Origin of the sequence: Aliiruegeria lutimaris, assembly GCF_900099935.1 — a bacterium.
In the GTDB taxonomy this organism is placed as follows: Bacteria; Pseudomonadota; Alphaproteobacteria; order Rhodobacterales; family Rhodobacteraceae; genus Tropicimonas; species Tropicimonas lutimaris.
This window is the reverse complement of the sequence record NZ_FNEK01000004.1, coordinates 54708-112378: the sequence shown is the minus strand read 5'-3', so window position 1 is coordinate 112378 and position 57671 is coordinate 54708. Positions and strand designations below refer to the sequence as shown.

The following is a 57671-nucleotide window of genomic DNA, read 5'->3' as shown; positions in this document are numbered from 1 at the left end:
AGCGCGCCGGATCGTCTCTCCCCCGAGCTGACCTTTCACCTCGAAGGGCTGGGCGGGCTGGTGCGGAAACTGCGCCGTAAGGGCGTGACGGAAATCTGCATGGCCGGCGGCATCACGCGGCCGAAGCTGCGCCTCAGCCGGCTGGACTTCGCAACGCTGCTGCTGGTGCCGCGCCTTATGCGTGCGCTCGGCAAGGGCGACGATGGGGCCCTGCGCGAGCTGATCGCGCTTTTCGAGGAGAATGGCATGGCTGTCCGAGGCGCGCATGAGATCCTGCCCGAATTACTGCCCGATCCGGGCGTTCTGACCCGCGTCAAGCCGGACAAGGACGATGTGAAGGACGCCGCCCGCGGCGAGGAGATCGTCGCGGCGATGGGCGTGGCCGATGTTGGCCAGGCCTGTGTCGTGGCCCGCCGGCAGGCGCTGGCCATCGAAGCCATGCCGGGCACGGACTGGATGCTTGCCTCGCTCAAGGGCACCCGCGTTGGGTTGCCGGAGGGCGGGCTGCTCTTCAAGGCGCCGAAGCCCGGTCAGGACCGGCGCGTGGACCTTCCCACGATCGGGCCGGACACGATTCGCGCGGCGACCGAGGCCGGCTTGCGCGGCGTCGTGATCGAGGCGGGTGGCGTGATGCTGCTAGACCGCGCCGAGGCGATTGCTGCGGCCGATGCGGCCGGGCTCTTCCTCTGGGTGCGGCCGAAGGGAGGCTGAGCGATGCGGGTATTCGTGGTGGCCGGAGAGGCCTCGGGCGACAAGCTTGGGGCGGCGCTGATGGCGGGGTTGAAGGAGCTGGTGCCGGAGGTGGAATTCCACGGCATTGGCGGGCCACAGATGGAAGCCGAGGGCCTGCAGAGCCTGTTTCTGATGTCCGAGCTGTCGCTGATGGGGATCGTGGAGATCCTGCCGAAATACATGCACCTGCGCCGACGCCTGTTCGAGGCGGTGGACCGCGCGGAAGAACTGGCGCCCGATATCCTGCTGACCATCGACTTGCCGGCCTTCTGCGTGCCACTGGCGCGGGAGGTACGCAAGCGGCGGCCGGATCAACGTACGGTGCATTACGTCGCCCCGACCGTCTGGGCCTGGCGCCCGGGGCGAGCGGCGAAGATGGCGCCGATCATCGACCAGGTGCTGGCGCTGCTGCCTTTCGAACCGCCTTTTATGGAAGCGGCGGGCATGCGCTGCGACTTCGTCGGGCACCCGGTTGTGGCCGAGCCACAGCCATCGGAGCAGGATGTTGCCGCGTTCCGGGCGGACCACGGCATCGTGCCGGATGCGCCACTCATTCTCGCGCTTCCCGGCTCGCGTGGCGGCGAGATCAAGCGACTTGCACCGGTCTTTGGCGAAACGTTGAAGCGGCTGCTGGCCGAACATCCATCCGCGCGCATCGTGGTGCCCACGATCGAGGCCAAGGCGGAGATCATGCAGGAGGCTCTGCAGAGCTGGCCCGGTTCGCCGATCCTGCTGGACCCGCGGGGCAAGACGGCGCAGGCCTTCCAGGCCGAGAAACGCGCGGCCTTTGCCGCCGCCGATGTGGCGCTTGCGGCCTCGGGCACGGTCTCGCTCGAACTGGCTGCCGCCGACACGCCGATGGTGATCGGTTATGACGCGAACTGGCTGACCCGGATGATCGTCCAGCGACTTTTGCTGGTGGATACGGTGACGCTGGTCAACCTCGTTTCCGAAACTCGCGTCGTGCCCGAATTCACCGGCGAAGCCTGCCGCCCCGACGCGCTTGCCGACGCGGTTCTGGAAGTCTTGCGCAATCCTTTTGCGCAGCGCGATGCCATGCGCATCACCATGGAGCGGCTTGGGCGCGGGCAGGAAGCGCCCGGCCTGCGCGCGGCGCGCGCGGTACTGGAAGGGCTGGAAGAGGGGCGCTGAGGCGCCCTCAGCCGGTCCGGAAGAGCTTGCGATATTTCGGCAGGAACAGGTACCGCCCCTTGACCAGCCGCGTCGTGCGCGAGCCGACAAGCCCCACCACCGGCAGGATCGACTGCCCGACATGCTCGCCCAGCGGCACAAGCAGCGGCGCATTGCGCCACGGCCCGTAGGCCGCGGTCCGGTCTGTCCGTTTGCCGGCGAGGAAATTGCGCAGGCTGCGCGCGAGCCAGGGCGTCTGGCGCGATGCGCCGACGATGGTCATATGGTCGCCGCTATCGACCGCGTCGCCCGCGGCAAAGACATTGGGCAGCGCCGAGGGCCTTAGCCAGCGGTCATTGCGAACGCGGCCATCGGCGGTTTTCTCGACCCCCGGAAGCGGGTCCAGCAGCGCCGTGTTCGGTGTTGAGCCGAGCGCGGGAATGACAAGGTCGGCCGCGATCTCGCGCCCGTCGTCGAGGCGGATCGGGCCGGGGAAGGCGCCGCGCGTCTGCGGCAGGTCCACGGCTGTCCGGCCGGTGATGACTTCCACGCCGAGCAGGCCGAGCTTGGCTTCGAGCCCTTGCCCAAGGCGCGGGTCATAGCCGTCGATCAAGGGAGTGTCGGAGACGAGCGTGACCTGTTTGTGTGTTCGGAGCGCCTTGATCTCGCCGGCCAGTTCCACGCCGAGCGCGCCTCCACCGATTATCGCGATGGAGGACGCGCCTTCGATCTGTTGCGCCAGCGCGCGGTTGGCCTCGCGCAGTTCCTCCACCGAAGCCCCCGGCGCCTTGAAGGCGGTGTCGTGCGAAGAGCCGGTCGCCACAACGATAGCATCGGCGCCAAGTGTCTTGCCGTCTTCCAGCGTGACGCCGCTTTCGTTCACCTCCGCCGCGCTGGCCTGCACGACGCGTCCGGTCTGCAGCAACTTGTCATAGGGAAAGAGCGCCTGCTCGAACAGTTCCGGCTGCACCAGGGAGCGGATCATCACCGGGACGTGGCAAAAGAATTGCTTCCGCTCGACAAGCGTCACGTCGCAATAGCGCTCGAGCGATTGGGCCAGTTCCGTGCCGACATAGCCGCCGCCGACGATCACGACTTTCTTGCTCATGGTGTTGCTCCCGCGCCCTGTGTCCCGCCGAGCTTTGTGCCCGGACTGGCGGGGCGTGTCGAGGGGGTCAGCCGCGCCAGATCCAGCCGCCGCCAAAGATGCGGCTGCCTTCGGTTTCGTAGAAAACGCAGGCTTGTCCGGGCGAGACGCCTTCCTCGGGGGTGAACAGCTCGATCTCCGCCGTGTCCGGGCCAGTGGGCCGAAGGATTGCCTCGCGCGGCGGGCGGGTGGAGCGGACCTTGACGGACAGGTTCCATTCGGGTCGCGATTGCATCGGCGCATCACCCAGCCAGTTGATCTCGCGCACAGGCACGATCCGGGTCGAGAGCGCTTCCTTCGGGCCGACGATGACCTGCCGGGCGTCAGGGTCGAGCTTGACCACGTAGAGCGGCTCCGACAGCCCGCCGATCCCCAGCCCGCGTCGCTGGCCGATCGTGTAATGGATTACGCCTTCGTGGCTCGCCAGGACGTTGCCTTCCATGTCGACGATCTCGCCGGGCTCTCCCGCACCGGGGCGCAGCTTTTCGATGACCGAGGCATAGTTCCCGTCCGGGACGAAGCAGATGTCCTGGCTGTCGGGCTTGTCGGCGACCATCAGCCCGTGCCGCGCGGCGAGCGCCCGCGTTTCGTCCTTACTGGCCAGGTGGCCGAGCGGGAAGCGCAGGAAGTGGAGCTGTTCCGGCGTGGTCGAGAACAGGAAATAGGACTGGTCGCGACGTGGATCGGCCCCGGCATGCAGTTCCGGCCCGTTCGGACCCATCTTGCGCTGGATGTAATGGCCGGTGGCCATGCAATCGGCATCGAGGTCGCGCGCGGTCTGCAACAGGTCCTTGAACTTGACCCGCTCGTTGCAGCGTATGCAGGGAACCGGCGTGGCGCCGGCGAGGTAGCTGTCGGCGAACTCGTCGATCACCGTTTCGCGGAAGATGTTCTCGTAATCGAGCACGTAATGGGGAAATCCCATGTCCTCGGCCACCCGGCGAGCATCGTGGATGTCGATCCCGGCACAGCACGCGCCCTTCTTGGCCAACGCCGCACCATGATCGTAAAGCTGCAACGTCACGCCGACCACATCATACCCCTGGCTGGCGAGTTCGGCGGCCACGACGGACGAATCAACCCCGCCCGACATGGCAACAACCACGCGGGTTTCACTCGGTGGCTTCGGAAAACCGAGAGAATTCAGCGGGATATTTGCATCGAGCGCCATCTGGTGGAGCCTTTCGCTTGTTGCCGGGATTGGGAGCCGAAGTGGAGCAGATGGCAATGCCGGCCCCGAGTGTCAAGGTAACCTTACCGGCGCGGGGAGCGAGTTCCTAAAAAATGTCGCGCATTGAAGATACTTAGCCGGTGCGTTGGCGGGAGCGCTTAACCTATTTTGCACCGCTTCCCGGCCAGCATCCCCCCATGACGGCGGCAAGGAGCATGAAGCTCCGGAGACTGCAGAATTGGTCTCCGTCGAGCTTCCGGAAAACAAAATCTTCAACCGCATCCCGTGGGTACAAGACATGTTCATAAAGAAAATCGACGGGCCGCGTGCCGTGACGCTGCCGGATGGAACTATCATGACTCGGGCGGATCTGCCGCCAAAAGACACGCGCAGATGGGTCGCCAGCCGCAAGGCAGCGGTGGTTCGCGCCGTGCGCGGCGGCTTGATCACCATGGAAGAAGCGCGCAAATGGTACTCGGTCTCGGAGGAAGAATTCGAGAGTTGGATGACGGCAGTCTCGACACATGGCGAAGTCGCGCTGAAGACAACGCGACTTCAGCACTACCGTACTCCCCCAAAATAGCGAGGTTAACCATTTAACGTTTTGTGCAACTTTTGATTGAAACGACGGCACCTGTTTTCCGGTAATCGCGGGTTAACCAATTCCGGTCATGGTGTCTGCAATAAGGGATTGAAGCGGAGTAAGAAAATGCGTGTCCTGCTCGTCGAAGACGACCCGGCTACGGCCAAGAGTATCGAGATGATGCTTATCCACGCCAACCTCAACGTCTACTCGACGGATCTTGGCGAGGAAGCTATCGACCTGGCCAAGCTCTATGATTACGACCTGATCCTTCTGGATCTCGGCCTTCCGGACATGACAGGGCATGAGGTGCTGCGCCAATTGCGGCTGGCACGGATCGAGACTCCGACGCTGATCCTTTCCGGGGCGGACGATACGGACAGCAAAATCAAGGGCTTCGGCTTCGGTGCCGATGATTACCTGACCAAGCCGTTCCACCGCGAGGAACTGGTCGCGCGCATTCACGCCATCATTCGTCGCTCCAAGGGCCACGCGCAATCCGTGATCCGAACCGGCAAGGTGACGGTCAATCTCGACGCCAAGACAGTGGATGTTGAAGGCAAGGGTGTGCATCTGACCGGCAAGGAATACCAGATGTTGGAGCTGTTGAGCCTGCGCAAGGGAACGACGCTGACCAAGGAGATGTTCCTCAACCATCTCTACGGCGGCATGGATGAACCCGAGCTGAAGATCATCGACGTCTTCATCTGCAAGTTGCGCAAAAAGCTCAGCAACGCCACAGGCGGCGACAATTACATCGAGACGGTTTGGGGCCGCGGTTACGTTCTGCGTGACCCCGACGTCGACGGAATGAGCCGGCGCGTCGCAGTCGGCGCCTGAGCCGCCGGAAGCACGTACGGTTGCGCCCGCTCGCCATTCAGCGACCGGGCGAGCCACAAGATCCCTTCAGGCAGTGTATCTCGGGGCGGTGCATGGTGACATGGCCGCCCGTTTTTTTTGCCTTAGGCGTCATTAGAAAAGAAAATCGGCTTTTCGGACCCGTACTCTCGACCGGCGGGATCTGGACCAGACGTCGTACAGCCCCTATCAATCGAGAACCCTGGCGGCGGAGCGAGACATGGCAAGATCGAAAGCGGTGCAATCCCTGACTGCCGAAGAGGCCGCCAGCGAACTTGCGCGCTTGGCGCAGGTCCTGACTGAAGCCAACCGCGCCTATCATGCGGATGATGCGCCGGTGATGAGCGACGCCGAATATGACGTGCTCAAACGGCGGAATTCCGAAATCGAGGCGTCTTTCCCGAATCTGGTGCGCCCGGACACGCCCTCGGAGCAGGTCGGCACCACGCCCTCGGAGGGATTTTCCAAGGTCAGGCACGCCGTGCGGATGCTCTCGCTTGGCAATGCATTCGAGGACGAAGACGTCGCAGAGTTCGACCGTTCGATTCGCAGCTATCTGGGGTTGCCGTCGGAGGCTCCGCTTGCCTACACGGCCGAACCGAAGATCGACGGGTTGTCCCTGTCGCTGCGCTACGAGAAGGGTCGGCTGGTCCAGGCCGCAACGCGCGGCGACGGCAGCGTGGGCGAGAACGTGACCGCCAATGCCCGTACCATCGGAGATGTACCTCAAACTATTGAAAATGCACCTGAAATACTTGAGGTGCGCGGCGAAGTCTATATGAGTCACGCCGATTTCGAAGCCCTCAATGACCGGATTCTGGCCGAACATGCGTCGATCCCGAACCCCGGAAAACGTGTTGCAAAGACCTTTGCCAACCCGCGCAACGCGGCGGCCGGCTCTCTCCGCCAACTCGATTCTGCGATCACCCGCGAACGCCCGCTGCGTTTCTTTGCCTATGCCTGGGGAGAACTGTCCGAACCGCTGGCCGAGACGCAATTGGCGGCCATTGAGCGACTGGCCGCCTTGGGGTTCCCGACGAACCCGCTCACTATCCTCTGCCCCGACCCTGAGGCGATGCTACACCATTATCGGGACATCGAGGTGCAGCGTGCGAGCCTCGGCTACGATATCGACGGCGTGGTCTACAAGGTGGACGACCTTGCCTACCAGGCGCGGCTTGGTTTTCGCTCCACCACGCCTCGCTGGGCGATCGCCCATAAATTCCCCGCGGAACTCGCCTGGACACGGCTTGAGGAGATCGACATCCAGGTCGGCCGCACCGGCGCGCTCAGCCCGGTCGCGCGCCTATCGCCGGTAACAGTGGGTGGGGTCGTGGTGTCGAACGCGACGCTGCATAACGAGGATTACATCGCCGGGCGCGACAATTCGGGCGCGGCGATCCGGGACGGCCGCGATATTCGCGTCGGCGACTGGGTGCAGGTTTATCGCGCCGGCGACGTTATTCCCAAGATCGCCGATGTCGATATTTCGAAGCGACCCTCCGATGCTGAACCCTTTGCCTTTCCCCATCAATGCCCGGTCTGCGGGTCGGATGCGATCCGTGAGGAAGGCGATTCCGTCCGTCGCTGTTCCGGCGGCATGATCTGTGCCGCGCAGGCTGTTGAAAAGCTGAAACATTTCGTGTCTCGTGCGGCGTTCGATATCGAGGGGCTGGGCGCGAAACAGGTCGAACAATTCTACCGAGATGGCTGGGTGAAGACGCCAGCGGACATTTTCGATCTGGAAGAAAACTACGGCTCCGGGCTGCAGCAATTGCAAAACCGGGATGGGTGGGGCGAGAAATCGGCCACCAATCTCTTCCGCGCCATCGAGGAGAAGCGGCGCATTCCGCTGAACCGGTTCCTTTTCGCGCTCGGGCTGCGACATCTGGGCGAGGTCGCGAGCGCGACGCTCGCGCGGCATTTCGGCAGTTGGGATGTCTTGAAAGCGGTGATTGACGGCGCGATTTCCGAACCCGCCACGCAGGCAGAGGATGCCAAGGCGCGCAAGGCCGTTTTGGAGCAAAGCCCGAACTGGGCCGAGTTGCTGTCGGTCGACGGGATCGGCGAGACACTGGTGCAATCGCTGGTGACCGCAATGGCGCAGCCGGCCGAGCGGGAGATGATCGACGCGCTTGTCGCCCGGTTGCAGATCGAGGATGTTTCCGCGCCACAAGCAAGCGACAGTCCCGTAGCGGGCAAGACCGTGGTCTTTACCGGAACGCTGGAAAAGATGACCCGGGCCGAGGCCAAGGCGCGGGCCGAGGCGCTCGGCGCCAAGGTGTCCGGATCGGTGTCGAAGAAAACGGATCTTCTGGTGGCTGGCCCCGGTGCCGGCTCCAAGGCCAAGAAAGCGGCCGAGCTTGGCATCGAGACGCTGGATGAAGATGGCTGGCTGGTACTGATCGGGCAGGCATGAGCGGGCGGCCGGCGATCCTCTTTCCGCTCTTTGCCGAGTTGGAGACGCTGGAAGGCATCGGGCCGAAAACGGCCCGCAACCTCGCGCATATCGACATCGAGCGCCCGCGCGATCTGCTCTTCACGCTACCGCATTCCGGAATCGACCGCCGGCGCGTGCCAACGGTGCAAGGGCTGGAATTGCCGTGCACGGCAAGTGTAGAGGTCACGGTCGGCCAGCATCGCGGCGCGGCGCGGCGCAACGGGCCCTATCGGATCGAGGTCGAAGATGCGCAGACGCGTTTCCAGCTCGTCTTTTTCCACGCCAATGCCGAGTATCTTCAGCGGCAATTGCCCACCGGGCAACGCCGCCTGGTGTCGGGCAAGATCGAGTTCTTCGACGGTGTGGCGCAGATGGTCCATCCGGACCACATCTTGCGCCCGGAGGAGGCAGGCGAGATCCCGGAATTCGAGCCGGTCTATCCGCTGACCTCGGGCGTGACGCAGAAGGTAATGCTGAAGGCGAGCCGGGGAGCGTTGAAGCGGGCGCCGGACCTGCCGGAATGGTCCGATCCCGGTCTGGTGGAACGAGAGGGATGGACCGACTGGAAGAGCGCGCTCGAGGCCGCGCATAGCCCCGAGAGCCTGCGCGATGTCTCCGCTGACAGCGCCGCGCGACGGCGGCTGGCCTATGACGAGCTTTTCGCGCATCAGGTGACGCTGGCGCTGGCCCGGCAGGTCGAGCGGCGCGGCAAGGGGCGCGAGTCCGTTGCAACGGGCCGTTTGCAGTCGCGCGTTCTGGATGCCTTGCCCTACGTTCCGACCGGCGCGCAGGAGCGCGCGATCGCTGAAATCTCCGCCGACATGGCCGGTCCCAAGCGCATGTCGCGGCTACTCCAGGGCGATGTCGGCGCGGGAAAAACGCTGGTCGCGGTGATGGCGCTTCTGGTGGCGGTGGAGGCCGGGGGGCAGGGCGTGATGATGGCGCCGACTGAAATTCTGGCCCGTCAGCACCTGGAATCGCTCCGTCCCCTGGCCGAGAGCGCGGGCGTGGTTCTTGAACTCCTGACCGGTCGCGACAAAGGGGCAGAGCGGCGGGCCAAGCTTGAGGCGCTGGCACGTGGCGATATCCATATTCTTGTTGGCACGCATGCAGTGTTCCAGAAAGATGTGGAATTCCGGGATCTTCGACTGGCCGTGGTCGACGAGCAGCATCGCTTTGGCGTTGCGCAACGAATGGAACTCGGCGCCAAGGGGCACGCGGTGGACGTGCTGGTTATGACGGCCACGCCGATCCCGCGCAGCCTGTCGCTCGCGCAATATGGCGATATGGATCTTTCGGTGCTGGACGAGAAACCACCCGGGCGCCAACCGGTGCAGACGGCGCTGGTCTCTGCCCAACGTATCGACGAGGTGGTCGAGAGGTTGCGCCGCGCGATCGCGGAGGGGCGACAGGCCTACTGGGTCTGCCCCCTGGTTGAGGAGAGCGAGGTGGTGGATATGACCGCCGCCGAGGATCGCTTTCGTCATTTGCGCGCCGCCTTCGGTGAAGGCAAGGTTGGCCTTGTGCACGGACAGATGCCGCCGGCGGAAAAGGACGCCTCCATGGCGCGTTTCGTTTCCGGGGAGACGGCGGTGCTTGTGGCAACGACGGTGATCGAGGTTGGGGTCAACGTTCCGAATGCCTCGATCATGGTGATCGAACAGGCGGAGAATTTCGGTCTGGCGCAGTTGCACCAACTTCGCGGACGGGTAGGGCGCGGCGCGACGGCCTCGACCTGCCTGCTCATGTACAAGGGGCCGCTGACCGAAGGCGGTCGGCGGCGGCTGGAGATCCTGCGGGAGACGGAGGACGGTTTCCGCATCGCCGAAGAGGATCTCGCCATTCGCGGGGCAGGGGACCTGATCGGAACCGCACAGTCGGGCCTTCCGAAGTTCCGCGTTGCCGACATCGAACGGCAGGCGGGCCTGATGCAAGTGGCGCAGCAGGATGCACGTCGTCTTCTGCAGGACGACCCGGACCTGACCGGCCCGCGCGGGCAAGCCGTTCGCACGCTGCTTTGGCTCATGGAGCAGGACAAGGCGATCCGCCTGATTTCAGTAGGTTAAAGGGTTTGTTCTCGTCTGTTCGCAAATGTTCTTAAAAAGTTCTTTACTTTTGGGTCTCGAAGTGAGAACAAAGATGCAACAAACGAGCTACGATAGCCAACAGGACCCGCCCCGATGTTCACCGATCTGAAAGACCTGATTGCCCGTACTGAAGCAACTCTTCTGCCCGATGCACTCGGCGCGGTTGCTCTCATGGTGATCCTCGTCGCTGGCCTGCATCTGCCCGCGCTCGTCTGAGTTTCTGCCTGCGATCTGCCAACCGGCGGCGTCCATCCTCGTCCCCATCGTGATGAACGCCCGGCCTCTTGCCTGTCCCCAATAGGCTCGGGGCGCGCCTCTGCCCCAGCCAGCCGGCCTCCAGAATCGCGACTTTGCCGCCGCCATCCCGCCCGGATGTGCGGCGGTTTTTTTGTTTGGATGAGTGCCCATCTTTCGGAAGCTTGTCGGCGCCCCCAAATGATCGGTAATGGCTTGAAGCCGAGGTTGCGGTGTGCCGGTCTACGCCTTCCGAATATATAGGCCTCGAACGCCTCCGCGTAGTCGGGATGCCAGCGCGAGAGGGCCGGCCTGTTCTCGATTATGTCGCCCATCGCCCAGGTCATGCGCTTTTCGTCCAGTTCGCGCGACACATCGTTATCCGGGCAAAGGATATAGAAATCCCCCTCCCGCAGCTTTTCCATGGCAAAGCGCGCGAGTTCTTCCGGTGACCAGGCGCCGTCGGGCTTTTGCGTCCGGCCACCTGCTGTGAGCTCAGTGAAGACGAAACCGGGTATCAACAGATGTGCGCTCAGATGGGCGCCCGCACCACTGCGGAGTTCATGCGCCAGCGCCTCGGTATAGGCCTTCACGCCCGCCTTGGCGACGTTATAGGCCGGATCTCCCGGCGGTGTCGTGATCCCTTGCTTCGAGCCCGTGTTCACGATCATCCCGGGGCGGCCGCGCTCGATCATTCGCGTTGCGAAGGCGCGTGTCCCATTGATGACGCCCCAAAGATTGGTCTTGAGGACCGCTTCCCAGGCGTCACGCGGGCCGAACATCGCACTGCCGGGCTGGATGCCGGCGTTATTGACCAGGATGTCCGTGCCACCGAACCGTTCGGCAACCTCGGCCTCAAGCGAAGCCATGGACGCTTCGTCGGAAACATCGGCGCTGCGCGTCATCACGTCGGCAGCACCGGCGTCGCGGACCTTCCGGGCGGCGGCTTCCAGCAGGTCTGCGCGATTGTCGACGAGCACGACGCGCATGCCGACGGAAGCGAGTTCCTGCGCGAGCGCGAGGCCGATCCCGGCACCGGATCCGGTGATCACAGCGACGGAATCTGCGTTGAAAACGGAATCGACCATGTGAACCTCCCATTTGGCTTCGGCGCACGCTAGCGCGCGACTGCGCGGAACCCAATGAGGCGCTTTGCTCCGGAAGCTACGTCAGGAACGGAAAGAGGCCCGCCAAATCAATCTCTTGCGGTATGTTCCCTGGAGAACATACGGGGATCGATATCGACGGACCTTTCCCGCGGCGAAACAAGCACCGCACGCAGGACAAAGTGGAGCCTCACCCTGCGCGCCTCCAAGCTCGGGCAAAAATCCTAAGAAAAGGTTGCTGCCCGCTGCAAGGCGGTTCAAGTGACCGCAAGCACGCGTGCCTTGGCAAAGGAATCAACCAGTGACTGGCCGACCGTTTCGACGGCAGCGTCGGGCACAAGCACCACGATTGATCCGCCGAAACCGCCCCCGGTCTGCCGCGCGCCGATGGCGCCGGCCTGCAAGGCGGCCTCGACCAGCGCATCCGTTTCCGGAACGGTGATCTCGTAATCGTCCCGCTGAGAGGCGTGGCTGGCATTCATCAACTGGCCGAACAGGACCATGTTCCCGGCCTTGAGGGCGTCGAGCCCGTCCAGAACGCGCTGGTTGTCGGTGATCACATGCCGCGTGCGCCGGGCCAGCAGGTCCGCGATCCCAGACAGGCGATCAAGATCGTCGGGGCCGAGATCGCTCAACATCTCCACGCCGAGCGCCTCGCAGGCGGCGTTGCATTCTGCTACCCGGGTCGCATAACCGTCCTCGGTCAATTGATGGCTGACGCCGGAATGCACGATGACGAAGCTGTGCCCATCGGGCAGGTGCGCCGGCTGGTAGTCCAGCGTGCGAGTATTCAGGAAGAGCGCATTGCCGGGAGTGCCGACGGAGGAGGCGAACTGATCCATGATCCCGCAGGGCATGCCGACGAAACCATTCTCCACCGCGCGGGCCTTTACGGCAATCTCGACCGGAGAAATCGGCTTTCCGAACAGCTCGGAGGCCGCGCGGATCGAGGCGACTTCGAGCGCGGCGGAACTCGACAGGCCAGCCCCCATCGGCAATGTCGTGATCAGCGTCACGCGCAGTCCGGTTTCCGCGATCTCCTCTTGGGCGACGGCCTTCAGGCAGCCCAGCACGTAGTCCGACCAACGACCTTCCTTGCCATCGGTGATCTTGCGGGTCTCGGAGGCATTGAACGTGTCCGAATAGGCCTCCACCACGCCTGGCGCAGGCCCGCGCCCGACCGCGATGAAAACGCCAAGCCCCTTGAGCGGCATCGGCAGCACGTAGCCGCCATTGTAATCGGTATGTTCGCCCAGCAGGTTCACACGACCGGGGGCATAGGTGGTCAGCTCCGGCGCCCGGCCGAAATGCTGCTCATAGGCGGCGGCGGCATCAGCCGTCATGTCCCGATCCTGCGTTTTCACGAGGCGCCTCCTTGCTTGTAATGGACATCTGACAGGCCGCGCAGTCGTTCGGCCGCCTGCTCCGCCGTCAGGTCGCGCTGCGCTTCCGACAGCATCTCGTAACCCACCATGAATTTCCGCACCGTGGCTGAGCGCAGCAGCGGCGGATAGAAATGGGCGTGCAGCTGCCAGTGGTCCCAGCGGCCCTCTCGCGTCGGCGCGCCATGCCAGCCCATCGTGTAGGGGAACTCGGTCTCGAAAAGGTTGTCATAACGGGTGCAGAGCCTCTTGAGGATATCGGCCAGCCCATCGCGTTCCGCCTCGGTCAGATCAGGAAGTCGCAGCACGTGGCGGCGCGGCATCACGAGCGTTTCAAAGGGCCAGACCGCCCACCAGGGAACGACGGCCAGCCAGTCGTCATTCTCGACGACGATGCGCTCCTGCTTCTGCGACTCGGAAGCGGCATACTCGACCAGCAACACATTGCCGATCTCTTCGAGATGTCTCTTCTGGCATTCGTCTTCGCGGGTGACCTCGTTCGGCAGGAAATCGGAGGCCCAGATCTGCCCATGCGGGTGCGGCTGCGAACAGCCCATCACCACGCCCTTGTTCTCGAACAGTGCCACCCAGTCATATTGCGCGCCCAACTCCTCGATCTGCCCGGCCCAGACATCGACCACCTTGCGGATCTCGCTCACCGGCAGTTCGGGCAATGTCAGGTCGTGGCGCTCCGAAAAGCACATGACCCGGGCCGTGCCGCGCACATTGGCGGCGCGGAACAACGGATCACCCGTGGTGCCGCCCTCGGGGCTGTCGCTCAAAAGCGCTGGGAAGTCATTGTCGAACACCCAGGGGCCCGTGTAGCTGTCATTCACCACGCCATTGTTGCGGGTATTGCCCGGGCAGAGGTAGCAGCCCGGGTCGAATTCCGGCTTCTCGACACCAGCGGTCTTCTCCTGCTGGCCAGACCAGGGGCGCTTGTTGCGATGCGGAGAGACGAGCACCCATTCGCCCTTGAGCGGGTTGAAACGCCGATGCGGCGCGTCGTTGGAGACGGTATCGGATGCCATGCGCTCATACCTTTGCCATGGAAACACGCGTTGGAACTGCGATCACGCGTTTTTATTCGTTTTTATTCGATTCCGTTGTTGCTTCGGTAAAGCTTCAAGGCGCCTGCCCGGAATCTTCCTGTCAGTCCCGCGGGTCGAACGTGACGGAGGTAGCATATGACCAACAATTCAGCAAGAAAATGCGGCGCAATCGAGCGCTGTTCCGAAGGCGCCTAAAGGGGCACTACCTCTGATCATTAATAAGCTAATAGCGAAACTAATAATTCTCGTCAGAGGAATTATACATCCTCTTTCCTCAAATATCCTGGGGGGAGCGCTTGCTAGAGCGCGGGGGGCAAAGCCCCCTTTCGAAACTGCCCGCAAGCATCTCCTGAAGATGCGTTTGGCAGACGTGACCGGACAAAGAAAAACGCCCGCCGAAGCGGGCGTTTCCTTTGACTTTGTCGGCTATGATCAGCCAATGATCGCGTTCAGCGTCGCCGAGGGGCGCATGACTGCCGCGGTCTTGGTCGGATCGGTGTTGAAGTAGCCACCAAGGTCAACCTTCACGCCTTGCACTGCGGCCAACTCCCCGAGGATCGCTTCCTCGCCATCGGCCAACGCCTTGGCGATCGGAGCGAACTCGGCGGCAAGCGCGGCATAGTCACTCTGTGCGGCCAGCGCTTCGGCCCAGTAGCGGGCGAACCAGTAATGGCTGTCGCGGTTGTCGGGCTCGCCGACCTTGCGCGAGGGCGAGCGGTTGAAGTCCAGGATGCCCTGGGTCGCGGCCTCGGCGGCGGCGCCCAGCACGCCGGCCTTGGCGTTGCCCTTGGTGTCGGCCAGAAAGTTGAAGCTCTCGCCGAGGGCACAGAACTCACCCATCGAGTCCCACCGCAGGTGGTTCTCGGCCACCAGCTGCTGGACGTGTTTCGGAGCCGATCCGCCGGCGCCGGTCTCGAACAGGCCGCCACCGTTCATAAGCTTGACGATGGAGAGCATCTTGGCCGAGGTGCCCAGCTCCAGGATCGGGAACAAGTCCGTCAGGTAATCCCGCAACACGTTGCCGGTGATGGCGATGCTGTCCGCGCCGGCGGTGATGGTCTTGAGCGACTGGGCTGTTGCCTCGCGCGGCGCCATGATCTGGAATTTATCTGCAACACCAGCAGTTTCCAGCGCGGGCTTCACGTATTCAATCAGCTGTGCATCGTGGGCGCGCGCGCTGTCCAGCCAGAAGATCGCCTCGGAGCCGGTCAGGCGCTGACGGTCCAGCGCGAGCTGGATCCAGTTCTCGATCGGGGCTTTCTTCACGGTGCAGGCGCGCCAGATGTCGCCCGCCTCGACAGCGTGCGAATGCAGGGTCTCGCCATTGGCCAGAACGACGCGGATCTCGCCATCGGCCGGTGCCTCGAAGGTGGTCGGGTGGGAGCCGTATTCCTCCGCCTTCTGCGCCATCAGGCCGACATTGGCGACGGCCCCGGCGGTGGAGGGGTCAAGCGCACCGTTGGCCTTGAAGAAGTTGATCGCCTCGTCATAGACGGTGGCGTAGCAACGGTCGGGAATGACGCAGTTGGTGTCGCCCTTCTGGCCTTTCTCGTCCCAGCCCTTGCCGCCGGCGCGGATCACGGCCGGCATGGAGGCGTCGATGATGACGTCGGAGGGCACGTGCAGGTTGGTGATGCCCTTGTCGCTGTCGACCATGTACATGGCAGGGCGCTCGGCGGCCACGGCCTCGATTGCGGCCATGATTTCGGCGTTGCCTTTCACGCGCTCCAGCAGGTCGCCCATGCCGGAATTGACGTTGACGCCAAGCGCGGCCATCTCGTCGCCGAATTTTTCGAAGACAGGCGCGAGCCAGGCTTTCACCGCATAGCCGAAGATGATCGGGTCGGAGACCTTCATCATCGTGGCCTTCATGTGCAGCGAGAACATGGTGCCGTCGGATTTGGTGTCCTCGATCGCCTCGGCGAGGAAGGCGGAGAGCGCACGCACCGACATGAAGGTCGCGTCGGCAACTGTGCCTTCTTCCAGCGGCCAGCCAGCCTTGAGAACGCTCACGGCACCGTCCTTGGCGACGAACTCGATCTTGGCGTCTCCGGCTTGCGCGGCGGTGATGGTGGCGGATTTCTCGTTGGCGAAGAAGTCACTATCCGACATGGACGAGACCTTGGTCTTGCTGTCGGAGGCCCATTTGCCCATCGAATGCGGGTTCTTCTGGGCGTAGTTCTTCACCGCCTTAGCGGCGCGGCGGTCCGAGTTGCCCTCGCGCAGGACCGGGTTCACGGCCGAGCCCTTGATCGCGTCATACTTGGCGCGAACGGCCTTTTCCTCGTCCGTCGAAGGCTCTTCGGGGTAGTTCGGAACAGCAAAGCCTTGGGCCTGCAGCTCTGCGATGGCGGCGGTCAGCTGTGGCACGGAGGCCGAGATATTCGGCAGCTTGATCACGTTGGCGTCCGGTGTCTTCACCAACTCGCCCAATTCCGCAAGGTCATCCGAAATCCGCTGCTCTTCCTTCAGATACTCCGGGAAAGTCGAAAGAATCCGTCCGGCGACGGAAATATCCTTGGTTCCGACCTCGATTCCGGCCGCGGCGGCGAATTTGCGAATGATCGGCAGCAACGAAGCAGAAGCGAGTTCGGGTGCTTCGTCTACCTTGGTATACAGAATGTCGGGCGTTTGGTTTTCAGCCATTTGTCGTTACCTTTCAAAAGATTCCGAAGTGTTCCTCATCTCGGGGTGGGCAGCGCGGCATTCTCCCCAATGCCAGATTCTGCAGCTGCAGCCCCGGTTCGGGCGGCACAGTAGCGACTCTGACGAGACATGCAAATGCGACCATAAGTGTGCATGTGCAGCAAAGCAGTCTTGCGTCGCGGGAAAGGCTGGCCCTTGCCGCAGTTCCGCCGTTTACCTGCTCTCAATTGCACCGCATCATGCTGGCACGAGCCGGGAGAGTAGAATGGACCGATCTCAGACGCATGGCGGCCAAATCGTCGCCCATCGCAACGACCGTATGGGCGGGCGGCTGATCTCCATTCTCAATGCCATACGCATTTCGCGCGACTATGACATTCCCTTCGTGGTGGCCTGGGTCAGCCATGGCCGCACCGCCGAGGAGCTGCGCAACCCGACCGATATCTTCACGCCGGAATTCGTCGAACGCCATTTTGTCGAGGGCGACATGTCGGCTGCGGATTGGGCGGCGCTGGACGACCTGGACGCGACTCATCTCGGCAGTGCCGAGTCGCTGAAGGCAGCCGCGACCGAAGGGAAGGGGTTTCTTTCGCAGCGCTCGGTGGGTACGACCGTTCTGCCATGGGAGGATGCGGAGGCCGTCGCCGCGCGGCTGGCGGGCTGTTTTGACGGCATCGGCTTCTGCGACACGATCCGGCGTGTTTCCGAACAGATTGATGCACGGCTCGCGGGCACCCATCTGAGCGCCTATCACATCCGGCGCGGCGACATCATCTCCAACCCGATCACCTCGCAGAAGCTCTGGCCGAACAAGTATATCCCGCGCGAATTCTACGAGGTGCACCTGACCCACCAGTTGGAAGACCCGGAGGCGGCCTGTCTCGTCTTTTCCGACACGCGCCACGAGGTGGAGCGGCTCAAGGTTGCCGGTGGCGAACGGGTGATGACCTTCGAGGAGCTGGTGGGGGACGAGGAATTGCTGCTTGGGCAGCGCGATTTCCTTGAACTTTTTGCCATGTCGCGCTGCAAGCAGATCTTCGGCCCGCCGCATTCCGCTTTTTCGCAGACCGCGGCGACGCTGGGCGGCGGCACGGTCTTCTCGGTGCAGGACGCGCTTTCCTCAGAGGGGCAGGCCGAGGCGATGGAGCTTCTGATCTCTCGCATGGATGCGCCGGAGGAACATTTCCTCGGTGATGGCGACCTGGGACAGTGCTTCCCCTTTCTCGTCGATTACCTGCGCGGGCAGGGACGCGCCGCGCAGGCCCGCGACCTGCTCGCGGCACAGGTCAATCGCGGCTTCCGCAAGCCCTATATCTTCCCGCTTCTGAGCGAGCTTTGCGTCGATTGCGGTGACCTTTCCAGCAGTCGCAGGGTACGCAAGGCAGCCTGGGGCCGTCCGGTGAGCGGAGACGATGCGCTAGGAAATGTGGCCAGCTACGCGGCGCTTGCCCATCTCGAAGCCGGGGAAGCGGAGGATGCGCATCGCTGGGCGCATGTCGCCTGGTGGATGGGGCCGATGGACCGGCTGGTGCCGGGGGTGCTGGGGGCGCTGCTCTCGGCGGGCTGGCTGGAACGTGCTCCGAGCTATCCGATCGACCCGCGCATGATCTCGCGCAAGGGTAACCTGTTCCCCGGCGCCGATGAGCGGCTGTCCAGGCTGAACGCCTGCGTGCCGCCCGAGGGCTGGGCCGAGGCCGGCACGGTTTCCTACCCCTGGGAGGTGGCGCTCAGGGATTGGCGGCTGGTCCACGGCAAGCGGGTGGGGCGTGGCTACTGGAACCATACCCGCATCCGCAACGGGCTGGTGCGGCTGGAAAAGAACCACGTGCGGCTGGCTGGTAGCCCGGAGTTGGAGAGCGCGGCGGCGGTGATGCTGCGCGAATTGGGCGAGCTGGACGAGGCGCTGGCAAGCAACCGCGCGGCGCTGCGCGCCCATCCCGACGAGCCGATCTATCTCAAGCGGGAGGCGGATATCCTGCTGGAAGACGGCAAGCTTGCCGCGGGTCTTGTGCGGCTGGAAGAGGCAACAGAGGCGGCGGAGCGGCACCCCTGTTACCTGGCAGCCCTCGGCCATTGGTATGGCCGCGCCAAGCGCCCCGAGGAGATGGCGCAGGTCTATGCCGAGATCGCCACGGTGGAGCATGACCTGATCGAGTTGCACCTGATGACGGCGGAGGTTTTGCGCCGCCGGGAGGCGACGCGCGAGCAGGCGCTGGCGCAGATTACCCGCGCGGTCCGGCTCGGCCATGGCGCGCAGCGGCTTCAGACGGCGCAGGCGCGTATCCTCGCCGAGATGGGGCGGCTGGAGCAATCCGCCGCGATCTTCCGGGCGCTGGCGCAGAGCGGTTTGGCGCAGGCGACGACCTTCGCGCACATGTACCGGCTTTTCGACAAGGCCGGCGAGTTGCCAATCGCCGAGGCCGTCATCGCCGAAAGTCCGTTCCCGGTCGAAGAGATCAAGGAACTGGTCGAGGGTTAGGCCGGCGCCGCCCATGGGCAGCGCCGTTTGCGTCAGGCGGGCTCCACCCGAACGGCCGAGAACTTGAACTCGGGGATCTTGCCGTAGGGATCCAGCGCCGGGTTGGTCAGCACATTCGCCGCCGCCTCGACATAGGCGAAGGGCACGAAGACCATGTCCGGCGAGACCGCCCGGTCCGACCGCGCCATGATCTCGATGCTGCCGCGCCGCGTGCTCAGCCGCACCATGCCGCCCGGTTCCACCCCGAGCTTGCGCAACGTCGCCGGGTGGAGCGAGCAATTCGCCTCCGGCTCCACCGAGTCCAGCACCTTCGAGCGGCGGGTCATCGAACCGGTATGCCAATGCTCCAGTTGCCGCCCCGTGGTCATGACCATCGGATACTCCTCATCCGGCGCCTCGTCCGGCGCGATGATTGCGGCGGGTGTGAATTTCGCCCGGCCACCCTCGCGCGGGAAGCCGTCGCCAAAGACAACCGCTTGCCCCGGATCCTGCTCGGAGAGCGAAGGATAGGTAACGGATTCGCGCTCCAGCCGTTCCCAGGTGATATTGTCCAGGCTGGACATGGTGATCTTCATCTCGGTGAAAACCTCGCGCGGATGGGTATAGCGCCAGTCCAGCCCCAGCTTGCGCGCAAGCTCCATGGTGATCGCCCAATCCTCGCGCGCCTCGCCCGGCGGGGCGAGGGCGGGGCGGACCATCTGCACCTGCCGGTTGGTATTGGAGACGGTGCCGGCTTTCTCGTAGAGCGCCGAGGCGGGCAGGATCACGTCGGCGAAATTGGCCGTCTCGGTGAGGAAGATGTCCTGCACCACGAGGTGCTCCAGCTTGGCCAGTGCCTCTCGGGCATGCTCCACATCCGGGTCCGACATGGCCGGGTTTTCGCCGAGGATATACATGCCGCGAATGCGCCCCGCATGGACGTCATCGAGGATCTCGGTAACGGTCAGCCCCTTCTGGTCGCCGAAATCCTCCGAGCCCCAAAGCTCGGTGAAGCGCTGGCGAAGGCCGTCATCCGTAACGGATTGGTAATCGGGCAGGAACATCGGGATCAGGCCTGCATCGGACGCACCCTGCACGTTGTTCTGCCCGCGCAGCGGGTGCAGCCCGGTGCCGGGACGGCCGACATGGCCGCACATGAGCGCGAGGCTGATCAGGCAGCGCGAGTTGTCCGTACCGTGGATATGCTGGCTCACTCCCATGCCCCAAAAGATCATCCCCGCCTTGGCCCCGGCAAAGGTCCGGGCGACATCGCGCAGGGTTGCGGCGTCGATGCCGCAGATCTTCGCCATCTTCTCGGGCGCGAAATCGGCCAGATGCGCTTTCTCGGCTTCCCAGTTCTCAGTGCGCTGGGCGATATAGGCCTCGTCGTAAAGGCCCTCCTCGACGATGGTCGCCATGATCGCGTTGAGCATGGCCACATCGGTGCCCGGCCGGAATTGCAGCATATGCGAGGCAAAGCTGCGCAGCCCGATCCCGCGCGGGTCCATCACGATCAGCTTGCCACCACGTTTGGCAAACTGCTTGAAATAGGTCGCGGCGACGGGGTGGTTCTCGACCGGGTTCGCGCCGATGACGATTGCCACATCGGCATTCTCGATCTCGTTGAACGTGGCCGTGACCGCGCCAGAGCCAACATTTTCCAACAGGGCGGCGACCGAGGAGGCGTGGCAGAGCCGGGTGCAATGGTCCACGTTGTTGTGGCCAAAGCCTTCGCGGATCAGCTTTTGGAAGAGATAGGCCTCCTCGTTGGTGCATTTGGCCGAACCGAAACCGGCGACCGACCGCCCGCCATGCGCGGTGCGCAAGCCGCCAAGCCCACCGGCTGCGGCGTCCAGCGCCTCGTCCCAGCTCGCCTCGCGGAAATGGGTCGAGAGGTTTCCGGGGTCCACATTCAACCCCTTGGGCGGCGCATCCGTGCGCCGGATCAGCGGCTTGGTCAGCCGGTGTTCGTGGTGGATATAATCGAAGCCGAAACGTCCCTTGACGCACAGTCGGCCCTCGTTCGCCGGCCCGTTGATTCCTTCGACATGGGCAATGCGCCCATCCTTGACCTTGAGGCTTACGAGGCAGCCGACGCCGCAGAACGGGCAGACGCTCTGCGTCTCGCTGTCGAAATCCGCTTTGTCGCCGCGCTGCACCATGTCCATGATCGCCGCCGGCATCAGGGCGCCGGTCGGGCAGGCCTGCACGCATTCGCCGCAGGCCACGCAGGTGGAGGCACCCATTGGGTCGCCCTGATCGAAGACGGGAAAGCTGTCATGCCCGCGTCCGGCCATGCCGATCACGTCATTCACCTGCACCTCGCGGCAGGCCCGCACGCACAGGCCGCACTGGATACAGGCATCGAGATTGACCCGCATGGCAACGTGGCTGTCATCCAAAAGCGGGATGCGCTCTTTTTCTATCGCCGGGAAACGGCTTTCCTTGACGCCGACGGCATCCGCCACATCCCAGAAGTGGCTGGAGAGGTCGTGCGCGTCTTCGCGCTCCGGTTGGTCGGCCATCAGCATCTCCACCACCATCCTGCGCGCGCTTTCGGCGCGAGGGGTGGCGGTGTTGACGACCATGCCCTCGGATGGCTGCCGGATGCAGGAAGCGGCGAGGTTCCGCTCGCCCTCGATCTCCACCATGCAGGCACGGCAATTGCCGTCCGGCCGGTAGCCGGACGCGGGCTTGTGGCACAGATGCGGGATCTTGAGGCCGCGCCCATTGGCGGCCTCCCAGATCGTGGTGCCCTTGGCAACAGTGAGGTCTTCGCCGTCGAGGCGGAAGGTGACGCTGTCGGACATCAGTGGCTGCCTCCATGCGCGGAATGGTCAAAACCTGCGCCGCCTTGATAACCACGCGCTTGGGAATAAAGCATTTTCTGGTGGGGAGTCAGGAACGGCGCGGTGCGCAGATGCGCGCCGAGATGCACTTGCCGAAGTGCCGCCCGAGCGGCCTCTGCTGCGGCCAGCAGCTTGACGAGGCGCTCTGGGTCGATCTCGCCGCTCCTGAAAGCCGCGTCCAGCGCCGCTTCCGCGTCGAGCATCCGACGCCCTTCGGATTTGGCGGCCATTTTCATTTCGTCAAAGATCGTCTCAATCTGGCTTCTTTGTTCGGTATCCAGCGACAATGCGTCGGCCATTTCCAGCACATGCGCCGGCCCCGGCCAGCCATTGAGTTCCGCAGGCAGGGCAAGCCCCCAGCCTTCGCCAGCCTCAATGGAGGCGATATCGGCCTCCGAGAAGGAAGAGATGGTGCGTTCCTGCTGCCCGGCATAGGGCGCATCCTGCGCAAGGAGCGGAGAGGCGGCGCAGAGGGCCGCTATCACCAGGAGCCGCATCTCACACCTCCTCCGGGAAATGTTTCATCACCAGCCGGATCGGGTTCGGTGCCGCCTGTCCAAGCCCGCAGATCGAGGCATCCACCATGACCTCGCTCAGTTCCTCCAAAAGTGCGCGATCCCACTTTTCAGCCTGCATCAGCTTCACCGCCTTCTCGCAGCCCACCCGGCAGGGGGTGCATTGCCCGCAGCTCTCATCCTCGAAGAAGCGCAGCATGTTGAGCGCCGCGTCGCGAATGCTGTCCTCGTCCGAGAGCACGACGACGGCGGCCGAGCCGATGAAGGTGCCGTGCGCCTGTAATGTGTCGAAATCCAGCGGCACGTCCGAGAGCGTCGCCGGCAGGATGCCGGAGGAGGGGCCGCCCGGCTGGAAGGCCTTGAACACATGCCCTTCGGCGATGCCACCGGCAGCGGTGATGATATCGGTGATGGTGGAGCCGGCCGGCAGCAGGTAGACGCCCGGCCGCGCCACCCGGCCCGAAACGGAATAACTGCGGAGCCCGGTGCGCCCGTTATGTTCCACACCGTTGAGCACCTCGGGGCCGAAACGGGCAATGCGCGCGACCCAGTAGAGCGTCTCGACATTGTTCACCAGTGTCGGCTGACCGAAGAGCCCCACTTGCGCGACGTAGGGCGGGCGGTGGCGCGGGATGCCGCGCTTGCCCTCGATCGACTCAATCATCGCGCTCTCTTCGCCGCAGATATAGGCGCCCGCGCCGCGGCGCATCTCGATATAGCCCTTCTTCACCAGCCCGGCGGCCTCCAGCGCCGCGATCTCCTGGCGCAGGATCTCGCGTACCGCGGGATATTCGTCGCGCATGTAGAGGTAACAGCGCTCCGCCTCGATGGCCCAGGCCGAGATCAACATGCCTTCGAGAAACATATGCGGCTCGCGTTCGAGGTGGTGGCGGTCCTTGAAGGTGCCGGGTTCGCCCTCGTCGCCATTCACCGCCACGTAGCGCGGACCCGGATTGGAGCGTACGAAGCCCCATTTCCGCCCCGCCGGGAAGCCCGCGCCGCCGAGGCCCCGCAGGCCCGCCTGCACGATCTGTTCCTGCACGTCTTCCCAGTCGCCCGCCGCCCGCAGCAGGCGCAATGTCCGATAGCCGCCCTGCGCCTGGTATTCCAGGAAGCTCTGGCGGTCGGGCAGGTGGGGTTCGAACTCGCCTGCCTCTATTGCCGCCATCACCTTGCCCGGCGTGGCGCGTTCAATGTGGTTATGGCCCAGTTCCACGGTCGGCGCGGAATTGCACCGCCCCATGCAGGGCGCCCGGAGCACGCGGACCTCGTCTGGGTCCAGCCCATCCTCCAGCGCCTGCCGCAGCGCCTTGGAGCCCGCCATCTCGCAGGTCAACGAGTCGCAAACACGGATCGTCAACGCCGGCGGTGGCGTCTCGCCCTCATGCACGACGTCGAAATGGGCGTAGAACGTGGCGACTTCATAGATCTCGGCCTGCGCGATCCGCATTTCCTCGGCCAGCGCGCGGATATGGGCCGCCGAGAGGTGTCCATAGGCATCCTGGACCAGGTGGAGGAACTCGATCAGCAGGTCGCGCCGGCGTGGCTTCTCCCCTAGCAGGTCGCGAACCTCAACCAGAGCGTGGTCTTCAAGCTGCCGCCCCTTCGGTGTCCGGCGCCCGCGTCCGCGCCCAGATTTCCAGATTCCGGCCTGGTCGGTCATCCGCTCCCCCTCATTCTCTCCAGCCCGTGCAAACGGACTCCCCTGAGGCGACAGCCGAACAAGCTATGACCGAAAACGCAATAGTTGAACGGGCCGCAGCCGCTATTTCACCCTAGTTGGCAGACCGACGGGCTGTTTCAGCCCACCGAAAGCGACAGGGAAGGGCGGCTTCGCGACCGAATGACCCGCTCAGATATCGGCGCGCGGGTCCAGCAAGCGGTGCATCACCGTGGCCTTTGTAACCTGCCCGACAAGCTGGCCTTCGCGCTGCACCCCGAGCGTGATCCCCTGGTCGAGCAGGAGCCGCATCACGTCTTCCACCGGCGTATCCGCCCCGATGATATGTGCGGGCGCGTCGCCCGAGAGGGTTTCCATCACGTCCGAGGCCCGCAACACCCCCAGCGGGTTCATATGGGCGACGAAATCGGACACGTATTCGTCGGCCGGGTTGGAGAAGATCTCCTGCGGCGTGCCGCATTGCACGATTCGCCCGCCCTTGAGAATGGCGATCCGGTTGCCGATCTTGAACGCCTCGTCGAGATCGTGGCTGACGAAGATGATCGTGCGCTGCAGCCGCTCCTGCAATTCCAGCAACTCGTCCTGAAGGCGTGTGCGAATGAGCGGATCGAGCGCGGAAAAGGGCTCGTCCATCAGCAGGATCTGCGCATCGGTGACAAAGGCGCGGGCAAGCCCCACGCGCTGCTGCATGCCGCCCGACAGCTCGCCCACCTTGCGGTCGGCCCAATCGGCCAGCCCCACCAGTGCGAGCTGTTCGTCCACCTTGGCCGTGCGCTGCGCCACGGCCATGCCGCCAAGCTCCAGCCCGAGGCCCACATTCTCCCGCACCGTCCGCCAGGGAAGCAGCGCGAATTGCTGGAACACCATGGCGATCTTGCTCAGCCGCATCTGCCGCAGCGTTGCCTTGTCGGCATGGGTGATATCCACCATGTCATCGCCATCGGTCACATGTACTGCTCCGCGGACTACCGGGTTCAACCCGTTCACGGCGCGCAGGAGCGTCGATTTGCCAGAACCCGACAGCCCCATCAGAACAAGGATCTCGCCGCGCTCCACCTCCAGCGAGCAATCATGCACGCCGAGCACCTGTTGCGTCGCCTCCTGTATCTCGGAGCGGGACTGCCCGGCATCCATCAGCGGCAGCGCGCGCTCGGGATGATTGCCGAAAACGATGGACACATTGTCGAAGCGAACTGCCGTGCTCATTTCTTCGCTCCCAGGTTCAGGATCCGGTCCAGCATGACCGCCACCACGACGATCACGAAGCCCGATTCAAATCCAAGCGCCGTGTTCACCTGGTTGAGGGCCCGTACCACCGGAACGCCCAATCCATCCGCGCCCACGAGCGCGGCGATCACCACCATCGACAGCGACAGCATGATGGTCTGGTTCAGCCCGGCCATGATCTGCGGAAAGGCATAGGGAAGCTCCACCTTGGTCAACACCTGCGAGGGCGTCGCGCCAAAGGCGCGGGCGGCCTCCAGCAATGCCTTGGGCGTGGTCGACACCCCCAGGTAAGTCAGCCGGATCGGCGCTGGGACAACGAAGACCACCGTCGCGATCAGCCCGGGCACCATGCCGATGCCAAAAAAGACGATCGCGGGGATGAGATAGACGAAGGTCGGCAGCGTCTGCATAAGGTCCAGAACCGGCCGCATCCCCGCGTAGAGCCTGGGCCGATGGGCCGCCGCGATCCCGATCGGCACCCCGATCGCCATGCAGACGACACAGGCGGACAATACCAGTGTCAGGCTCTCCGTCGTCTCTTCCCAGTAGCCCTGGTTGATGATGAAAAGAAAGCCCACCGCCACGAAGACACAGATCTTCCAGTTGCGCTGCAGCACCCAGCTCAGCCCGACAAATGCCAGCACCACCAGCAACGGATGCGGTGCCTGCAGCACGAACAGGATGGCCTCGATCAACCCTTCCATAAGGTTCGAAAGCCCGTCGAAGAACCACTCTCCGTGATGCTGCAACCAGTCGAATACGGCTTCCGCCGCCGATCCGACCGGAATCTTGTTGTCAGTCAACCAATCCATCGAGCCTCCACGACGGGCCGCCTCGAAGCGCTCGCCTGTTCTTCATCTTTCCAAAAATATCCCGGGGGGCTCCGGGGGGCAGCGCCCCCCGGCTTCCCTCGGAACCTCACATGCCGAGCGCGGCTTTCACCGCCGCTGCCGCGTCGCCGCCATCCTTGGTGGTAACGCCGTCGAGCCAGCCCATCCAGGCATCGGGATTGGCGCCCAACCACGCCGCCGCCGCCTTCACCGGATCCTCGCCATCGTCGAGAATCGCGCCCATGATCTCGTTCTCCATCTTGAGCGAGAAGACAAGATTGCCCAACAGCGCACCGACATTCGGGCATTCCGCAACATAGCCCGTCCGCGTGTTGGTATGCACGGTGGCGCCGCCAAGATCGGGGCCAAAGAACTCGTCGCCCCCCGTCAGGTAGCCCATCTCGAAATTGGCGTTCATCGGATGCGGCTCCCAGCCGAGGAACACGATCGGGTCGTCCTTCTTCGTCGCCCGCGCTACCTGCGCCAGCATGCCCTGCTCGGAGCTTTCCTTGACCTTGAACCCGCTCAGCCCAAAGGCGTCGCCGTCGATCATCGACTGGATCAGCCGGTTGCCGTCATTGCCCGGCTCGATACCGTAGATTTCGCCATCCAGTTCCTTTTCGAACTTGGAGATATCGGCGAAATCGGCAATCCCGAGATCCATCGCCACCTTGTTCACGGCCAGCGTGTATTTCGCCCCGGCCAGGTTCTCCCGCACCGTCTCCACAGTGCCGGCTTCGCGATAGGGGGCAATATCGGCCTCCATGGTGGGCATCCAGTTGCCGAGGAACACATCGATATCGCCCTGGGCCATCGAGGTATAGGTGACCGGCACCGAGAGCACCTTGATGTCGGTCTCGTAACCGAGCGCGTCGAGCACGAATGTCGTGGCCGCGGTGGTGGCGGTGATGTCGGTCCAGCCGACATCGGAAAAGGTGACCTTGTCGCAGGCAGCGATAGCGGCAGTGGTGGTGCCGAGCATGAGGGCGGTGGTCAGAAAGAAATGCTTCATGTTTGCGGTTTCCCTGTTTGTGGCGTTTTTGTTGATTGACGAGTCAATTAAAAACAGCCTAGTCTGCGTTTTGCAAGGCCGAGTTTGAGGAAAGCCGCACAAGATGCCAAGGGTTGGAATGGAACCTCTGCGCCGGGCGACGCTGGTCGAGGCTACCATGGCCGAGATTGGCCGCGCCGGTTCGCTCGACATCACGGTGAGCCAGATCGCGAAGCGGGCAGGGGTCTCGTCCGCGCTGGCGCATCACTATTTCGGTGGCAAGGAGACGCTGATCCTCGCCGCCATGCGCCAGCTTCTGACCGATTACGGCGTCGAGGTCCGCCAGGCCCTCTCCCCCGCCAATGGCCACCGAGATCGGTTGCGCGCCATCGTCTGCGCAGGGTTTTCCAAAGACCATTTTCGTCGGGACACCATCGCAACCTGGCTCAATTTCTACGTGCTCGCTCAACGTTCGGACGAGGCGCTGCGACTCTTGAGCGTCTATCACAAGCGGCTGCACTCCAATCTCGTCCACGACCTGCGCCCGCTGGTTGGGCCGCGCGCGGGCGATGTCGCCCGCCGCCTCGCCGGGCTGATCGACGGGCTCTACCTCCATCACGCGCTGCGCAATGACGGCACGACCGGCCCGCAAGCGGCCGCACAGGTCTGCGCAGCGCTCGAAAATGAATTGTCGAAGGCAAATGAGAACGGCTGACCGCCTCCATCCGATCCTCCGATAAAGCCAGATCACCATGCGAAAGGGACATCTCCCATGCCCATCGATCCGAAACCCACGGCAAGCCACTATATCGGCGGCGAATATGTCGAAGATACCGCCGGAACGCCCATCGACGTGATCTCTGCCCATAGCGGCGAGAAGATCGCGCAGGTCCATTCCGCCACGCCTGCGATCATCGAACGCGCGCTCACGGCGGCCGGCGAGGCGCAAGCCGCCTGGGCGGCGCTGACCGGAACCGAACGCGGCCGCATCCTGCGCCGGGCCGCCGACATCATGCGCGCGCGCAACCGCGAGCTGTCCGAACTGGAAACCTATGACACCGGCAAGCCGCTGCAGGAAACGCTCGTCGCCGACGCGACCTCCGGCGCCGACGCGCTGGAATATTTCGGCGGTCTCGCCGGCAGCCTGACGGGCGAGTACATCCCGCAGCCGGGTGGCGATTTCGTCTATACCAGCCGCGAGGCGCTGGGCGTCTGCGTGGGGTTGGGTGCGTGGAATTATCCGACGCAGATCGCCTGCTGGAAGGGCGCCCCGGCGCTGGCCTGCGGCAACACGATGGTGTTCAAGCCCTCCGAGACAACGCCGCTCTGTGCTCTGAAAATCGCCGAGATCCTGACCGAGGCGGGTGCCCCTGCAGGCGTCTATAACGTGATCCAGGGGCTGGGCGATGTCGGCGCGGCGCTGACGACCGATCCGCGCGTGGCCAAGGTCTCGCTCACCGGCTCCGTGCCCACCGGCCGCAAGGTCTATGCCGCCGCCGCCGCCGAGATGAAGCACGTCACGATGGAGCTTGGCGGCAAGTCGCCACTGGTCATCTTTGACGATGCGGACCTGGAGAACGCTGTCAGCGGCGCGATCCTGGCCAATTTCTATTCCACCGGGCAGGTCTGCTCCAATGGCACCCGTGTTTTCGTGCAAAAGGGGATCCGGGAGGCCTTCGTGAAGCGGCTTTGCGAGCGGCTGGACGCGGCGGTGATCGGCGACCCGATGGACGAGGCGACGAGCTTCGGCCCGATGGTCACCAGCGCGCAGCGCGATATTGTGCTCGGCTATATCGAGAAGGGCAAGGCAGAGGGCGCCACGCTCGCCTATGGCGGCAAGATCATCATCCGTCCCGGCAATTACATCCAGCCGACCGTATTCACCGACGTCACCGACGACATGATCATCGCCCGCGAGGAGATTTTCGGCCCCGTCCTCGCCGTGCTCGATTTCGAAGAGGAAGCGGAGGTCATCGCGCGGGCGAATGACACCGAGTTCGGCCTCGCCGGCGGCGTCTTCACGCAGGATCTCACCCGCGCCCATCGCGTCATCGCCGCGATCAAGGCCGGCTCCTGCTACATCAACACCTACAACCTTGCCCCGGTCGAGGCGCCCTTTGGCGGCATGAAAGCCTCCGGCGTCGGCCGCGAAAACTCAAAAACAGCCATCGAGCATTATAGCCAGGTCAAATCCGTCTATGTCTCGATGAATGACGTGGAGGCCCCCTTCTGATGCAGGCGGAATATGTTGTCATTGGCGCCGGGTCGGCCGGTTGCGCCACCGCCTACCGGCTCGCCGAAGCCGGCCGCAAGGTGCTGGTCATCGAGCATGGCGTCTCCGACTGGGGACCGTTCATCCAGATGCCGGCGGCGCTCTCCTACCCGATGAACATGCCGCTCTATGACTGGGGCTTCCAGACCGAACCCGAACCGCATCTGGGCGGAAGGCGGCTGGCCACCCCGCGCGGCAAGGTCGTGGGCGGCTCTTCCTCGGTCAACGGCATGGTCTATGTACGCGGTCATGCCGGCGATTTCGATCATTGGGCCGAGGCCGGCGCCGAGGGATGGTCCTTTGCCGATGTGCTGCCCTATTTCAAGCGGATGGAACACTGGCACGACGGCGGGCACGGCGGCGACCCGGACTGGCGTGGCACGGATGGCCCGCTGCACGTGACGCGCGGCCCGCGCACCAACCCGCTCCACGCCGCCTTTGTCGAGGCCGGCCAGCAGGCGGGCTACGAGGTGACGGAGGATTACAACGGCGAGAAGCAGGAAGGCTTCGGCGTGATGGAGCAGAACGTCTGGAAGGGGCGGCGCTGGTCCACGGCCAATGCCTACCTGAAACCGGCGTTGAAACAGGAGAACTGCACGCTGGTGCGTGCCTTTGCCCGGCGTATCGTGGTCGAGGACGGCCGCGCGGTGGGCGTCGAGGTCGAGCGGGGCGGCAAGGTGGAGGTGATCCGGGCCGAGCGCGAGGTGATCCTCGCGGCCAGCTCGATCAATTCGCCCAAGCTGCTGATGCTTTCCGGCATCGGCCCCGCGGCGCATCTGGCGGAGCACGGGATCGACGTGGTGGCCGACCGGCCCGGCGTCGGCCAGAACCTGCAGGACCATCTCGAGGTCTATATCCAGATGGCCGCCCGCGAGCCGATCACGCTCTACAAGTACTGGAACCTCTGGGGCAAGGCGCTGATCGGCGCGCAATGGTTGTTTACCCGCACCGGGCTGGGCGCTTCGAACCAGTTCGAAAGCGCGGCCTTCATCCGCTCGCAGGCCGGGGTCGATTATCCGGATATCCAGTATCACTTCCTGCCCATCGCCGTGCGCTATGACGGCAAGGCGGCGGCCGAAGGCCACGGCTTCCAGGCCCATACCGGCCCGATGCGCTCGCCTTCGCGCGGCGAAATCACGCTGCGTTCCGCCGATCCGAAGGAGGCGCCACGCATTTTCTTCAACTACATGTCGACCGAGCAGGACTGGGTGGATTTCCGCAGATGTATCCGGCTCACCCGGGAGATCTTCGCGCAAGACGCGTTCAAGCCCTTCGTCAAGCACGAGATTCAGCCGGGCGATGCGCTCACGAGCGATGACGAGATCGACGGTTTCATCCGCGAGCACGCCGAGAGCGCCTATCACCCCTGCGGCAGCTGCCGGATGGGACGGAAGGATGATCCGGGCGCGGTGGTCGATTCGGAATGCCGGGTGATCGGCGTGGACGGGCTGCGGCTGGCCGACAGCTCGATCTTTCCCAGAATCACCAACGGCAATCTCAACGCGCCTGCGATCATGGTGGGCGAGAAAGCGGCCGATCATATCCTTGGCCGCACGCCGCTGGCGCCTGAAAATATAGCCCCCTGGCGGCATCCCGACTGGCAGGTGGCGCAGCGCTGAAGCGTGGCGCGGCGGATGGATCATCGCGGCGCGGAGCTGTCAAGAGGCTCTGCGCAGGGGATGGTTGCCGTTGCAGAGCGGTCATTCAGACACAACATCTAGTAGCGCGGGTCAAACCGTGGGAGCCGGCGGATGACCCGCGATTTGCTGCTGTTCGTTAACGCGGGCAAGTTCAAGCATTCGTTGATATCCACAGACTAACCCCGTATTTTGCCTGACTTGCTGCGATGCGGCGCAAGATGTTGTTAATAACTGACGTTAACGAAGTGAGTCGGCCCCAGATGTTGTGGACCTGCTGGTGGTTTGCCGGTCAAGCGAAAGTTTTATGAATTCGTTCAAATTTTCTCGTTGACCAATAGTGCCTACCTACGCCAGATTGTGCGAGCGAGATGACAAGACCACAAGATATAGTGGCGATGCTCGCTAGGGACGACCACACACCGACGAAACGGGCCTAGCGCCCATTTCCATGCCCGGCGAGGGGCGTGTGCCCGTGTCTTGCGCGCTTTTTTCGGATCGCGGTGCCGGCGGCGGTGGGAAGACCCTGTCGGTATAACTTGAAAAACCGCCATCTCAACGGCGGGCAATTTAGGGGCACGGGGCGACCTATGAAAATCGAAAGAAAATTCACCACTGCAGGAGAAGATGCCTACGCCGGGCTGGCCTTCACGACGACGACCTCCGAGATCCGCAATCCGGACGGGACCGTGGTCTTCTGCCTCAAGGATATCGATGTTCCTGCCTCGTGGAGCCAGGTTGCCTCCGATGTGATCGCGCAGAAATACTTCCGCAAGGCAGGCGTGGCCGCCAAGCTGCGCCGCGTGAAGGAAAAGGGCGTGCCCGAGTTCCTGTGGCGCTCGGTGCCCGACGAGAAGGCGCTGGACGATCTGCCGGAAGGCGCGCGCTTCACCGGCGAAACCTCCGCGCGGCAGGTCTTTGACCGCCTCGCCGGCGCCTGGGCCTATTGGGGCTGGAAGGGCGGCTATTTCACCTCCGAGGAGGATGCGAGCGCCTATTATGACGAGATGCGCCACATGCTGGCCACGCAGCGCGCCGCGCCGAACAGCCCGCAATGGTTCAATACCGGCCTGCACTGGGCCTATGGCATCGACGGCCCGTCCCAGGGTCACCACTATGTCGACTACAAGACCGGCAAGCTGACCAAGTCCAACTCCGCCTATGAACATCCGCAGCCGCATGCATGCTTCATTCAGTCCGTCTCCGATGACCTGGTGAACGAGGGTGGCATCATGGACCTCTGGGTCCGCGAGGCACGCCTGTTCAAATACGGATCCGGTACCGGCACCAATTTCTCCTCGCTGCGCGCCGAAGGCGAGTCGCTCTCGGGCGGCGGCAAGTCCTCCGGCCTGATGGGCTTCCTCAAGATCGGCGACCGCGCGGCGGGCGCGATCAAGTCCGGCGGCACCACGCGGCGCGCCGCCAAGATGGTGATCTGCGACGCCGACCACCCCGATATCGAGGAATTCATCAACTGGAAGGTGAAGGAGGAGCAGAAGGTTGCCTCCATCGTCGCCGGTTCCAAGATGCATGAGCAGAAGCTCAACCTGATCTTCGACGCCATCGGCACCTGGGACGGCGACGCGGCCGACGCGGTCGATCCCAAGAAGAACCCATCGCTGAAAAAGGCGATCCGCGAGGCCAAGAAGGTTTCGATCCCGGAGACCTATGTCAAGCGCGTGCTCGACTATGCCAAGCAGGGCTATTCCAGCATCGAGTTCCCGACCTATGACACCGATTGGGACAGCGAAGCCTACAGCTCCGTCTCCGGCCAGAACTCCAACAACTCCGTCCGCGTCACCGATGCCTTCCTGCAGGCGGTGAAGGACGATGCCGACTGGGAACTGATCCGCCGCACCGATGGCCAGATTGCCAAAGTCATCAAGGCGCGCGACCTGTGGGAACAGATCGGCCACGCCGCGTGGTCCTGTGCCGATCCGGGCATCCAGTTCCACGATACCGTCAATGCCTGGCATACCTGCCCGGAAGACGGGGCCATTCGCGGCTCCAACCCGTGCTCCGAATACATGTTCCTCGACGACACGGCCTGTAACCTGGCCTCGATGAACCTGCTGACCTTCCTCAAGGACGGCGTGTTCCACGCCGAGGACTACATGCACGCCACGCGTCTGTGGACGCTGACGCTGGAAATCTCGGTGACCATGGCGCAGTTCCCGTCCAAGGAGATCGCCCAGCTTTCCTACGACTTCCGCACCCTCGGGCTTGGCTATGCCAATATCGGCGGGCTGCTGATGAACATGGGCTACAGCTACGACTCCGACGAGGGCCGGGCGCTCGGTGGCGCACTCTCCGCGATCATGACCGGTGTCGCCTATGCCACCTCGGCCGAGATGGCCGGCGAGCTCGGGCCCTTTGCCGGCTACGAGCGCAACGCCAAGCACATGCTGCGCGTCATCCGTAACCACCGCAACGCCGCGCATGGCAACAGCGAAGGCTACGAGAAGCTCGCCGTGAAGCCGGTGCCGCTGGATCACCGCTCCAACCCGGACAAGAGCCTCAACGAGCTGGCCAAACATGCCTGGGACGAGGCGCTGCGCCTCGGCGAGATCAACGGTTTCCGCAACGCACAGGTCAGCGTCATCGCGCCCACCGGCACGATTGGCCTCGTCATGGATTGCGACACCACCGGCATCGAGCCCGATTTCGCGCTGGTGAAGTTCAAGAAGCTTGCCGGTGGCGGCTACTTCAAGATCATCAACCGCTCGGTCCCGGCCGCGCTTGAAAAGCAGGGCTACACGTCCAGCCAGATCGAGGAGATCATCTCCTACGCGGTGGGCCACGGTTCGCTTGGAAATGCGCCCGGCATCAACCACACCTCGCTGGCTGGCAACGGCTTCGGCAAGGCCGAGATCAACAAGATCGAGGCGGCGCTGCCGACGGCCTTCGACATCCGTTTCGTCTTCAACCAGTGGACGCTGGGCGCGGAGTTCTGCACCGATGTTCTGGGCATCCCGGCTGAGAAGCTGAACGACCCGACCTATGACATGCTGACCGACCTTGGCTTCACCAAGGCACAGATCGATGTCGCCAATGACCATGTCTGCGGAACGATGACTCTGGAAGGGGCCCCGCACCTTCGCGAGGAGCATTACAGCATCTTCGATTGCGCCAATCCCTGCGGCAAGAAGGGCAAGCGCTTCCTGTCGGTCGACAGCCACATCAAGATGATGGCCGCGGCGCAGAGCTTCATCTCGGGCGCGATCTCCAAGACGATCAACATGCCCAATGACGCGACCATCGCCGATTGCCAGCGTGCCTATGAACTCTCCTGGAGCCTCGGCACCAAGGCCAACGCGCTCTACCGCGACGGCTCCAAGCTGAGCCAGCCGCTCGCCGCCGCACTCGTCGAGGATGACGAGGACGCGCAGGAGGTGCTGGAAACCGGCACGCCGCAGGAAAAGGCGCAGGTGCTCGCCGAGAAGATCATCGAGAAGGTGGTGGTCAAGGAGATCGTCCGCTCCCATCGCGAGAAGATGCCGGAGCGCCGCAAGGGCTACACCCAGAAGGCGAATGTCGGCGGCCACAAGGTCTACCTGCGCACCGGCGAATATGCCGATGGCTCGCTGGGCGAGATCTTCATCGACATGCACAAGGAAGGCGCGGGCTTCCGGGCGATGATGAACAACTTCGCCATCGCGGTCTCCGTGGGCCTGCAATACGGCGTGCCGCTGGAGGAGTTCGTCGACGCCTTCACCTTCACCAAATTCGAGCCGGCGGGCATTGTTCAGGGCAACGACTCGATCAAGAACGCCACCTCGATCCTCGACTATATCTTCCGCGAATTGGCGGTCTCCTATCTCGACCGTACCGACCTCGCCCATGTGAAACCCTCGGGTCATACTTTCGATGATCTCGGCAAGGGGGATTACAACGAGGGCCTGGCGAATGTCGCGGAACTCTCCGAATCTGCAGCGAGCAAGTCCCTCCAGGTACTCAAGCAGATCTCCTCGACCGGTTACCTGCGCAAACGGCTTCCCCAAGAGCTGGTTGTCCTGCAGGGCGGTGTCCAGGGAATGGCCGGCGGCATCGCACTGGACGGTGCCGCCGACCCGCTCGCAACGCTTCAGACGCTGGTGCCGGAAACGACCGCCAGCACCCAAACCTCGGTCGGCGCCATCGCCACGATGGACAACCGCACCAAGGCTCGAATCCAGGGCTTCGAAGGCGAGGCCTGCGGTGATTGCGGGAACTACACGCTGGTGCGCAACGGCACCTGCATGAAATGCAACACCTGCGGTGCCACTTCGGGCTGCAGCTGAGCATATACCAAGTCATCTCCGCTTCCCCGGAGGTGATGCGGGTTCCGGGGCGGGTGCGCTCGCTCCGACGGCGGATCAGGCCGCAGGCAGAAAACCGAGCGGTACAAAAAACCGAGCCTGATAAGCCAAACTGGGGCGCCTCCGGGCGCCCCGTTTTCTTTTCCGGGCTGTCGGCCGGGAGTTTCCTCAGCAGATCGCCAGAATAGGTACGGACCGGAGTTGCCTGCAACTTCGCCCTCGCCCGAGGCGTTGGATCGGACTGCCTTGAAGCCACCTTTGACCTTGGCATGGCCGATATCGGGCGCCCCGAAAGCCAGCCTTAGGGCCAGAAACGGCATCCGTGCGATACGGAGTGCCATTGGTCTTGGGCCCGGACGGCGCAGAATATGGCGTCTTTCGAATTGGAACAGTTTCGAGCGCCAGCGGTCGGGACCGACGATTCGGTTCCGGGCCGGAATTCGACACATTCGTGAGGCGAATTGTGACATCGGTTTGTCCCAGGCCCGCGGAACGCAACATCAATCTTTTGCTTCAAGGCGGTTTGTTCAGGATATTGATCCAATAGATTCAAAGGTTTGACAGAAATGTGTCGGAAGCGCAAAGTTGTGTCCATATTCCGCCGCATTATGGACCAAAGCTAATGACCCCCATTGAGAGAGTTCGCGCACGATTTGCCGCCGCCGAGGTCCTCGGTGTGACGCAGCACGCAGATACCGGAGAGATCCGCACCGCGTGGCAGCGGGCGGCGCGCAGCCTTCATCCCGACCGTGCCGGTGGCGACAAGAATCGTTTTGTCCAGGCGCGGGCGGCCTTTGAATGTCTTGCCGGCGATCAGGACGGTGCAAAGACCACCCGCCCGGAGATCCGCAGCAAGAGAACGACGCTCCGCCGGCCAACCGTGGCGAGACGCGAGATGATGATGGATCCGGAAGACTACATGAATTGTGTGGAGATCCTGGAAGATAATCCCGAGCGCACGGATGCCGACCATGTTCCCGTCGACATCGTCCAGACCGGGCGGTCGCTTGTTTTTCGTGTGTCGGCGCCGCTGGTGGATGGGGTGAACCGGGTGGCCGTGCCGACAGGCGTGCTGCAGCCGCACCTGCGCAGCAAGCCGACGATCCTGAAATTCCGCTCCCGCAAGGCCGGCGCGGGAGAAATCCATGTCCCCGATGTGCTGCTGGAGCAGCGGTTTCCGGGCACGCGTTCCGTCAAGATCGAATTCACCGGCGCGTGAGTCTGGCGAAACGATTTCGGGCCTCCTGACGGATTGATCCGTTCGGAGCCGGTCGGTACATATCGATCAGGGCGGCGGTGATAAACACCCGCCGACGGGCGTCCTTCGGCGCCCGTTTTCATCCCCACCGGAGCACTGCGACAAATACACTGGGGGCGGGGGTGTTTTTCCCTTGGTTGCCGTCCTGCATGGCGGCAGACTGGCCGTCGCCATGCCAAGCGACCAGACTCTCATTTTCCTGATATTCGCCGCGGTATTCGGTCTGCTCATCCACGGGCGGGTCCGCTACGATCTCGTGGCGTTCGCGGCGCTGGTCGTCGCAACCGCGCTCGGGCTGGTGCCGGTCGACGGAATGTTCTCGGGCTTCGCGCATCCGGCGGTCGCGATCATTGCGCTGGTGCTGATCGTTTCCCGCGGGCTGATGAACTCGGGCGCGGTGGAGCTTCTGGCGGCGCACCTTATCGACAGCGACCGCCCGGTCCCGTTGCATATCGCCGCGATGGCGACGGTCGGCGCTGCACTCTCGGCGGTGATCAACAACGTCGCCGCGCTGTCGCTGTTGATGCCGCTGGACATGGAGGCCGCACGCAAGGCTAAACGCGCGGCGGGACAGACGCTGATGCCGCTCTCCTTCGCCACGATCCTCGGCGGCATGGTCACGCTGATCGGGACGCCGCCCAATATCGTCATCGCCGGCTACCGGCAGGACGCGCTCGGCGCGCCATTCGGGATGCTGGATTTTGTCCCGGTCGGGCTTGCCGTCTCCGTGGCCGGCGTTGCCTTCGTGGCGCTGGTGGGCTGGCGGCTGCTGCCGCGGCGGGAAGGCGTGGGCGTGTTCGTCTCCGAGGCGGCGCAGGGGCGCTATACCGCCGAGCTTCGGGTGGGCGAGAAGGCAGCCGATGGCGAGACAATGGTAAGCGAGCTCTATCCGCTGGCCGATGAGCTCGATCTCAACATCCTCGGTCTCGTCCGCTCCGGGCGCCGCAGGCCCGGCTTCGCCGCGCGCGAGCCGATCCGGCCGGGCGATTTCATCGTCGTCGAGGGTGATCCCAAGGCGATCGAGACCTTCATGGGGCAGGCGGCGCTGGATTTCGTCGGCTCCGAGAACCACAAGGGGGGCGTCGCCTCCGAAAGCCTCACGCTGGCCGAGGCGATCGTGCCGGAAGGGGCGCGGATCGCCGGCCGCACCGCCCGCAGCCTGCGGCTGCTCTACGGCCATTCGGTGACGCTGCTCGGGGTCGCGCGCAACGGCCAGCGGTTTCATGACAGGGTGCGCCTGCTGACGATCCGCCCCGGCGACGTGCTGCTGCTGCTGGGAACGCCCGAACGCATCGCCGCTGCGACGTCCTGGCTGGGCGTACTGCCGCTCGAAGGCCGCAAGACTGCGGTCGTGCAACGCTCGAAGGCCGGGTTTGCCCTGGGCATCTTCGGCCTCGCCATTCTGCTGGCGGTGGCCGGTGTCGCGCCGCTCCTGCTGGCGCTGGCCGGCTGCGTCGTTGCCTATGCAGCGCTCGGGCTGGTTGGCGGGCGGGAGGTCTACGAGGCGGTGGAATGGAAAGTGATCGTCCTGCTGGCAAGCCTGATCCCGCTGGCCGATGCCTTCGAGCGTTCCGGGGGCGCGGAGCTGATCGCGGGGAGCATTGTCGGTTTCACCGGCGGCTGGCCTGCCTGGAGCACGCTGGCGGTGCTGATGGTGGTGACGATGACGCTGTCGGACTTCCTCAACAATGTCGCCACCACGCTGATCGCGGCACCAATCGGGGTCGGGCTGGCGCAGGCCACCGGCACCAACCCCGACGCCTTCCTGATGGGCGTGGCCGTCGCCGCATCCTGCGCCTTCCTCACGCCCATCGGGCACAAGAACAACACGATCATTCTCGGACCGGGCGGGTATCGCTTCGGAGATTACTGGCGGATGGGCCTGCCGCTCGAGCTGCTGGTGCTCGCTGTTGCCTTGCCGGTGATCCTGGTGGTCTGGCCGCTCTGAGCGGCCCGCTCAGATGTCCAGTTCCACCCAGATCGGCACATGGTCCGACGGTTTCGGACGGTTGCGGATCTCCTTGTCGATCCGGCAATCGAGCAGACGGTCGGCGGCCTGTGGCGTAAGCAGGAAATGGTCGATCCGGATGCCGTCATTGCGGTCCCAGGCGCCGGCCTGGTAGTCCCAGAAGGTGTAATGGCCCGGTCCGCGGGTTCGGGCACGGAAGGCCTCCGTGAAGCCGAGATTGACAATCTCGCGGAAGGCGCGGCGGCTTTCGGGCCTCGCGAGTGCATCCTCCTGCCACACCTCGGGCCGCGCGGCGTCCTCGTCGAGCGGAATGATGTTGTAGTCGCCTGCCATCAGCGCCGGCTCCTCGGCGGCCATCAGCTCGGCGGCACGGGCCTTGAGCCGCTTCATCCAGCCCAGCTTGTAGTCGTATTTGGGGCCGGGGCAGGGGTTGCCATTGGGCAGGTACAGCCCGCAGAGGCGAATGGCCGACGTCTCGCCCACCACGGTCGCCTCGATCCAGCGGGCCTGTTCGTCCTCGTCGTCACCGGGAAGGCCGCGGGTCACGTCCTCCAGCGGCAGTTTCGACAGGATCGCCACGCCGTTGAAGCCCTTCTGGCCGTGGGTTTCGACATTGTAGCCGCGCTCCTCGAAGAGCTCGCGCGGGAAATTCTCGTCGACCGACTTGATCTCCTGCAGCAGCGCCACGTCCGGCTGCGCCTCGTCCAGCCAATCGCACAGGGCCGGATGTCGCGCCTTGATGCCGTTGATGTTGAAAGATGCGATCTTCATGCCCGCTCCCCGGTCGACGCCTCGCCGGGCCGCACGCCCGGGCTCACAGAAAGCCCGGGAATGGGGGCGGGGTCAACCGCTTGTCAACCGATGGAAACCAGCTCGACCTCGAAGGTCAGGTCCTTGCCGGCGAGCGGGTGGTTGGCGTCGAGGGTAACGATCTCTTCGTTGAACTCGATAACCGTGAACTGGATGATCTGCCCATTCGGGGCCTGCGCCTGCAGGGTGAGGCCGGCTTCGAGCGGGATATTGTCGGGGATTTCGCCGCGCGGAACCTTTTGCAGGCGCGTGGGGTCCGCCTCGCCATAGGCCTCGGTGCAGGGAATATTGACGGTCTTGGTCTCGCCGATCTCCATGCCGGGCATGGCCGCGTCCAGTCCGGGGATGATCTGGCCGCTGCCGATCACGAACTCGAGCGGTTCGCGGCCTTGCGAGGAGTCGAAAGTGGAGCCGTCGGTCAGTGTACCCGTGTAGTGAATCCGGACAGTATCGCCCGTTTTGGCGGTGCTCATGGGAGCCTCTCAATCTGGGATGGGGGATGAATTTGCAGGGGCAGCCTGTCTGGCCGGTGCCCTTTTGAGTGTGCCCAATACACTAAAGGGGCGGGCCGGGCGATGCAAACCGTTTGCCGGAACGCAGTTCAGCGAGGATGCGTCGACTTGAGATTGCCGACGATACTGCCAACCATGACAGCTACGTAGAGCACGCCCACCACCGCCTCGAACCCCGCGGCCATCATCGCGAGCGGGGTTAGGGGAAGAATGTCGCCATAGCCGAGCGTCGTCACGGTGACGAGGCTGTAATAGAGCATGGTGGACCAGATATCCGCGCCTTCCGGCATTGCGAAGGAGCCGGGAAAGCTGCGCTCGATCTGGACGTAAAGCATCGCCCAAGCCATCGCGAGCAGCAGGTAACCGAAAAACGCCCCGAGCAGGGTTTCGATATTGCCACGCCCCTCGAGCAGCAGGACGCGGAACGTAATCGCAAGCGCGCCAAGCACGAGGATCACGGAGAGATAGGCGAGGTTTTCGCTCATCCGAACGCCGGAAACGGCCAGAACCGAATGGGCAAACCAGATAAGCGCAAGCGCCCCGCCAGCGGCGCGGAGCCAGCGGGCCTTGGCGCTCAAGATGATCGATCCAACGATGGTCAACTCGAACAGGACAAGGCTTGTCACTTCCACGAGCTTGGATGAGCCGAAGAGCGGCACCAACAGGAATGATGAAACGAGCAGGAGCAACATCACGCCCCAGTGAATGCTGGCTCTCTCCTCTTCCGTTTCCATTGTCCGGCTCCTCTTGTTTCTCGCCCGGGCAGGTTACGAGAGGCTATCGCGCAGGACGAGGAAAAATTCCGGTCTTTGGCGGGCTTTTACATCGAGAAACTGGTGCCGCAGCCGCAGGAGGAGGTGGCGTTGGGGTTCTCGATGGTGAAACGCGCGCCGATCAGTTCGTCGGAGAAATCGATGACGGCGTTTTCGAGGAAGGGCAGGGAGACGGAATCCACCACCACCTTTTGCCCGTGGCCCTCGATCACGAGGTCATCCGGCTTCGGCGCGTCGAGCGTGATTTCGTATTGAAAACCGGAACAGCCGCCGCCCTCGACCGCCACGCGGAGGGCCTGCGGGGCGGCATCAATCTCGGCCAGGCGCTCGAAAGCGCGTTCCGTCACCTTGGGGGGCAGGGTCAACTGCATGAAATGGCTCCAATGTCCCGTCGCATTCCGTCAATATATTGGATATATGGCGCAGAGAACGGCTCAACAAGGATTCCCATGAACCTCGCCCGTTATGCCTGCGACCCTGCCGACAGCCGAGGGCGGCTGTACAAGGAGGAAATGAGCACGTTTCGCTCGCCCTTCCAGCGTGATAGGGACCGCATCATCCACTCCTCCGCCTTTCGCCGGCTCAAGCACAAGACGCAAGTGTTCGTCGAGCATGAGGGGGATTATTTCCGCACCCGGCTTACCCATTCCATCGAGGTAGCGCAGGTGGCCCGCACCATTGCCGGCACGCTGGGGCTGAACCAGGAGCTGACCGAAGCGGTTGCGCTGGCGCATGACCTTGGGCACACGCCCTTCGGTCATACCGGGGAGGATGCGCTGCACAAGCTGATGGCGCCGCATGGCGGCTTCGATCACAACGCGCAGGCCATTCGCATCGTGACCGCGCTGGAGCGCCATTATGCCGGGTTCGACGGGCTGAACCTGACATGGGAGACGCTGGAAGGGATCGCCAAGCATAACGGACCGGTGACCGGGCCGCTGCCCTACCGGCTCAAGGAATACAACGCGCTGCATGACCTGGAGCTGCACACCCATGCCAGTGCCGAGGCGCAGGTGGCGGCGATTTCGGACGATATCGCCTATAACAATCACGACCTTCTGGACGGGTTGCGCGCGGGGCTGTTCAAGGATGCCGAGGTCTCGACCCTGCCGATCGTCGGGCCGGCCTATGCGGAGGTGGACGCGCTCTGGCCGGATCTGGACGTGAAGCGGCGGCGGCACGAAGCGCTGCGGCGGGTCTTCGGCGTGATGGTAACCGACGTGATCGACACCTCCCGACGGCTTCTGGCCGAGGCGGGGCCGAAATGCGCGCAGGACGTGCGCGACTACGGCAAGCCGGTCGTACGGTTCTCCCGGCCTGTCTGGCTGCAGATCGAGGCGATCCGGGCGTTCCTGTTCTCGCGCATGTATCGTGCCCCCGCGGTGATGGCGGAACGCGCGCGGGTAAGCCGCGTGGTAGAGGATCTCTTCCCGCTCTTCATGAGCGACCCCTCGTTGATGCCGGCGGCCTGGCAGGAAGACGTGGCTCTTGCCGAGGGGCCGACGGCGCTGGCGCGGGTGGTGGCCGATTACGTGGCCGGCATGACGGACCGCTTCGCGCTACAGGAACACGCGAGGCTCTGCGGGTAAGGCACGCCGGCATCTGGGCGATGCCGACATTCACTAGGCGCTCGGCACCACCTGCTTGAGGATCGGATTGTCCGTCACATCAAGCGTGGATTGCCTGCTACGAGGTCCTCTGACGCTCAGCCGTGAAGCGCGCGGGCTTCCGAGAACGACACGAGCCGCTTGTTGTCCGCGTCCCACAGCTTCAGCTTCACCGTCGACAGGCTTTGCGCAATTGTCATCCGGTTGCACTGAGCCAGTTCCGAGTGATCGTGAAGAACTTCCGGCAGGCGGTAGAACGGAATCCGGCTGTAGAGGTGATGCACGTGGTGGATCCCGATATTGGCCGAGATCCATTGCAGGACCGAAGGCAGCACATAGTGTGAGCTTCCGTGCAGTGCGGACTCGTGCAGCTGCCAGTTCTCTTCCGACTCCCATTGCGTGTGCTCGAATTGGTGCTGCACGTAGAAGAGCCATACCCCCGCAGTGGCGGCGATCAGGGTCGATGGCAGGAAGATCAAAAGCAATGGCATCGCTCCGCCGAGATACCAGATCAGCGCGACGGCAAGCAAAATGGCGAGATTCGTGGCCATCGAACTGAACCAGTATCTCGCGCTGTTCATGAACCCCAATGGCAGCCGGTTCTCCAGAAGGAAGAGATAGCTGGGCCCGAAGCCGAACATGGTCACCGGATTACGGTAGAGACGGTACTTGAAGCGGCCGAACAGCGTCAGAGCGGAAAACTCCTCGACGGTCAGGGTCAGGATATCGCCAATGCCCCGCCTGTTCAGGTTGCCCGCGGAACTATGATGGATCGAATGCGACCGGCGCCAGACGTCGTAGGGCGTGAGCGTAAGTACGCCGATGCAGCGGCCAACCCAGTCGCTGACCATCCGGTTCGAGAAAAACGAGCCATGCCCGCAATCATGTTGGATCGCGAAAAGACGCAGCAGGAAAGGCGCGATCAGAAGCGAACTTCCGAAGGCGAGCCAATTGCTGATCGACAACGCGTACACGGCGATCCCCCAGAACAACACGAATGGAATGGCTGTAATTGCCAGTTCGATGGTGCTGCGGCGGTTGCTCGGCTCGCGGTAGTGGGCCAGAATCTTGACCCAGTCTTTGGCTTGTTTGGGACTCGGTTGAGCCCCGATATTGTCTGAAGGTTCGATCATGCGCCTACTTTGTTGTTGTCAGGAAAGCCGATAACCTATCAGCGCCCCGACACAAGCGAATTCCTCACGCGGCAGATGCAGGCCCGGATCCGGCCGACGCGCGCGCGCTCCATGTATTGGCCCGCCAAGAGCCCCCACCATTGACCCCGCCCGTACCCGTGATACACCGCCCGGCAACGCCAGCGGAGCCTGATCCATGAACATTTATGCCGATATCCGTACCCTCGTGACCGATGCGCTGGACGCGCTGGTAGCCGAGGGTGTTCTGCCCGAGGGGCTGGACTTCTCCAATGTCGCCGTCGAGCCGCCACGCGATCCGCTGCATGGCGACATGGCGACCAATGCCGCGATGGTTCTGGCCAAGCCCGCCAAGCGCAAGCCGCGCGATATTGCCGAGGCACTGGCCGCGAAACTGGCCGATGACGAGCGCGTTGCCACCGTGGACGTGGCTGGACCCGGTTTCCTGAACCTGCGGCTTGCCGGGCCGGTCTGGGCCGGCGTGGTGCGCGCGGTGCTGGAGCAGGGCGCCGACTATGGCCGCTCCGACATGGGGCAGGGCAAGCGGGTCAACGTGGAATATGTCTCTGCCAACCCGACCGGGCCACTGCATGTGGGCCATACCCGCGGCGCGGTTTTCGGCGATGCGCTGGCCTCGCTACTGGATTTCGCCGGCCATGAGGTGACACGGGAATACTACATCAACGATGGCGGCGGGCAGGTCGATACGCTCGCCCGCTCGGTCTATCTGCGCTACCTCGAAGCGCATGGAAAGGAAGTGGCCTTCCCGGACGGCACTTATCCCGGGGATTACCTGATCGCGGCGGGCGAGGCGCTGAAGGAAAAGGTGGGCGATGCGTATGTCGACCAGCCCGAGGAGGTCTGGCTGCAGGAGGTTCGTAACTTCGCCACCGACGCGATGATGGAACTGATCCGCGAGGACCTGGCCGCACTCGGCGTGAAGATGGACAAGTTCTTCTCCGAGAAATCCCTCTATGGCACCGGCCTGATCGAGGCAGCGCTGGCCTCGCTGGAAAGCAAGGGCCTGATCTACGAGGGCGTGCTGGAGCCGCCGAAAGGCAAGAAGCCGGAAGATTGGGAGCCGCGCGAGCAGACGCTCTTCAAATCCACGGAGCATGGCGATGATGTCGACCGCCCGGTGAAGAAATCGGACGGCTCCTGGACCTATTTCGCGCCCGATATTGCGTACCACTTCGACAAGGTGGAGCGCGGCTACGATGCGTTGATCGACATTTTCGGCGCCGACCATGGCGGATACGTCAAGCGGATGAAGGCGGCGGTGTCGGCGCTCTCCGATGGCAAGGTGCCGCTCGATATCAAGCTCACGCAGCTGGTGAAGCTCTACAGGAATGGCGAGCCCTTCAAGATGTCCAAGCGCGCGGGCACCTTCGTGACGCTGCGCGACGTGGTGGACCAGGTGGGCGCGGATGTGACACGTTTCGTCATGCTCACCCGGAAGAACGATGCGCCGCTCGATTTTGACTTCGCCAAGGTGCTGGAGCAGAGCAAGGATAACCCGGTTTTCTACGTCCAATACGCCCATGCCCGGGTGAAATCGGTGCTGCGCAAGGCCGAGGCCGCGGGCATCGCCGTGGATGACGCAACGCTTGCCGCGGCCGACCTGTCGGGCATGACCCACGAGGCAGAGCTGTCCCTCGCGGCGAAAGTGGCCGAATGGCCACGCCTGCTCGAGATCGCGGCCCGTACTCATGAGCCGCACAGAATTGCCTTCTATCTCTATGAGTTGGCAGGCGATCTTCACGCACTCTGGAACCGTGGGAACGACGAGACGGAGCTGCGATTCCTGCAGGAGGACGATCCTGCCACGTCGCAGGCGAAAATTGCGCTCGCGCGTGCCGTCTCCGTTGTGATTTCCACCGGTCTTGGTATCTTGGGTGTGACCCCGGTTGAAGAAATGCGCTGATAAACGGCGCCGCGGGGCAAAGGCAGGCAAGCAATAGCCCCGCTGCGGTTCGTTTTCGATCTCGCGCGGGCGAGAAATGAGGCGCAGTGACATGAACCGGGGACAGGCCCACGGTTCCGGAGCTTATGAACCGGCTCAGGAATCCTATCATCACGAAATTTACGATGACGGAATGCAGGTGCAGTCCGAGAACTACCGCGCGGGCGGACCGGGAAAACTGCGCCTTCTCGCGCATGTGACCGGTACGCTCCTGTCGCTGGCGGTGATCGGCACCGGTGGCTATTGGGGATACAAACAGATCATGCGCGATGTGCACGGCGTTCCGGTCGTGCGCGCGCTCGAAGGGCCAATGCGGGTTGCGCCGGATGATCCGGGCGGACAGATCGCGTCGCATTCGGGGCTCTCGGTCAATGGCGTGCAGGCCTCCGGGGCGGCTTCGCCGCCCGAGGAGCGCCTGACACTGGCGCCAGCACCGGTGGACCTGTCGGAGGAGGACCTGCCTCTCGGGCAGTTGACCGCCTCGACCAAGGACGGCGATCTCGAACTCGCCAGCTCGGCCGAGGCTGACGATGCGGAATTGCTGCCGCCGGACGAGTCGGCGCAACTGGCCAGCCTGAGCCAGGAATTTCCCGCCGATGACCCGATTGCGCGGGCGATTGCGCTGGCAAATGCCAGTATCGCCGGCGCGACGCCGTTGAGCGAAGCGGAAACGGGGGCGGAGCCGGTCGAAGCCAGCGCCCAGGATGAAGCGTTGCCAGAGGTCCGGACCGTCCAGGTCGTGACCGGCCCCGGCGTGGCCCTGTCGCCGCGCCCGCTGGCACGCCCGACATCGCGCGCACCGGTGGTGTTGGCCTCTGTGTCCGCGACTGTATCCGCGACCCCGGCTGTCATGGACGCCGCCGAGGTGCCGAAGGGCACGCGGCTGGTCCAGCTTGGTGCCTTTGACACCCCCGAGGAAGCCCGCACCGCCTGGGGCAAGATCTCGGGCAAGTTCGACGGCTTGATGGTGGACAAGACGCAGGTTGTGGTCGAGGCCAAGGCCGGTGGGCGGACGTTCTGGCGGCTGCGCGCGATGGGCTTTGCCGATCTGTCCGATGCGCGTCGCTTCTGTGCCGCTCTGGTGGCCGAGCGAACCGACTGCATCCCCGTGGTCGCCAAGTGAGCGCGCTCGCGGCGGCGATCCTGGGCTGTTCCGGCCCGCGCCTGCTGCCGCAGGAAAGGGATTTCTTCGCCGAGGCGCCGCCTTGGGGCTTCATCCTGTTTGCCCGCAATGTCGAGGAACCGGGGCAGCTTGCCGCCCTGACCGCCGATATGCGTGCGGCCGTGGGGCGAGAGGCGCCGATCCTGATCGATCAGGAAGGGGGGCGCGTGCAACGGATGCGCCCACCGCATTGGCGTCTGTGGCGCCCGCCGCTGGAGCAGATGCACGCCGCCGAGGGTCTGGAAAACGCGGCGCGGGCTATGTTTCTGCGCCATCGGCTGATCGCCGAGGAGTTGCGCGCCGTCGGTATCGACGTGAACTGCGCCCCCACCGCCGACCTGGCCCGCCCCGAAACGCATTCCTTCCTGCGCAACCGTTGTTTCGGCGAAGATGTCGCCAGCGTTGTGACCGGCGCGCGGGCGGCGGCAGAGGGGCTGATGGCGGGCGGCGTTCTGCCGGTGATCAAGCATATTCCCGGCCATGGGCGAGCGCGGCTGGACAGCCACCTTGCCCTGCCGGTCGTGGAGGCCGATGCGGCGGCGCTGCGGGCGGAGGATTTCGCGCCCTTCAAGGCGCTGGCGGACCTGCCATTGGCGATGACCGCACATCTGAAATACCTGGCCTTCGATGCCGAGCGCCCCGCGACGCAATCGCCGGAGATGATCTCTTTGATCCGGCAAGAGATCGGTTTCGACGGGCTGTTGATGAGCGACGACCTCTCCATGGAAGCGCTCGATGGCGGCGTGGCCGAGCGCAGCGCGGCCTCCATTGCCGCCGGATGCGATCTGGTCCTGCATTGCAACGGCGAGATGGGCGAGATGGAAGCGGTGATCGGCGCGGCTGGCGCGCTTGAGGGGCGGGCGCTCGACCGCGCAAACTCGGCGCTGGATCGCCGCTCGGCCGCGCAGGCGATTGACATTCTTGCGGTGGAAGAGGAACTTCGCATCCTTCTGGGCGGAGAGGTCTATGGCTGAGGACATGGTGCAGGCGGTGAAGAACGAAGCGGTGGCCGAAAGGCTCGCCGCCGAGGCTCTCATTGTCGATGTCGATGGCTATGAAGGCCCGCTGGACCTGCTGCTGACGCTCGCGCGCACCCAGAAGGTGGACCTGCTCAAGATCTCGGTTCTGAAGCTCGCCGAGCAATACCTGACCTTCGTGGAGAAGGCCAAGACGCTGCGCATCGAACTGGCGGCGGATTACCTCGTCATGGCCGCGTGGCTCGCCTTTCTCAAGTCGCGCCTGCTGCTGCCGCCCGAGCCGGGCGAGGACGGGCCGACCGGCGACGAGTTGGCGGCGCACCTCGCCTACCAGCTCGAACGCCTGCAGGCGATGCGCGACGCGGCAGCCAAGCTGATGGCCCGCGACCAGAAGGGCAAGGATTTCTTTATCCGCGGCGAGATCGAGACGGTGGAGCGCAAGCGCACGGTCACCTACAGCGCCTCGCTGCTGGACCTGATGCAGGCCTATGCCCGGATCCGCACCAAGGACGATTTCCGCCCCTTCGTGATGGACCGCAAGAACCTCTTCACGATGGAGGAGGCGCTGGCAAGGCTGAAGCCGCTGGTGGGCTACGCCGGGGAATGGACGGACCTAATGTCCTACCTGCCCGAGGGCTGGGAGCTGGACCCGGTGCGCCGGCGCACGGCCACGGCGGCCACCTTTGCCGCCTCGCTGGAATTGGTGAAGGCGGGCAAGATCTCCATTCGCCAGACCGAGACCTTTGCCCCGATCCAGATCCGGGCATCCCAGGAGCGGCGCGATGGCTGAACATGATGAGAGCCTTGCCCAGCCCGAGGAGAGCCTGTTCGAGGCCCCGCCCGAGGGTGAACAGGAGCGTATGGTCGAGGCGATCCTCTTTGCCACCGCCGAGCCGATCACGGTGGGCGAGCTGAACGCTCGGATGCCGCATGGCGCGGATGCGATCACGGCGCTGGAGCGGTTGCGCAAACGCTACGAGGGCAGGGGCGTAAACGTGGTGCGTATCGCCGACCGCTGGGCGATCCGGACCGCGCCCGATCTCGGCTTCCTGATGCAGAAGGAAACGGTGGAAACCCGCAAGCTGTCGCGCGCGGCCATCGAGACTCTGGCGATCATCGCCTATCACCAGCCTGTCACACGGGCCGAGATCGAGGAGATCCGCGGTGTTTCCGTCTCGCGCGGCACGATCGACCAGTTGCTGGAAATGGAATGGATCCGCTTCGGCCGCCGCCGGATGACGCCGGGTCGGCCGGTGACTTTCGTGGTCACGCCCGGCTTCCTCGACCATTTCGGCCTGGAGAGCGCCCGCGACCTGCCCGGTCTGCGCGACCTGCGCGCCGCGGGCCTGCTCGACAACCGTCCGCCACCCGGCTTCGGCATGGAAGAGGGCGATGGCGGCGAGGACGACCAGCCCGACATGTTCGAGGATGAGGACGGCGAAGACTGAGCCTGCGACCGCAAGGTCTCAATCCGGAAAAATCCGTATCGGACCCGTTGGCGCAGCCGCGAGGCCGGGCCTAGGCTTCGTTCCGAAGAGTCGCCTCTATCCGGCGACCCATGCGATTGTCGCGCATAAATGAGGTTGTACCATGAAACGGCTTCTCGGATTTGGCCTGTGTATTACCGCCCTTGTCGCGGGTATGTCGGAAGCACAAGAGAACACGACCGATTATGATCGTGGCGCGGGCGATACAGCGGGTCCGTTCAGCCTTTCGAGCGAAGATTACGGATTCTTCAGCCACGGCTACTACCGTTTCGGTGCCGGGTCGACCGATAGCGAGGAATTCACCGCTTTCAAACTGAACGGGGCTGGCGCCAAGTACCGGCTGGGCAATGAAAGCGACATCTATGACGAGGTGTCGGTTGGCTATCGCGGGGCATTGGGCAACGGATCGGATTTCCTGTTCGAGGTCATGTATAATGGCTGGGCCGATTCAAACGCGCTGAATTTCGGTAGCGACCTCAACGCCGATGGCGGATTCGCGCAAGCTTATCTCGGGATTGAGCGTTTGGGATCCGGCGCCACGGCAGAGTCGTTCTTGTGGGCGGGCCGCCGTTATTACCGCCGTCGCGACGTGCATATGAACGACTTCTACTACGAAGACTTTTCGGGAGACGGAATCGGTCTGGAAGGTATCGCCGTGCGCGATTTCAAAGTGTCGCCGGCTTTGTTCTATTATGATCGCGACGATGACGATCTGGACTATACTTCGACCACCCTGGATCTGCGCGTGCATGACATCTCGCTCTGGGATAGCTGGAAAGGTGAGGTCGGCGTTGCCTGGATCGACGGTGATGGTGACGACCAGATTGGCGAGGACGGCTATTCGCTGCGTTTTCATCTCGAGAATAGCGATCTGAGCTGGGGCGAGTGGAAGAACGCGTTGATGTATGGCCAGGGAGCCGGGATCGACTTCAACTCCAAGGGCAACACCGATGCCGGCAGCGATGATAGCCGTGTCCGCTTTGTAACCCAGGCGCTGATCAAGTCCAGCGAGGATCTGGAGACACAGGCAACGGCGGTCTGGCAACGCACCGAGATGGGCGATGAGACCGAAACCTGGGTTTCGGCGGGGGTGCGTCCGCAATACAATTTCACCAAGGATTTTGGGGTTGCGGTGGAACTGGGCTATGACTGGGTCGAAAACGACAGCGCCGATCCGGGCTCGCTGACCAAGCTGACGCTGGCACCGTTCTACAGCTTCGGCAAGAAGGGCTACTTCTCCCGTCCGCAGCTCCGGGCCTTCGTGACCTGGGCCGAGTGGAGCGACGAGGGCGTCATCTCCGATCAAGACGCGTTCGGCACGGCGACCAATGGCACGACCGTCGGCCTGCAGCTTGAGCATTGGTGGTAGGCCGCGTTTCGTGCCAGGCATCCGGCGTTTCTGACGCCGCTCCAAACTTGCCTCACGACCGCGTGGGCGCTGTTCCGGCCCCTGTGCGTGTGGATGCGCGATCCCTTAAAAGCGGAACGCCGCGATGGTTCGTTTCGAGGCTGGCCAAAACCCCAAGGGATTGATTGTCGCGTCGACCCGGTACCGTAACAGTTTGATGCTGTTTTTCGACACCCTGGAAGCGCCCTTTTCCCGCGGTCGGTGCAAGGAGAGAATGCCGGTCAAGTCGCCTTCAGACTTGGAAAAATCGAAAACGCACACTGCGGTAGATCAGCGCATGTTTGCCCGATTAGATATATTGAAAATACTGCATATAAGTCTTACTCAGTGTTTGTATGTAAAGAAAGAATTTCCGCTTACGTAAAAGGCATCTTGAAAAAATATATTTTTGAAACTGTCAACATATCGATATATTCGAAAACTGTCATGAATCATGGATCTCCCACCGGAATAGGCGTTGCATGAGGCCCATCAGGACCGTTGCAGCATCTGAAGATGGAAGGGATATCTGCATGATTTCCAAACACTCGCTGTTCGCTGTCGGCCTGACCCTTGCCTTGGCAGGGGCCGGAGCCGCCTTAGCACAAGAAACCACGGCACCGCCCGGAGACAGCTCCGGCAGCACGGTAGATCACTCGAAACTCGAAGCCCTGCAAAAGGATTTCGCGACAGGGCCAGAAGTGACCGCCGCCTGCCTGAGCTGCCATACGGAGGCAGCCGCACAGGTCAAGGAATCGATCCACTGGTCATGGGATTACGAGCATCCCGAAACCGGTCAGGATCTCGGCAAGAACAACGTGGTCAACTCCTATTGCGTTGCGGTCGCCGCCAACGAGCCACGCTGTACCTCGTGCCATGTCGGTTACGGCTGGGACGACATGAACCAGCCGCCTCCCGCTTCGGAAACCGCGGTTGACTGCCTTGTCTGCCACGACAAGACGGACACCTATGCCAAGATCCCCGCGGGCGCAGGCAAGCCCTTCGGCAAGGAAATCAAGGAAGGCGCGAAGACAAACATGGGCACGCCGGCGCAGCCGGTGGACCTGATGAAGGTCGCGCAAAGCGTCGGTCAGCCCGACCGCGACAATTGCGGCAACTGCCACTTCTATGGCGGCGGCGGCGACAACGTGAAACATGGCGACCTGTCTTCGGCGATGCACAATCCGACCGAGGATGTCGACATTCACATGGCCTCTGACGGGCTGAACTTCACCTGCAACGAGTGCCACGTCTCCGACAAGCACCAGTGGCATGGCTCGCGCTACAACGTGACGGCCAAGGATACCGCGGGCGCACCGCTCCCGGGCCAGCGCCATGACGTTGCCACTTGCGAGAGCTGCCACGACACCGAGCCGCATGACAGCCTGACGCTGATCGGCTTCAAGCTGAACTCGCACCGTGACAAGATCGCCTGCCAGACCTGCCATATTCCCGAATATGCCAAGGGCGGCGTGCCGACCAAGACCGTCTGGGACTGGTCGACGGCCGGCAAGAAGAACGACGAAGGCAAGCCGTTCAAGGTCGCGGGATACGAGACGGCTGGTGGCAAGAAGAAGCCCACCTATGACTCCATGAAAGGCGACTTCCAATGGGGCGAGGACCTGCAACCGGAGTATTTCTGGTTCGACGGTCAGGTGGAGTACGCCAATGCCGAGCGCGAAATCGATCCGAGCGGCGTGGTCGAGGTCAACATGATCTCGGGCAGCCAGGACGATGAAAAGAGCCGGATCTGGCCGTTCAAGGTGATGCGAGGCAAGCAGCCCTATGACACCGAGCGCAACCGTCTGCTCTATCCGCACCTGTTCGGACCGGGGTCAGACACGGCCTATTGGGGCAAATGGGATTGGGACAAGGCCTTCGAGGCGGGCGCGGCGGCGTCGGGCACCGAATATTCGGGTAGCTACGACTTCGTGTCCACCGAGATGTACTGGCCGATCACCCACATGGTGGCCCCGTCCAAGGACGCCGTGCAGTGCGAGGAATGCCACAAGGAGAACGGACGACTGGCCAATATCGCCGGCATCCATATCCCGGGCGCCAACCCGATGGGACCGGGAGGCAAGCTGGGCGCGCTGATCCTGTTGCTGACACTGGGTGGAGTCGTGATCCATGCGATCATGCGTTTCTTCGGCCGCAAGAACATGAAGGAGCAGTGAGATGGCTGAACGTCTCGTCAAGATCTATCCGCCGTTCGAACGCTTCTGGCACTGGGGACAGGTGTTGCTGGTGATCGTGATGACCTTTACCGGCTTCCGGCTCTACGGCATCCATGAGTGGATCCCCTATGACCAGGCGGTTCTGGTGCACACCTATGCCGCTTTGCTGCTGATGCTGCTCTGGATCTTCGCGATCTTCTGGCACTTCACGACGGGCACGTGGAAACACTATATGCCCACGTCGAACGGGTTGTTCCAGGTCATGCGCTTCTACAGCTACGGCATCTTCAAGGGCGAAAAGCACCCCTATCGGAAGGCCTATTGGCGCAAGCACAACCCGCTGCAGGCGATGGCCTACCTGGCGTTGAAGCTGGCGATCTTCCCGACGATCTGGATCACTGGCATCGCCTACCTGACCTATCGCCTGTGGGAGCCGGCCGCCGGTTCGGGCTTCTGGATCGAGATCGTGGGCAACCTGCATGTGCTGGCGGCCTTCGGGATCCTGTCCTTCATCGTCATGCATCTCTACCTGATGACGACCGGGCATTCGATCTGGAAGCATGTACGGCCGATGTTTACCGGCTACGACGATATCGTCCTGTCGCCGGAGGAAGAGGCCTATCTGGAAGCGGATGAACCGCACCGGATCAAGCCGGCCGAATAACGGCACGCAGCCAGGTAAGAACAGAGCGCCCCGGGAGATCGGGGCGCTTTTTTCAATTGCGCATGAACGATCCTGCGGGTCGTGCCTCCGGCGGGGATATTTGTTGGAAAGATGATAAGGATGGCTCTGCCCATCATCATCTTTCTCCAAGTATCCCGGGGGGAGCGCTCGCGAGAGCGCGGGGGGCAGAGCCCCCTTTTCGCCATCGCTCTAAGGCGCGCGGAAATGCTTGGAGAGCTTCAGTCCCTGGCCCTGGTAATTCGAGGCAATGCCCTCGCCATAGAGTGCTTCGGGGCGTTCGGCCATGCGTTCATATACCAACCGGCCGACAACCTGCCCGTGTTCGAGCGCAAATGGAGCTTCGTGGCAGCGCACTTCCAGAACGCCGCGGGCGCCGGATCCGCCCGCCGGGGCGTGGCCGAAGCCCGGATCGAAGAAGCCGGCATAGTGGACGCGGAACTCGCCGACCATTGCGAGGTAAGGGGCCATTTCGGCAGCGTAATCGGGCGGGATATGCACGGCCTCGCGGCTGACGAGGATATAGAAGGCACCGGGGTCGAGGATGATGCGGCCATCCTCGGTTTCTACCCGTTCCCAGAAGTCGCGCGGGGCGTAATGGCCGATCTTGTCGAGGTCGATCACCCCGGCATGGGGCTTGGCGCGCCAGCCGACGAGGCGGTCATCTTGCGGTTGAAGGTCGACCGAGAAGGCGAGCCCTTCGGAGATCGTCGCTTCGCCGGAGACCAGCCCGACCTCGTCATGCAGGGCGCGCAGCGTGGCGTCGTCCAGCTCGACCTTGCCTTGCCTGAAACGGACCTGGTTCAGGCGCATGCCCGGGCGCACCAGCACCGAGAAGGAACGTGGGCAGATCTCGGCATAGAGCGGTCCAGTGTAGCCGCTGCCGATGCGGTCGAACTCGGTTCCGCCATCGGTGATGACGCGAGTCAGCAAGTCCAGCCGGCCAGTTGAGGATTTGGCATTCGCCACCGCGTTGATGCCAGCGGGAAGCGCGAGCCGTTCCTGCAGTGGCACGACATAGACGCAGTTCTTTTCCAGCACAGCGCCCTCGGAGAGGTCGATCCGGTGCATCTCGAATTCGCCGAGCTTGTCGCGCACAGAGCGACCGTCTCCGGCAAGGAAGGACGCCCGCACCCGGTAGGCGGCGCTGCCCAGCCGCAGATCGAGGCTCGCTGGCTGCACCTGTCCCCTGGCAAAGGGCTGGTCGGCGGCAATGGCGCCCTCGGCGATCATCCGCGTGATGGACTGGCTTGGCAGAACGCCGTTCATCTGCACCTCCCTATGTCCGCGCGGCAGAATGCGGACAGCAAAACGCCCGCTTCCCGAGGGTCGCGGGCGGTTTTTTGAATGGTCGGGCTAGCAGGACTTGAACCTGCGACCTTCCGTCCCCCAGACGGACGCGCTACCAGGCTGCGCCATAGCCCGACGTTCGGGCTTGATACCGTATTCTGCAGCGAGGGCAAGAGGCAATTGGCCACGAAATGCCTGCTCACCCGTGGCTTTCCATCCGTTCCCGCAGAGCGACCAAGCCTGCGAAAATCGGGGCGAGTTTTTCCGGAGCGATCTGGCGTGGACGGAGCATGGCGAGCGCTTCCGCAAGGGGGATGTCGCGCGCCGGCAGCGGGGCAATGACTGGGGCGGTCGGGCGGGCCGCCGCAGCCGGGCTGTCGGGGACGGCCTGCGAGTCCGGAGGCGCGGCTATGTCGGCCTCCGGCGTTTCGGAGGATTCCTGTGTCGAAGGCGCCTGGTCGTTTTCAGCGGACAATTCCGTGGGCGCGGACGGTGTCCCGGGGGCGGACGAAGGTGTGTGATGCGAGAAGAGCGGCATTGACGGTTCTTCCTGCCGGGGCTTTTCGGGCTCGGGCGCCGCGTCGGACTCCGGTTGCGACGGCGGCTCGTCGGCAGCAGCCGCCAGATCGGGCGCGGAAGGTTGCTCCGAGGGCGTGGGCGATTCCATCTCCTGCGCGGGCGCGGGCGCGGGCGGGGCGGTCGCGAAGACGTTCTCGTCCTCCTCCTCGACGGGTTTCGACATGGCGCAGACGGCCTTGACACCCTGGTCGCGCAGAACTTTCTGCACACCCTTGATGGTCATTCCGTCCTCGTGCAGCAGCTTCTGTATGCCGCCCAGAAGCTCCATGTCGGCGGGGCGGTAATAGCGGCGCCCGCCAGCGCGCTTCACCGGTTTGACTTGGGAAAACTTGCTCTCCCAGAAGCGCAGCACATGGGTGTTCACACCGAGCCAGTCCGCGACCTCGCTGATGGTGCGGAATGCGTCTGGGGATTTACCGTTCATGAAAGGGGCCTTACTTGCGGTTGCCTGCGGCGACCCGCTCCTTCATCAGATGCGAGGGGCGGAAGGTCAGCACACGGCGCGGCGAAATGGGAACCTCTTCGCCGGTCTTGGGATTGCGGCCGACACGCGCGGCCTTGTCGCGCACCGAGAACGTGCCGAAGGAGGAAATCTTCACCTGCTCGCCCCGCACGAGGGCGTCGGAGACATGCTGGAGCACGCTTTCAACGAGCTGTGCCGATTCATTGCGGGACAAGCCCACTTCGCGGAACACGGACTCGCTGAGATCCATACGGGTCAAGGTCTTGTCGCTCATTACTTGTCCATCCCTGTTTTGAGAAAGGAGCGTAGGCGAGCTATGTATTTCAGTCAATATCAATGACTTGTGTGACAGAGCGAATCTTTGGCTGCAAGAGGTGGCAGGCGCAGGCGCCTTGTTTCGGGCAACGAGTTCCCCTGCAAGGCACGCCTCAACCTTCTGAAAAGCATGGGAAAATATAGCGGCATCGCGGCATGGTTCACCGGGTGACGTCCGCCTGGGCGGGTGCGAAATTCGGCGCCAGGAGCGTTTTACCAGCGCAATACGACCGCGCCCCAGGCCAGCCCGCCGCCAATGGCCTCGGTTACGACCAGTTGGCCGGGCTTGATGCGCCCCTGGGCCTTGCCGACCGAGAGGGCGAGGGGAATCGATGCCGCCGAGGTGTTGCCGTGATCCTGCACGGTCACGATCACCCGCTCCATCGGTACTTTCATGCGGTTCGCGGTGCCCTTGATGATACGGATATTCGCCTGGTGCGGCACGATCCAGTCGACGTCGTCACCGCTCAGCCCGATCTTTTCAAGGGCTGTATGGGCGGTGGTGGCCAGCTTCTCGACCGCGTGGCGGAACACTTCCTTGCCCTGCATCTTCAGCACGCCGGTCGTGTTGGTCGAGACGCCGCCATCGACATAGAGAATGTCCTTGTAGCGGCCGTCGGAATTGAGGTCCGTGGCGAGAATGCCGCGATCATCGCTGCTGCCGGTGCCTTCCTGCGCTTCCAGCAGCAGCGCGCCCGCGCCATCGCCGAACAGCACGCAGGTCCCGCGGTCCTGCATGTCCAGTATGCGGCTGAAGGTTTCGGCGCCGATCACCAGCACGCGCTTGGCTTGTCCCGACAGGATAAGCGCATTGGCGTTGCTGAGCGCGAAGACAAAGCCCGCGCAGACGGCCTGAACGTCGAAGGCAAAGCCGCGGGTCATGCCCAGCTTGTTCTGAACCATCGTTGCGGCGGAAGGGAAGGTTAGATCGGCGGTCGAAGTGGCCAGAATGATCGCGTCAATATCGTCGGGTTCCATTCCGGCATCCGCGAGCGCATTGCGCGCGGCATGTGTTGCCAGGTCCGAGGTGGTTTCATCGGGGGCGGCGAAATGCCGTCGCTCGATACCGGAGCGGGAACGGATCCATTCGTCAGAGGTGTCGATGCTCTCTTCGAATTCGCTGTTCTCGACGATTCGCTGGGGAAGGTAGTGGCCCACGCCACGCACGACAGCTCTGAGATGCATTCCTGCCTGCCTAGTTGGTTTTTTCTCGATTCTGTTACCGTCAACAGAAACGCTGCGTCACGACATATCCTGTCGTGACGCCGAGGTCGAGGCCACCCGCGCCGCTAGACGGTCGGAAAAGCCGGCTTGCGCCAGTTGAAAGGCGAGTTTGATTGCCGCAGACACGCCGGTTGCGTCGGCAGAACCGTGCGATTTGACCACAGTTCCGTTCAGACCGAGGAAAACACCGCCATTCACGCGCCGCGGGTCCGTCCGCTTGGACAAGCGGCGCAGCGAGGTCAGGGCCAGAAGCGCGGCGATTCGGCTCAGGAACGTGTGTCGGAATGCCTCGCCGAGGAACTCGCGGATCAGGGAGGCCGTGCCCTCGGCCGTCTTGAGCGCGACATTGCCGGTGAAGCCGTCGGTCACGATCACGTCGGCTTGCCCACGCGGAATATCGCCGCCCTCGACGAATCCGATGAACTCGAACTTGGAGTCCGGCGCGGCATTGGCGATCAGGCTATGGGCAGCTTTCAGTTCCGGGCGCCCCTTGTGTTCCTCGGTGCCGACATTGAGCAGGCCGACACGGGGGCGCGCGATCTTGAGCCCGTTGCGGGC

The 57671-nt window shown here is 63.6% G+C and carries 44 protein-coding genes and 1 tRNA gene (2 of these 45 cut by a window edge); 22 read left to right on the top strand and 23 right to left on the bottom strand.

Going from position 1 to position 57671, the window contains the following annotated elements:
* Positions 1 to 711: the 3' portion of an LpxI family protein gene (locus tag BLR85_RS03505; RefSeq protein WP_093149588.1), read on the top strand. Its footprint begins 96 nt before the window's first position; the window shows 711 of its 807 coding nt (coding positions 97-807); its start codon lies off the left edge, out of view; the stop codon is at positions 709 to 711.
* Between the two features lie 3 nt (positions 712 to 714).
* Complete coding sequence (lpxB, locus tag BLR85_RS03500) at positions 715 to 1884, top strand: lipid-A-disaccharide synthase (protein ID WP_093149584.1); 1170 nt, start codon at positions 715 to 717, stop codon at positions 1882 to 1884.
* 7 nt (positions 1885 to 1891) lie between these two features.
* Here lpxB and BLR85_RS03495 read toward each other — a convergent pair whose 3' ends face one another.
* Positions 1892 to 3067, bottom strand: coding sequence for an FAD-dependent oxidoreductase (locus tag BLR85_RS03495; protein ID WP_093149580.1), 1176 nt, complete (start codon positions 3065 to 3067; stop codon positions 1892 to 1894).
* Positions 3039 to 4181, bottom strand: coding sequence for a tRNA 2-thiouridine(34) synthase MnmA (gene mnmA, locus BLR85_RS03490; RefSeq protein WP_093149578.1), 1143 nt, complete (start codon positions 4179 to 4181; stop codon positions 3039 to 3041). Before mnmA ends, BLR85_RS03495 begins: the two co-directional genes overlap by 29 nt.
* A 298-nt stretch (positions 4182 to 4479) precedes the next feature.
* On the opposite strand from mnmA, the gene sciP reads away from it, so the two are divergent.
* The 4 genes from sciP (at position 4480) to recG (ending at position 10128) form a co-directional block, all read left to right on the top strand.
* Positions 4480 to 4764 (top strand): CtrA inhibitor SciP, encoded by a 285-nt coding sequence (sciP, locus tag BLR85_RS03485; RefSeq protein WP_093149813.1) that lies wholly within the window; start codon positions 4480 to 4482, stop codon positions 4762 to 4764.
* Positions 4765 to 4890: 126 nt separating this feature from the next.
* Entirely contained in the window at positions 4891 to 5604 is a 714-nt protein-coding gene (gene ctrA / locus BLR85_RS03480) for a response regulator transcription factor CtrA (RefSeq protein ID WP_093149574.1), read from the top strand.
* A 238-nt stretch (positions 5605 to 5842) separates the two neighbouring features.
* Positions 5843 to 8041 carry an NAD-dependent DNA ligase LigA gene (gene ligA, locus BLR85_RS03475; RefSeq protein ID WP_093149570.1) on the top strand — a complete coding sequence of 733 codons (2199 nt, stop codon included), beginning with the start codon at positions 5843 to 5845 and terminating at the stop codon, positions 8039 to 8041.
* Complete coding sequence (gene recG / locus BLR85_RS03470) at positions 8038 to 10128, top strand: ATP-dependent DNA helicase RecG (protein WP_093149568.1); 2091 nt, start codon at positions 8038 to 8040, stop codon at positions 10126 to 10128. Before ligA ends, recG begins: the two co-directional genes overlap by 4 nt.
* Here recG and BLR85_RS29745 read toward each other — a convergent pair.
* The 4 genes from BLR85_RS29745 to BLR85_RS03450 all read right to left on the bottom strand — a co-directional run bounded on the left by BLR85_RS29745 (position 10125) and on the right by BLR85_RS03450 (position 16569).
* Entirely contained in the window at positions 10125 to 11471 is a 1347-nt protein-coding gene (locus BLR85_RS29745) for an SDR family NAD(P)-dependent oxidoreductase (RefSeq protein WP_093149565.1), read from the bottom strand. The two genes, recG and BLR85_RS29745, sit on opposite strands and share 4 nt — an antisense overlap.
* A gap of 275 nt (positions 11472 to 11746) precedes the next feature.
* Entirely contained in the window at positions 11747 to 12853 is a 1107-nt protein-coding gene (gene galK, locus BLR85_RS03460) for a galactokinase (RefSeq protein WP_093149563.1), read from the bottom strand.
* Entirely contained in the window at positions 12850 to 13902 is a 1053-nt protein-coding gene (locus BLR85_RS03455; RefSeq protein WP_093149559.1) for a UDP-glucose--hexose-1-phosphate uridylyltransferase, read from the bottom strand. The genes galK and BLR85_RS03455 overlap by 4 nt, the downstream gene beginning before the upstream one ends.
* A gap of 453 nt (positions 13903 to 14355) precedes the next feature.
* A complete protein-coding gene (locus tag BLR85_RS03450; RefSeq protein WP_093149555.1) occupies positions 14356 to 16569 on the bottom strand; it encodes an NADP-dependent isocitrate dehydrogenase in 2214 nt (737 codons plus the stop codon).
* Positions 16570 to 16834: 265 nt separating this feature from the next.
* On the opposite strand from BLR85_RS03450, the gene BLR85_RS03445 reads away from it, so the two are divergent.
* Positions 16835 to 19048 carry a hypothetical protein gene (locus BLR85_RS03445; RefSeq protein WP_093149551.1) on the top strand — a complete coding sequence of 738 codons (2214 nt, stop codon included), beginning with the start codon at positions 16835 to 16837 and terminating at the stop codon, positions 19046 to 19048.
* A gap of 32 nt (positions 19049 to 19080) precedes the next feature.
* Here BLR85_RS03445 and fdhF read toward each other — a convergent pair whose 3' ends face one another.
* The 6 genes from fdhF to choX all read right to left on the bottom strand — a co-directional run bounded on the left by fdhF (position 19081) and on the right by choX (position 27141).
* Positions 19081 to 21837 (bottom strand): formate dehydrogenase subunit alpha, encoded by a 2757-nt coding sequence (gene fdhF / locus BLR85_RS03440; RefSeq protein WP_093149546.1) that lies wholly within the window; start codon positions 21835 to 21837, stop codon positions 19081 to 19083.
* Positions 21837 to 22373 carry a periplasmic heavy metal sensor gene (locus BLR85_RS03435; RefSeq protein ID WP_093149542.1) on the bottom strand — a complete coding sequence of 179 codons (537 nt, stop codon included), beginning with the start codon at positions 22371 to 22373 and terminating at the stop codon, positions 21837 to 21839. Before BLR85_RS03435 ends, fdhF begins: the two co-directional genes overlap by 1 nt.
* A gap of 1 nt (position 22374) precedes the next feature.
* Positions 22375 to 24054 (bottom strand): NAD(P)H-dependent oxidoreductase subunit E, encoded by a 1680-nt coding sequence (locus BLR85_RS03430; RefSeq protein WP_093149538.1) that lies wholly within the window; start codon positions 24052 to 24054, stop codon positions 22375 to 22377.
* Positions 24055 to 24243: 189 nt separating this feature from the next.
* The gene (gene choV, locus BLR85_RS03425) at positions 24244 to 25278 is read right to left on the bottom strand and encodes a choline ABC transporter ATP-binding protein (protein ID WP_093149536.1); all 1035 of its coding nucleotides are present in this window, start codon (positions 25276 to 25278) and stop codon (positions 24244 to 24246) included.
* A complete protein-coding gene (gene choW / locus BLR85_RS03420) occupies positions 25275 to 26111 on the bottom strand; it encodes a choline ABC transporter permease subunit (protein ID WP_093149533.1) in 837 nt (278 codons plus the stop codon). Before choW ends, choV begins: the two co-directional genes overlap by 4 nt.
* A 106-nt stretch (positions 26112 to 26217) precedes the next feature.
* Positions 26218 to 27141: a choline ABC transporter substrate-binding protein gene (gene choX, locus BLR85_RS03415; RefSeq protein ID WP_093149529.1), complete on the bottom strand. Its 924-nt coding sequence runs from the start codon at positions 27139 to 27141 to the stop codon at positions 26218 to 26220.
* Between the two features lie 103 nt (positions 27142 to 27244).
* Here choX and betI point away from each other — a divergent pair, with 103 nt between their 5' ends.
* The 6 genes from betI (at position 27245) to BLR85_RS03385 (ending at position 38533) form a co-directional block, all read left to right on the top strand.
* Positions 27245 to 27835, top strand: a complete 591-nt coding sequence (gene betI, locus BLR85_RS03410) for a choline-binding transcriptional repressor BetI (RefSeq protein WP_093149525.1) — start codon at positions 27245 to 27247, stop codon at positions 27833 to 27835.
* 57 nt (positions 27836 to 27892) lie between these two features.
* Entirely contained in the window at positions 27893 to 29353 is a 1461-nt protein-coding gene (gene betB / locus BLR85_RS03405; RefSeq protein WP_093149520.1) for a betaine-aldehyde dehydrogenase, read from the top strand.
* Positions 29353 to 31011, top strand: a complete 1659-nt coding sequence (gene betA / locus BLR85_RS03400) for a choline dehydrogenase (protein ID WP_093149516.1) — start codon at positions 29353 to 29355, stop codon at positions 31009 to 31011. Before betB ends, betA begins: the two co-directional genes overlap by 1 nt.
* Positions 31012 to 31619: 608 nt before the next feature.
* On the top strand, positions 31620 to 35309 hold the full coding sequence (locus BLR85_RS03395; RefSeq protein ID WP_093149511.1) for a vitamin B12-dependent ribonucleotide reductase: 3690 nt from the start codon (positions 31620 to 31622) through the stop codon (positions 35307 to 35309).
* Between the two features lie 640 nt (positions 35310 to 35949).
* Complete coding sequence (locus tag BLR85_RS03390; RefSeq protein ID WP_093149506.1) at positions 35950 to 36546, top strand: DnaJ domain-containing protein; 597 nt, start codon at positions 35950 to 35952, stop codon at positions 36544 to 36546.
* Between the two features lie 172 nt (positions 36547 to 36718).
* Entirely contained in the window at positions 36719 to 38533 is a 1815-nt protein-coding gene (locus BLR85_RS03385; protein WP_342028765.1) for an SLC13 family permease, read from the top strand.
* 9 nt (positions 38534 to 38542) lie between these two features.
* Here the strand turns inward: BLR85_RS03385 and xth are convergent, their stop codons facing one another.
* The 4 genes from xth to BLR85_RS03365 form a co-directional block, all read right to left on the bottom strand.
* Complete coding sequence (gene xth, locus BLR85_RS03380) at positions 38543 to 39325, bottom strand: exodeoxyribonuclease III (RefSeq protein WP_093149501.1); 783 nt, start codon at positions 39323 to 39325, stop codon at positions 38543 to 38545.
* 83 nt (positions 39326 to 39408) lie between these two features.
* Positions 39409 to 39837 (bottom strand): FKBP-type peptidyl-prolyl cis-trans isomerase, encoded by a 429-nt coding sequence (locus BLR85_RS03375; RefSeq protein ID WP_093149496.1) that lies wholly within the window; start codon positions 39835 to 39837, stop codon positions 39409 to 39411.
* A 128-nt stretch (positions 39838 to 39965) separates the two neighbouring features.
* Complete coding sequence (locus BLR85_RS03370) at positions 39966 to 40610, bottom strand: potassium channel family protein (protein ID WP_093149493.1); 645 nt, start codon at positions 40608 to 40610, stop codon at positions 39966 to 39968.
* An 86-nt stretch (positions 40611 to 40696) separates the two neighbouring features.
* On the bottom strand, positions 40697 to 41014 hold the full coding sequence (locus BLR85_RS03365) for a HesB/IscA family protein (RefSeq protein ID WP_093149804.1): 318 nt from the start codon (positions 41012 to 41014) through the stop codon (positions 40697 to 40699).
* Positions 41015 to 41098: 84 nt separating this feature from the next.
* Between BLR85_RS03365 and BLR85_RS03360 the strand changes: the two genes are divergently transcribed.
* A complete protein-coding gene (locus BLR85_RS03360; RefSeq protein WP_093149490.1) occupies positions 41099 to 42238 on the top strand; it encodes a deoxyguanosinetriphosphate triphosphohydrolase in 1140 nt (379 codons plus the stop codon).
* 116 nt (positions 42239 to 42354) lie between these two features.
* Here the strand turns inward: BLR85_RS03360 and BLR85_RS03355 are convergent, their stop codons facing one another.
* Positions 42355 to 43389, bottom strand: coding sequence for a fatty acid desaturase (locus BLR85_RS03355; RefSeq protein ID WP_093149486.1), 1035 nt, complete (start codon positions 43387 to 43389; stop codon positions 42355 to 42357).
* Positions 43390 to 43585: 196 nt separating this feature from the next.
* Between BLR85_RS03355 and argS the strand changes: the two genes are divergently transcribed.
* From argS to BLR85_RS03310, 8 genes are all read left to right on the top strand, one after another.
* Positions 43586 to 45331 (top strand): arginine--tRNA ligase, encoded by a 1746-nt coding sequence (gene argS / locus BLR85_RS03350; RefSeq protein ID WP_093149482.1) that lies wholly within the window; start codon positions 43586 to 43588, stop codon positions 45329 to 45331.
* A gap of 91 nt (positions 45332 to 45422) precedes the next feature.
* Positions 45423 to 46493: an SPOR domain-containing protein gene (locus tag BLR85_RS03345; protein WP_244520593.1), complete on the top strand. Its 1071-nt coding sequence runs from the start codon at positions 45423 to 45425 to the stop codon at positions 46491 to 46493.
* Complete coding sequence (gene nagZ, locus BLR85_RS03340) at positions 46490 to 47506, top strand: beta-N-acetylhexosaminidase (protein WP_093149478.1); 1017 nt, start codon at positions 46490 to 46492, stop codon at positions 47504 to 47506. The genes BLR85_RS03345 and nagZ overlap by 4 nt, the downstream gene beginning before the upstream one ends.
* Positions 47499 to 48299 carry a segregation and condensation protein A gene (locus BLR85_RS03335; RefSeq protein WP_093149472.1) on the top strand — a complete coding sequence of 267 codons (801 nt, stop codon included), beginning with the start codon at positions 47499 to 47501 and terminating at the stop codon, positions 48297 to 48299. The genes nagZ and BLR85_RS03335 overlap by 8 nt, the downstream gene beginning before the upstream one ends.
* Positions 48292 to 48957, top strand: a complete 666-nt coding sequence (gene scpB, locus BLR85_RS03330) for an SMC-Scp complex subunit ScpB (RefSeq protein WP_093149468.1) — start codon at positions 48292 to 48294, stop codon at positions 48955 to 48957. Before BLR85_RS03335 ends, scpB begins: the two co-directional genes overlap by 8 nt.
* A gap of 142 nt (positions 48958 to 49099) precedes the next feature.
* Positions 49100 to 50365, top strand: a complete 1266-nt coding sequence (locus tag BLR85_RS03325; protein WP_093149463.1) for a carbohydrate porin — start codon at positions 49100 to 49102, stop codon at positions 50363 to 50365.
* Positions 50366 to 50916: 551 nt separating this feature from the next.
* The gene (locus BLR85_RS03315) at positions 50917 to 52560 is read left to right on the top strand and encodes a tetrathionate reductase family octaheme c-type cytochrome (RefSeq protein WP_093149453.1); all 1644 of its coding nucleotides are present in this window, start codon (positions 50917 to 50919) and stop codon (positions 52558 to 52560) included.
* Between the two features lies 1 nt (position 52561).
* Positions 52562 to 53224 carry a cytochrome b/b6 domain-containing protein gene (locus BLR85_RS03310; protein WP_093149447.1) on the top strand — a complete coding sequence of 221 codons (663 nt, stop codon included), beginning with the start codon at positions 52562 to 52564 and terminating at the stop codon, positions 53222 to 53224.
* 210 nt (positions 53225 to 53434) lie between these two features.
* On the opposite strand, the gene BLR85_RS03305 is transcribed toward BLR85_RS03310, so the two are convergent.
* The 6 genes from BLR85_RS03305 to plsX form a co-directional block, all read right to left on the bottom strand.
* Positions 53435 to 54511 carry a 2'-deoxycytidine 5'-triphosphate deaminase gene (locus tag BLR85_RS03305; RefSeq protein WP_093149443.1) on the bottom strand — a complete coding sequence of 359 codons (1077 nt, stop codon included), beginning with the start codon at positions 54509 to 54511 and terminating at the stop codon, positions 53435 to 53437.
* Between the two features lie 79 nt (positions 54512 to 54590).
* A tRNA-Pro gene (locus tag BLR85_RS03300) sits at positions 54591 to 54667 on the bottom strand.
* A 64-nt stretch (positions 54668 to 54731) separates the two neighbouring features.
* Positions 54732 to 55535: a MerR family transcriptional regulator gene (locus BLR85_RS03295; protein ID WP_093149439.1), complete on the bottom strand. Its 804-nt coding sequence runs from the start codon at positions 55533 to 55535 to the stop codon at positions 54732 to 54734.
* A 10-nt stretch (positions 55536 to 55545) separates the two neighbouring features.
* Positions 55546 to 55848 carry an integration host factor subunit alpha gene (ihfA, locus tag BLR85_RS03290; RefSeq protein ID WP_093149435.1) on the bottom strand — a complete coding sequence of 101 codons (303 nt, stop codon included), beginning with the start codon at positions 55846 to 55848 and terminating at the stop codon, positions 55546 to 55548.
* A gap of 254 nt (positions 55849 to 56102) precedes the next feature.
* Entirely contained in the window at positions 56103 to 57074 is a 972-nt protein-coding gene (locus BLR85_RS03285) for a beta-ketoacyl-ACP synthase III (protein ID WP_093149432.1), read from the bottom strand.
* 57 nt (positions 57075 to 57131) lie between these two features.
* Positions 57132 to 57671: the final stretch of a phosphate acyltransferase PlsX gene (plsX, locus tag BLR85_RS03280; protein WP_093149428.1), read on the bottom strand. It continues 552 nt past the right edge of the window; 540 of the gene's 1092 nt are visible here — the last part of the coding sequence; its start codon lies off the right edge, out of view; it ends in the stop codon at positions 57132 to 57134.

Bases quoted from the DNA above. Each gene is read 5' to 3' on its own strand.
- BLR85_RS03455 (WP_093149559.1), bottom strand. From the start codon at position 13,902: ATGGCATCCGATACCGTCTCCAACGACGCGCCGCATCGGCGTTTCAAC.
- mnmA (WP_093149578.1), bottom strand. From the start codon at position 4,181: ATGGCGCTCGATGCAAATATCCCGCTGAATTCTCTCGGTTTTCCGAAG.
- ihfA (WP_093149435.1), bottom strand. From the start codon at position 55,848: ATGAGCGACAAGACCTTGACCCGTATGGATCTCAGCGAGTCCGTGTTC.
- ligA (WP_093149570.1), top strand. From the start codon at position 5,843: ATGGCAAGATCGAAAGCGGTGCAATCCCTGACTGCCGAAGAGGCCGCC.
- BLR85_RS03295 (WP_093149439.1), bottom strand. From the start codon at position 55,535: ATGAACGGTAAATCCCCAGACGCATTCCGCACCATCAGCGAGGTCGCG.
- sciP (WP_093149813.1), top strand. From the start codon at position 4,480: ATGTTCATAAAGAAAATCGACGGGCCGCGTGCCGTGACGCTGCCGGAT.
- BLR85_RS03435 (WP_093149542.1), bottom strand. From the start codon at position 22,373: ATGCGGCTCCTGGTGATAGCGGCCCTCTGCGCCGCCTCTCCGCTCCTT.
- choX (WP_093149529.1), bottom strand. From the start codon at position 27,141: ATGAAGCATTTCTTTCTGACCACCGCCCTCATGCTCGGCACCACCACT.
- BLR85_RS03310 (WP_093149447.1), top strand. From the start codon at position 52,562: ATGGCTGAACGTCTCGTCAAGATCTATCCGCCGTTCGAACGCTTCTGG.
- recG (WP_093149568.1), top strand. From the start codon at position 8,038: ATGAGCGGGCGGCCGGCGATCCTCTTTCCGCTCTTTGCCGAGTTGGAG.
- choW (WP_093149533.1), bottom strand. From the start codon at position 26,111: ATGGATTGGTTGACTGACAACAAGATTCCGGTCGGATCGGCGGCGGAA.
- betI (WP_093149525.1), top strand. From the start codon at position 27,245: ATGCCAAGGGTTGGAATGGAACCTCTGCGCCGGGCGACGCTGGTCGAG.
- betB (WP_093149520.1), top strand. From the start codon at position 27,893: ATGCCCATCGATCCGAAACCCACGGCAAGCCACTATATCGGCGGCGAA.
- BLR85_RS03445 (WP_093149551.1), top strand. From the start codon at position 16,835: ATGGACCGATCTCAGACGCATGGCGGCCAAATCGTCGCCCATCGCAAC.
- BLR85_RS03375 (WP_093149496.1), bottom strand. From the start codon at position 39,837: ATGAGCACCGCCAAAACGGGCGATACTGTCCGGATTCACTACACGGGT.
- BLR85_RS03355 (WP_093149486.1), bottom strand. From the start codon at position 43,389: ATGATCGAACCTTCAGACAATATCGGGGCTCAACCGAGTCCCAAACAA.
- BLR85_RS03360 (WP_093149490.1), top strand. From the start codon at position 41,099: ATGAACCTCGCCCGTTATGCCTGCGACCCTGCCGACAGCCGAGGGCGG.
- BLR85_RS03305 (WP_093149443.1), bottom strand. From the start codon at position 54,511: ATGAACGGCGTTCTGCCAAGCCAGTCCATCACGCGGATGATCGCCGAG.
- BLR85_RS03335 (WP_093149472.1), top strand. From the start codon at position 47,499: ATGGCTGAGGACATGGTGCAGGCGGTGAAGAACGAAGCGGTGGCCGAA.
- lpxB (WP_093149584.1), top strand. From the start codon at position 715: ATGCGGGTATTCGTGGTGGCCGGAGAGGCCTCGGGCGACAAGCTTGGG.
- BLR85_RS03370 (WP_093149493.1), bottom strand. From the start codon at position 40,610: ATGGAAACGGAAGAGGAGAGAGCCAGCATTCACTGGGGCGTGATGTTG.
- fdhF (WP_093149546.1), bottom strand. From the start codon at position 21,837: ATGTCCGACAGCGTCACCTTCCGCCTCGACGGCGAAGACCTCACTGTT.
- BLR85_RS03285 (WP_093149432.1), bottom strand. From the start codon at position 57,074: ATGCATCTCAGAGCTGTCGTGCGTGGCGTGGGCCACTACCTTCCCCAG.
- BLR85_RS29745 (WP_093149565.1), bottom strand. From the start codon at position 11,471: ATGGTCGATTCCGTTTTCAACGCAGATTCCGTCGCTGTGATCACCGGA.
- ctrA (WP_093149574.1), top strand. From the start codon at position 4,891: ATGCGTGTCCTGCTCGTCGAAGACGACCCGGCTACGGCCAAGAGTATC.
- BLR85_RS03315 (WP_093149453.1), top strand. From the start codon at position 50,917: ATGATTTCCAAACACTCGCTGTTCGCTGTCGGCCTGACCCTTGCCTTG.
- betA (WP_093149516.1), top strand. From the start codon at position 29,353: ATGCAGGCGGAATATGTTGTCATTGGCGCCGGGTCGGCCGGTTGCGCC.
- BLR85_RS03325 (WP_093149463.1), top strand. From the start codon at position 49,100: ATGAAACGGCTTCTCGGATTTGGCCTGTGTATTACCGCCCTTGTCGCG.
- argS (WP_093149482.1), top strand. From the start codon at position 43,586: ATGAACATTTATGCCGATATCCGTACCCTCGTGACCGATGCGCTGGAC.
- BLR85_RS03430 (WP_093149538.1), bottom strand. From the start codon at position 24,054: ATGACCGACCAGGCCGGAATCTGGAAATCTGGGCGCGGACGCGGGCGC.
- BLR85_RS03390 (WP_093149506.1), top strand. From the start codon at position 35,950: ATGACCCCCATTGAGAGAGTTCGCGCACGATTTGCCGCCGCCGAGGTC.
- BLR85_RS03395 (WP_093149511.1), top strand. From the start codon at position 31,620: ATGAAAATCGAAAGAAAATTCACCACTGCAGGAGAAGATGCCTACGCC.
- BLR85_RS03450 (WP_093149555.1), bottom strand. From the start codon at position 16,569: ATGGCTGAAAACCAAACGCCCGACATTCTGTATACCAAGGTAGACGAA.
- scpB (WP_093149468.1), top strand. From the start codon at position 48,292: ATGGCTGAACATGATGAGAGCCTTGCCCAGCCCGAGGAGAGCCTGTTC.
- choV (WP_093149536.1), bottom strand. From the start codon at position 25,278: ATGAGCACGGCAGTTCGCTTCGACAATGTGTCCATCGTTTTCGGCAAT.
- xth (WP_093149501.1), bottom strand. From the start codon at position 39,325: ATGAAGATCGCATCTTTCAACATCAACGGCATCAAGGCGCGACATCCG.
- BLR85_RS03345 (WP_244520593.1), top strand. From the start codon at position 45,423: ATGAACCGGGGACAGGCCCACGGTTCCGGAGCTTATGAACCGGCTCAG.